The sequence below is a fragment of the Pseudarthrobacter sp. MDT3-1 genome (assembly GCF_054510755.1).
In genome coordinates this window covers 1-41,612 of record NZ_JBTNDX010000031.1, presented here as the reverse complement: position 1 = coordinate 41,612, position 41,612 = coordinate 1, and the positions used below count along the sequence as shown (strand labels likewise).

At 65.3% G+C, this 41,612-nt stretch carries 45 protein-coding genes and 2 pseudogenes; 24 read left to right on the top strand and 23 right to left on the bottom strand.

Going from position 1 to position 41,612, the window contains the following annotated elements:
• The first annotated feature begins 814 nt into the window (after nucleotides 1-814).
• The 3 genes from ACX80X_RS18530 to ACX80X_RS18520 all read left to right on the top strand — a co-directional run bounded on the left by ACX80X_RS18530 (nucleotide 815) and on the right by ACX80X_RS18520 (nucleotide 2,461).
• Nucleotides 815-994, top strand: a complete 180-nt coding sequence (locus tag ACX80X_RS18530) for a hypothetical protein (RefSeq protein ID WP_252600237.1) — start codon at nucleotides 815-817, stop codon at nucleotides 992-994.
• A gap of 63 nt (nucleotides 995-1,057) precedes the next feature.
• Complete coding sequence (locus ACX80X_RS18525; RefSeq protein ID WP_252600238.1) at nucleotides 1,058-1,705, top strand: GNAT family N-acetyltransferase; 648 nt, start codon at nucleotides 1,058-1,060, stop codon at nucleotides 1,703-1,705.
• A 72-nt stretch (nucleotides 1,706-1,777) separates the two neighbouring features.
• Nucleotides 1,778-2,461: a DNA alkylation repair protein gene (locus tag ACX80X_RS18520; protein ID WP_252600239.1), complete on the top strand. Its 684-nt coding sequence runs from the start codon at nucleotides 1,778-1,780 to the stop codon at nucleotides 2,459-2,461.
• Nucleotides 2,462-2,547: 86 nt separating this feature from the next.
• Here ACX80X_RS18520 and ACX80X_RS18515 read toward each other — a convergent pair whose 3' ends face one another.
• Entirely contained in the window at nucleotides 2,548-2,745 is a 198-nt protein-coding gene (locus tag ACX80X_RS18515) for a hypothetical protein (RefSeq protein WP_058931239.1), read from the bottom strand.
• Nucleotides 2,746-2,930: 185 nt separating this feature from the next.
• The gene (locus tag ACX80X_RS18510; RefSeq protein WP_252600240.1) at nucleotides 2,931-3,473 is read right to left on the bottom strand and encodes a TspO/MBR family protein; all 543 of its coding nucleotides are present in this window, start codon (nucleotides 3,471-3,473) and stop codon (nucleotides 2,931-2,933) included.
• Nucleotides 3,474-3,656: 183 nt separating this feature from the next.
• Between ACX80X_RS18510 and ACX80X_RS18505 the strand changes: the two genes are divergently transcribed.
• Both ACX80X_RS18505 and ACX80X_RS18500 read left to right on the top strand, forming a co-directional pair.
• Nucleotides 3,657-3,989 carry an ArsR/SmtB family transcription factor gene (locus tag ACX80X_RS18505; protein WP_252600241.1) on the top strand — a complete coding sequence of 111 codons (333 nt, stop codon included), beginning with the start codon at nucleotides 3,657-3,659 and terminating at the stop codon, nucleotides 3,987-3,989.
• Nucleotides 3,990-4,001: 12 nt separating this feature from the next.
• The gene (locus ACX80X_RS18500; protein ID WP_459312996.1) at nucleotides 4,002-4,490 is read left to right on the top strand and encodes an SRPBCC family protein; all 489 of its coding nucleotides are present in this window, start codon (nucleotides 4,002-4,004) and stop codon (nucleotides 4,488-4,490) included.
• Between the two features lie 90 nt (nucleotides 4,491-4,580).
• On the opposite strand, the gene ACX80X_RS18495 is transcribed toward ACX80X_RS18500, so the two are convergent.
• Complete coding sequence (locus ACX80X_RS18495; RefSeq protein WP_459310036.1) at nucleotides 4,581-5,291, bottom strand: molybdate ABC transporter substrate-binding protein; 711 nt, start codon at nucleotides 5,289-5,291, stop codon at nucleotides 4,581-4,583.
• A gap of 151 nt (nucleotides 5,292-5,442) precedes the next feature.
• Here ACX80X_RS18495 and ACX80X_RS18490 point away from each other — a divergent pair, with 151 nt between their 5' ends.
• Complete coding sequence (locus ACX80X_RS18490) at nucleotides 5,443-5,916, top strand: MarR family winged helix-turn-helix transcriptional regulator (RefSeq protein ID WP_252600244.1); 474 nt, start codon at nucleotides 5,443-5,445, stop codon at nucleotides 5,914-5,916.
• Nucleotides 5,917-5,998: 82 nt separating this feature from the next.
• Nucleotides 5,999-7,474 (top strand): MFS transporter, encoded by a 1,476-nt coding sequence (locus ACX80X_RS18485; protein WP_252600245.1) that lies wholly within the window; start codon nucleotides 5,999-6,001, stop codon nucleotides 7,472-7,474.
• A 129-nt stretch (nucleotides 7,475-7,603) separates the two neighbouring features.
• Here ACX80X_RS18485 and ACX80X_RS18480 read toward each other — a convergent pair whose 3' ends face one another.
• Both ACX80X_RS18480 and ACX80X_RS18475 read right to left on the bottom strand, forming a co-directional pair.
• Complete coding sequence (locus tag ACX80X_RS18480; RefSeq protein ID WP_252570491.1) at nucleotides 7,604-8,896, bottom strand: MFS transporter; 1,293 nt, start codon at nucleotides 8,894-8,896, stop codon at nucleotides 7,604-7,606.
• Between the two features lie 24 nt (nucleotides 8,897-8,920).
• Complete coding sequence (locus tag ACX80X_RS18475; protein WP_252600246.1) at nucleotides 8,921-10,141, bottom strand: M20 metallopeptidase family protein; 1,221 nt, start codon at nucleotides 10,139-10,141, stop codon at nucleotides 8,921-8,923.
• A gap of 144 nt (nucleotides 10,142-10,285) precedes the next feature.
• Between ACX80X_RS18475 and ACX80X_RS18470 the strand changes: the two genes are divergently transcribed.
• Both ACX80X_RS18470 and ACX80X_RS18465 read left to right on the top strand, forming a co-directional pair.
• Complete coding sequence (locus ACX80X_RS18470; RefSeq protein ID WP_252600247.1) at nucleotides 10,286-11,323, top strand: Lrp/AsnC family transcriptional regulator; 1,038 nt, start codon at nucleotides 10,286-10,288, stop codon at nucleotides 11,321-11,323.
• A gap of 97 nt (nucleotides 11,324-11,420) precedes the next feature.
• Entirely contained in the window at nucleotides 11,421-12,014 is a 594-nt protein-coding gene (locus tag ACX80X_RS18465) for a DnaJ family domain-containing protein (RefSeq protein ID WP_252600248.1), read from the top strand.
• A gap of 72 nt (nucleotides 12,015-12,086) precedes the next feature.
• Here ACX80X_RS18465 and ACX80X_RS18460 read toward each other — a convergent pair whose 3' ends face one another.
• Nucleotides 12,087-14,456, bottom strand: coding sequence for a transglycosylase domain-containing protein (locus ACX80X_RS18460; RefSeq protein WP_252609705.1), 2,370 nt, complete (start codon nucleotides 14,454-14,456; stop codon nucleotides 12,087-12,089).
• Between the two features lie 228 nt (nucleotides 14,457-14,684).
• Here ACX80X_RS18460 and ACX80X_RS18455 point away from each other — a divergent pair, with 228 nt between their 5' ends.
• Nucleotides 14,685-15,326 (top strand): PadR family transcriptional regulator, encoded by a 642-nt coding sequence (locus tag ACX80X_RS18455; RefSeq protein WP_252600250.1) that lies wholly within the window; start codon nucleotides 14,685-14,687, stop codon nucleotides 15,324-15,326.
• Between the two features lie 21 nt (nucleotides 15,327-15,347).
• Here the strand turns inward: ACX80X_RS18455 and ACX80X_RS18450 are convergent, their stop codons facing one another.
• Together ACX80X_RS18450 and ACX80X_RS18445 are read right to left on the bottom strand one after the other, a co-directional pair.
• Nucleotides 15,348-16,649, bottom strand: coding sequence for an ammonium transporter (locus ACX80X_RS18450; protein WP_252600251.1), 1,302 nt, complete (start codon nucleotides 16,647-16,649; stop codon nucleotides 15,348-15,350).
• 371 nt (nucleotides 16,650-17,020) lie between these two features.
• A complete protein-coding gene (locus ACX80X_RS18445) occupies nucleotides 17,021-17,815 on the bottom strand; it encodes a carbon-nitrogen hydrolase family protein (RefSeq protein ID WP_252600252.1) in 795 nt (264 codons plus the stop codon).
• Nucleotides 17,816-17,847: 32 nt separating this feature from the next.
• Here ACX80X_RS18445 and ACX80X_RS18440 point away from each other — a divergent pair, with 32 nt between their 5' ends.
• Nucleotides 17,848-18,504: a GntR family transcriptional regulator gene (locus ACX80X_RS18440; protein WP_459310035.1), complete on the top strand. Its 657-nt coding sequence runs from the start codon at nucleotides 17,848-17,850 to the stop codon at nucleotides 18,502-18,504.
• Nucleotides 18,505-18,529: 25 nt separating this feature from the next.
• On the opposite strand, the gene ACX80X_RS18435 is transcribed toward ACX80X_RS18440, so the two are convergent.
• Entirely contained in the window at nucleotides 18,530-19,921 is a 1,392-nt protein-coding gene (locus ACX80X_RS18435; RefSeq protein ID WP_252614704.1) for an MFS transporter, read from the bottom strand.
• Nucleotides 19,922-20,071: 150 nt separating this feature from the next.
• Here ACX80X_RS18435 and ACX80X_RS18430 point away from each other — a divergent pair, with 150 nt between their 5' ends.
• Nucleotides 20,072-20,758 (top strand): DUF2848 domain-containing protein, encoded by a 687-nt coding sequence (locus ACX80X_RS18430; protein ID WP_252600255.1) that lies wholly within the window; start codon nucleotides 20,072-20,074, stop codon nucleotides 20,756-20,758.
• A gap of 54 nt (nucleotides 20,759-20,812) precedes the next feature.
• Nucleotides 20,813-21,211 carry a DUF3592 domain-containing protein gene (locus tag ACX80X_RS18425; protein ID WP_252570467.1) on the top strand — a complete coding sequence of 133 codons (399 nt, stop codon included), beginning with the start codon at nucleotides 20,813-20,815 and terminating at the stop codon, nucleotides 21,209-21,211.
• 15 nt (nucleotides 21,212-21,226) lie between these two features.
• Here ACX80X_RS18425 and ACX80X_RS18420 read toward each other — a convergent pair whose 3' ends face one another.
• From ACX80X_RS18420 to ACX80X_RS18405, 4 genes are all read right to left on the bottom strand, one after another.
• The gene (locus ACX80X_RS18420) at nucleotides 21,227-21,568 is read right to left on the bottom strand and encodes a DUF202 domain-containing protein (protein ID WP_252609711.1); all 342 of its coding nucleotides are present in this window, start codon (nucleotides 21,566-21,568) and stop codon (nucleotides 21,227-21,229) included.
• Between the two features lie 4 nt (nucleotides 21,569-21,572).
• Entirely contained in the window at nucleotides 21,573-21,923 is a 351-nt protein-coding gene (locus ACX80X_RS18415; protein WP_256470998.1) for a YidH family protein, read from the bottom strand.
• Between the two features lie 76 nt (nucleotides 21,924-21,999).
• Nucleotides 22,000-22,893: a hypothetical protein gene (locus tag ACX80X_RS18410; RefSeq protein ID WP_459312993.1), complete on the bottom strand. Its 894-nt coding sequence runs from the start codon at nucleotides 22,891-22,893 to the stop codon at nucleotides 22,000-22,002.
• A gap of 103 nt (nucleotides 22,894-22,996) precedes the next feature.
• Nucleotides 22,997-23,335 carry a YnfA family protein gene (locus ACX80X_RS18405; RefSeq protein ID WP_252600348.1) on the bottom strand — a complete coding sequence of 113 codons (339 nt, stop codon included), beginning with the start codon at nucleotides 23,333-23,335 and terminating at the stop codon, nucleotides 22,997-22,999.
• 75 nt (nucleotides 23,336-23,410) lie between these two features.
• Here ACX80X_RS18405 and ACX80X_RS18400 point away from each other — a divergent pair, with 75 nt between their 5' ends.
• From ACX80X_RS18400 to ACX80X_RS18385, 4 genes are all read left to right on the top strand, one after another.
• Entirely contained in the window at nucleotides 23,411-24,445 is a 1,035-nt protein-coding gene (locus tag ACX80X_RS18400) for an LLM class flavin-dependent oxidoreductase (RefSeq protein WP_252600264.1), read from the top strand.
• Between the two features lie 102 nt (nucleotides 24,446-24,547).
• Entirely contained in the window at nucleotides 24,548-24,751 is a 204-nt protein-coding gene (locus ACX80X_RS18395) for a hypothetical protein (RefSeq protein ID WP_252609718.1), read from the top strand.
• A gap of 211 nt (nucleotides 24,752-24,962) precedes the next feature.
• The gene (locus ACX80X_RS18390; protein ID WP_252570462.1) at nucleotides 24,963-26,060 is read left to right on the top strand and encodes a ferredoxin reductase; all 1,098 of its coding nucleotides are present in this window, start codon (nucleotides 24,963-24,965) and stop codon (nucleotides 26,058-26,060) included.
• Nucleotides 26,061-26,073: 13 nt separating this feature from the next.
• The gene (locus ACX80X_RS18385; RefSeq protein ID WP_252570460.1) at nucleotides 26,074-27,261 is read left to right on the top strand and encodes a fatty acid desaturase family protein; all 1,188 of its coding nucleotides are present in this window, start codon (nucleotides 26,074-26,076) and stop codon (nucleotides 27,259-27,261) included.
• A 5-nt stretch (nucleotides 27,262-27,266) separates the two neighbouring features.
• On the opposite strand, the gene ACX80X_RS18380 is transcribed toward ACX80X_RS18385, so the two are convergent.
• The 5 genes from ACX80X_RS18380 to ACX80X_RS18360 all read right to left on the bottom strand — a co-directional run bounded on the left by ACX80X_RS18380 (nucleotide 27,267) and on the right by ACX80X_RS18360 (nucleotide 31,694).
• Nucleotides 27,267-28,169, bottom strand: a complete 903-nt coding sequence (locus ACX80X_RS18380) for an alpha/beta fold hydrolase (protein WP_459312990.1) — start codon at nucleotides 28,167-28,169, stop codon at nucleotides 27,267-27,269.
• Between the two features lie 108 nt (nucleotides 28,170-28,277).
• A complete protein-coding gene (locus ACX80X_RS18375; RefSeq protein ID WP_058931260.1) occupies nucleotides 28,278-28,475 on the bottom strand; it encodes a hypothetical protein in 198 nt (65 codons plus the stop codon).
• A gap of 217 nt (nucleotides 28,476-28,692) precedes the next feature.
• Nucleotides 28,693-30,150 (bottom strand): carbohydrate-binding domain-containing protein, encoded by a 1,458-nt coding sequence (locus tag ACX80X_RS18370; RefSeq protein WP_459312988.1) that lies wholly within the window; start codon nucleotides 30,148-30,150, stop codon nucleotides 28,693-28,695.
• A 33-nt stretch (nucleotides 30,151-30,183) separates the two neighbouring features.
• Nucleotides 30,184-30,972, bottom strand: a complete 789-nt coding sequence (locus tag ACX80X_RS18365; protein ID WP_459312986.1) for a polyphosphate polymerase domain-containing protein — start codon at nucleotides 30,970-30,972, stop codon at nucleotides 30,184-30,186.
• Nucleotides 30,969-31,694 (bottom strand): DUF4956 domain-containing protein, encoded by a 726-nt coding sequence (locus tag ACX80X_RS18360; RefSeq protein ID WP_252600267.1) that lies wholly within the window; start codon nucleotides 31,692-31,694, stop codon nucleotides 30,969-30,971. The genes ACX80X_RS18365 and ACX80X_RS18360 overlap by 4 nt, the downstream gene beginning before the upstream one ends.
• A gap of 349 nt (nucleotides 31,695-32,043) precedes the next feature.
• Between ACX80X_RS18360 and ACX80X_RS18355 the strand changes: the two genes are divergently transcribed.
• Nucleotides 32,044-32,625: a lytic transglycosylase domain-containing protein gene (locus tag ACX80X_RS18355; RefSeq protein WP_459312984.1), complete on the top strand. Its 582-nt coding sequence runs from the start codon at nucleotides 32,044-32,046 to the stop codon at nucleotides 32,623-32,625.
• A gap of 74 nt (nucleotides 32,626-32,699) precedes the next feature.
• Here the strand turns inward: ACX80X_RS18355 and ACX80X_RS18350 are convergent, their stop codons facing one another.
• The 5 genes and pseudogenes from ACX80X_RS18350 to ACX80X_RS18330 form a co-directional block, all read right to left on the bottom strand.
• On the bottom strand, nucleotides 32,700-32,954 hold the full coding sequence (locus ACX80X_RS18350; protein WP_459312982.1) for a GtrA domain-containing protein: 255 nt from the start codon (nucleotides 32,952-32,954) through the stop codon (nucleotides 32,700-32,702).
• Between the two features lie 493 nt (nucleotides 32,955-33,447).
• A pseudogene (locus ACX80X_RS18345) lies at nucleotides 33,448-33,765 on the bottom strand (glycosyltransferase); the annotation flags it as partial.
• Nucleotides 33,766-33,773: 8 nt separating this feature from the next.
• On the bottom strand, nucleotides 33,774-34,754 hold the full coding sequence (locus ACX80X_RS18340) for a phosphodiester glycosidase family protein (protein ID WP_459312980.1): 981 nt from the start codon (nucleotides 34,752-34,754) through the stop codon (nucleotides 33,774-33,776).
• Nucleotides 34,751-35,248, bottom strand: a complete 498-nt coding sequence (locus tag ACX80X_RS18335) for a response regulator transcription factor (protein WP_459312978.1) — start codon at nucleotides 35,246-35,248, stop codon at nucleotides 34,751-34,753. The genes ACX80X_RS18340 and ACX80X_RS18335 overlap by 4 nt, the downstream gene beginning before the upstream one ends.
• Before the next feature lie 133 nt (nucleotides 35,249-35,381).
• Nucleotides 35,382-36,125 carry an ANTAR domain-containing protein gene (locus tag ACX80X_RS18330; protein WP_252600349.1) on the bottom strand — a complete coding sequence of 248 codons (744 nt, stop codon included), beginning with the start codon at nucleotides 36,123-36,125 and terminating at the stop codon, nucleotides 35,382-35,384.
• A 540-nt stretch (nucleotides 36,126-36,665) separates the two neighbouring features.
• Here ACX80X_RS18330 and ACX80X_RS18325 point away from each other — a divergent pair.
• From ACX80X_RS18325 to ACX80X_RS18300, 6 genes and pseudogenes are all read left to right on the top strand, one after another.
• Nucleotides 36,666-37,124, top strand: a complete 459-nt coding sequence (locus ACX80X_RS18325; protein WP_459312976.1) for a hypothetical protein — start codon at nucleotides 36,666-36,668, stop codon at nucleotides 37,122-37,124.
• Nucleotides 37,125-37,217: 93 nt separating this feature from the next.
• A complete protein-coding gene (locus ACX80X_RS18320) occupies nucleotides 37,218-38,060 on the top strand; it encodes a hypothetical protein (RefSeq protein WP_252600273.1) in 843 nt (280 codons plus the stop codon).
• 1 nt (nucleotide 38,061) lies between these two features.
• Complete coding sequence (locus ACX80X_RS18315) at nucleotides 38,062-38,574, top strand: hypothetical protein (protein ID WP_252600274.1); 513 nt, start codon at nucleotides 38,062-38,064, stop codon at nucleotides 38,572-38,574.
• Nucleotides 38,571-39,878 (top strand): Ig-like domain-containing protein, encoded by a 1,308-nt coding sequence (locus ACX80X_RS18310; protein WP_252600275.1) that lies wholly within the window; start codon nucleotides 38,571-38,573, stop codon nucleotides 39,876-39,878. The genes ACX80X_RS18315 and ACX80X_RS18310 overlap by 4 nt, the downstream gene beginning before the upstream one ends.
• Before the next feature lie 144 nt (nucleotides 39,879-40,022).
• Nucleotides 40,023-40,613 carry an adenylate kinase gene (locus tag ACX80X_RS18305; protein ID WP_252600276.1) on the top strand — a complete coding sequence of 197 codons (591 nt, stop codon included), beginning with the start codon at nucleotides 40,023-40,025 and terminating at the stop codon, nucleotides 40,611-40,613.
• Nucleotides 40,610-41,333 (top strand): annotated as a pseudogene (locus ACX80X_RS18300) (NAD-dependent epimerase/dehydratase family protein). Before ACX80X_RS18305 ends, ACX80X_RS18300 begins: the two are co-directional and overlap by 4 nt.
• Nucleotides 41,334-41,612 lie beyond the last annotated feature (279 nt).

Below are 41,612 nucleotides of genomic sequence, written 5' to 3'. Positions count from 1 at the left end.
CTAAAAGTTTCTTTCCTTAGACAGTCAGAAACCTATAGACGGAAAGCGGCGTGCGTCCGTTAAGGCGCGCTCAAAACGCCCACGGAAGAGTCAGGAGAGCCAGTTATTGACGGTGATATCCAGGTGCAGGATGGCGAGCAGGGTTGGCTCCAGGCGGATATCTGCTCGGCATGTGGGTACAGAGGCGCAGAGTCCTTCGAATCATGGGGTTACTTTGACAATGACCAGGAAGAGACTGGGGCCGCTGTGGTCGAATAACGACTCCAACAGCTCCCCTGGTGCAAACCATTGCCCTGGGGATTCCGGTTTCTCCGAGACGGGGGATTTTTGAATCCGCTCCCGGAATACGACAAAGTCTTCTCGGGCGTCGGGCGTCGGGCGTCGGGCGTCGGGCGTGAGTCGGAAGTCTGTCGCCGCGTCGGCGAAAAAGTGGCGCTGCGGTTCCCAGACCTTCGTGATGGCAGGACGTGGCCGGCATAGTCATACCACACGAATTCGTCGTCTTCCCGCCGTTGGCCGATGGGATCGACTCGGTTAAGGATGGTCTTCGCGAGGTCTGGTCCCTTGTTGCCGACGAATTTGCCCGGGTCTGGGAGTTGCCCAAGCCGCCGTCGGCTCACGGATGACTCCAGAGGCAGGTCACCGAGAACTCCTCGAAATCCACGAAGCCCTTGGGAGCAGCCGTTATATGGCCCAGATCGGCCTCGGCGGCCTGCCGTTCGATGAAACGGCCTGCTCCATCGAACTGCTGGCCACCGAAATCATGCCGGCCGTGAAACACCATCTTTCGGGGTCCCCGTAACGAATCCCTGTCATGAACTATTACAGCCAAGCGGCGCAGGAGCGCGTTCGGGACGCCGCATACGACGCAGTCGAGAAAGTCCTCAACAGCATGTTCGAACCGTTGAACCGGCAGGCCCTCACGGCGCGCTGGAACCAGGCCTGCGAAGCCATGGCGAGACACCTGGAAGCGCGGGACACCGGCGAAGAGTAGTCGCCGTACTTTCGGTCTCAAATAGGATTGACAGACGATCGAAATCGAAAGTTTGAGCTGTCAATGAAGGTCACCACCACAACGCTCCAGATGCTCCGGCCGCCCGCCTGGACGGCGCGCCCGTTGCCCGATGAGGCACGGCTGGACCGGGCTGACGGGGTCACTCCGGAGTATGCCCGTTTCCTCTATGGCCTGGTCGGCGGCCCGTGGCACTGGACGGATCGGCTCGAGTGGACACGGCAGGAATGGGCCGAGGAGCTCGCGGTGCCGGGGACGGAAGTCTGGGTCCTCTATGGCAAGGGCGTGCCGTGGGGCTATGTCCACCTTCAGCCCGTCGTCGCCGAGGACGGCACGCACGTCGAAGTCAGGTACTTCGGCCTTTCAGAGCAGGCGATCGGACGGGGCCTCGGCGGCCGGCTGCTTGAACACGCCATCACGGCCGCATGGTCGCTGGCACAACGCTTCGACCTCCCGCCGGTCTCCCGCGTCTGGGCCCACACCTGCACCCTCGACGGTCCCGCGGCTCTGGCAAACTACCAGTCCCGCGGCTCTGGCAAACTACCAGTCCCGCGGCTCTGGCAAACTACCAGTCCCGCGGCTTTGAGCCCAGCGGGACCGAGGACACGGACACGGAAGTGGCGGAGGAGCCGCTCGGTTCCTGGGTGGCCACCGGCGGTCGATAATGGCCGCATAACTGACGCGGACCACTGACGGTCGCATCTGCTGCAAGCCCGCCGGCAGCCGTAGGCTGGAACCGACAAAAGGGTGACCGAAAGGGTGACAATGTCGGAGACGATAACGGCCGGGCTGCTGGGCGAAGTGATGGCCGAGCTGGCCGTGCTTGAGGACCCGAAGATGCGCGAGGCGAACGAGAAGCGCGGCGACGACCACGGCGTGAACCTGTCCAAGCTGCGCGCGGTCGCGAAGCGGCTGAAGACGCAGCAGGAACTCGCGCGCGAGCTCTGGTCCACGAACGACACTCCGGCCAGGTTGGTGGCGCTGCTGATCTGCCGGCCAAAGGCCTTCGAACGCGACGAGCTGGACACCATGCTCCGCGAGGCGCGCGCCCCCAAAGTCCACGACTGGCTCGTGAATTACGTCGTGAAGAAGAGCCCGCACGCGGAGGACCTGCGCGTGGCCTGGATGGCTGACCCGGATCCGGTGGTCGCCAGCGCCGGTTGGGCCCTGACCAGCGAACGGGTGGCGAAAAAGCCAGCAGGGCTCGACCTCCCTGGGCTGCTGGACACTATCGAGGCCCAGATGAAGGACGCCCCGGACCGGCTGCAGTGGGCGATGAACCACACCCTGGCCTTCATTGGGATCGAGCATCCAGAGCACCGGGCCCGGGCGCTCGATATCGGCGAGCGGCTCGAGGTCCTCAAGGACTACCCGACGACGCCGAACTGCACCTCGCCATTCGCGCCGATCTGGATCAACGAGATGGTGAGCCGCCAAGCCAGGGCGTAAGGCTGTCAGCCTGGAAGCAAAACAGAAGCGGACGACGCCGGAAACCTCCCGCCGTCGTCCGCTTCTGCTTTTTAGCCGTGAACCGATCAGACGGTGGCGAGCTGACGTTCCTGGCCACGGACGCTGACCGTGAAAGTGTTGGGGCCGCTGCACTGGACCGCAATGCGGCATTTGGTGGTGTTCGCCTTCACTGAGAGGTCGTGCACAATGCTCTCAAGGGTGTGCTCAATCGCAGACCGGTCCCAGATTTTCAGCGTGATGGAGTCAGTGTTTTCAAACGTCATTGTCAGTACTTTCGCTCATGCAGTTAACGGCTCCGCGTCGTCCTTGAGGGGGCCGCATCCTCGTCGGTGAGGATTGCTGATCTTGGTAGTGCGGGACCGAGGTCCCGATCTCATGGTTCATGCTTGCCGCCGAGATTTGCAACAGAAATGGCCAAAGTGTGAGCGATTACACGCTCGCGCCGGCCTTAGTTACTGACGGCGGCGTAAAGGTTCAGGGACGCCGAAAACACCAGCCACGATACGTTCGGCAGCATCAGCAGTCCGGCCGTTGGGCTGATGGGTCCAAAGCGCAGAACTGTCAGGGCCGCTGCGAAGGTGAGGGCGGCGAGGACAACCAGGGCCAGCCAGAGCGCCGCGGTCCCCAGCGCGGGATACAGCCCGAAGAACGTCATGGGCCAGAGCAGGTTCAAGGCCAGCTGGAGCCTATAGAGCCTGAGTGCGCGGCGGCGCGGGTGGCGCCGCTGCCGCCACACCAGCCAGGCCGCCACGGCCATTGCCGCGTACAGGACCAGCCAGACTGACGTGAACATCAGCCCGGGAGGCGTCCAGGGGGCTTTGTCCGCCAGGGCGTACCAGCCGCCGGCAGCCGTTCGGATCGGGAGGGACCCCAAGAACGACACGGTCCAGGAAAGCGCGAGGAAGCCGACCAGTGCGGCGATCTGCCGCCATCGGGATGGCCCGTCCGGGACTGCCGGACCTTGCGCTTCGTTGGGGACAGTGTCAGGCACTGACCCACTGTGGACAATGGCGGGTACCCGCGTCAAACCCGGAGGCATCGGAGGTCTCCGTCAGGGTCCCTTCCAGATGGCATTTCGCGGCAATAGTGACCGGCGGAACTGCCGTTAAATGCCACCTCGCGGAACGCATTCAAGCCTTGACACCCTGCCGCCCCGGGAGTATCGTACAACCAAATGGTTGTAGATCAGCTCAGAGACGCGGACGTGGACCGCCTGTTCCAGGCGCTCGCGGACGCCACGCGGCGGGACATTGTCCGGCGGGTGACGGCGGGGGAGTATTCCGTCTCCGGCCTCGCCGCCCTCTACGCCATGAGTTTCGCCGCCGTCCAGAAGCATGTGGCGGTGCTGGAGCGGGCTTCCCTGGTAACGAAGGAGAAGCGCGGAAGGGAGCAGATTGTGCGGGGTGACCACGAAGGACTGCGGAAGGCCCGCCGGCTGCTCGATGAGTATGAGGCGATCTGGCGGCAGCGCGCCGGGCGGATCGCAGACATTCTGGCTGAAGGATAGGAAGGTTTTGCAATGCCTGTTATCAGTTCCACCAAGAATCTCGAAGCGCTCAGCTTCACCCTCGTGGCCGAGTTCGACGCCGGCGTCGAGCAGGTCTGGCAGATCTGGGAAGACCCGCGCCAGCTGGAGCGGTGGTGGGGTCCGCCCACCTGGCCGGCCACGTTCGAGGCGTTCGACTTCCAGCCCGGCGGGAAGGCCGGCTATTACATGACCGGCCCCGAGGGGGAGAAAGTCGGCGGCTGGTGGCGCTTCACCGCCATCGAGGCGCCGCGCAAGCTCGAGTTCGACGACGGCTTCGCGGATGATGACGGCGCCCCGAACGAGGCCATGGGAATCACCCATGCCGCCGTTGACCTCGAAGACCTCGGCGGCCGCACCCGGATGACCGTTCGGTCCACCTTCGAGTCAGAAGAGCAGATGGTCCAGATGGGCATGGAAGAGGGCATTCGGGAGGCGGCGGGCCAGATCGATGCCCTGCTCGCGGAACACGCCCGGACCTGAGTAACGCTGACGTTTTTCACGCAAAGGGGAGAGTACGACGGCGGGACGACCCGCCGTCGGACTCTCCCCTTTGCGTTGGGTACTGATGCTCTAGGCGGGTTCCAGCCCGTTGGTCGAGTAGGCCGCGAGGGCCCCGGGGCTGTGCAGGAAGTCGCGGAGCGCCGTGGCGCCTGCCACGCGGGACGCTTCGCTGCCCAGCGCCGTGGAGAAATCCGTGTACTCCTGGACCGCCGCGGGCAGGGGGCCAACGATTGCCGCCTCCGGAACGAGGACCAGTTCGCTCAGTTGATGGATCGCAATGTCGGCCCGGCCGTCCAGCAGCGCCACGGCCGTGGGCCCAGCATCAATGACGGTGGCCCGGGCCTTGACCTGCTCCGCAATCCCCAGCCGTTCCAGCAAGCCGGCGAAATAGATGCCGCTGGGGCCGCTCCGGGAATAGGCCACGGAGCGGGCCGATGTCACGGCGGCGATGAAGGCCTCCACGGTGCTGATGTCTGGAATCTGCGCGTCCGGCGGAACTGCCACACCGATACCGGTCCGGGCGACAGGCCTGGGGTCCGTCAGGATGTTGGCTTTGACGAGGTCCGCGAGTGATCCGGTGATGCCTGCCATGACGTCGGGCCGGGCCCCGGATTCGATCCGCGTCAGCAAGCGGAAGGTGGGCTCGAAGACCGCCTCTACAGGCGTCCCGCCGGCCTGAATGTATGCCGGAAGGATGACGTCCTGGACTGCCTGCTTGAGCGCAAAGGCGCAGAAAAGGGTGAGGGGCCTGGCGTCCTCGCTGGCAGCGTGAGAGTCCATGGGAGTCCTTTAGGGTAGTGGGTAGTGCGCGCTCCCACCAGACTTACCTTGTGGGAGCGCGCATTGTTATTTGTTAAGCCCCGGACATGGCTGCTTCCTGCCCGCGGAGTAGCCCTGAAGGGCAGTCCCGCATCGCCCCTATGCTTGGAGGATGGCAAGCCTCAGCAGCACTGAACAGCAACCGGATGCCGACAAGACCCGGGATCTGGCGGTGGCCATCCTCGACATCTCGTTCGAAGTGCACCGGAAATCCCACGACGGCACCGGCGTCCTCCCTCTCTCCAGCGGACTGCTGGACATCATCCGGGTCATCGAACGCCACCCCGGCATTACGGTGGCCGAAGTGGCCGCCCGTCTCGGCAGGCAGCTCAGCAATGTGAGCGCGCAACTGCGGGAGCTCGTTGCCCTGGGCCTGGTGACGCGCACGCGGGACGTGGCCGACAAGAGGTATGTGGTGCTTCATCCCACGCCCGAGGCGCAGCGCATCAGGGCCGTCCTGGAGTCGGCGTGGGCAGAGGCGCTGGAATCCGCCGGGTCGCGGCTGCTGCCGGCGGAGCGGGAGCAGCTTGCCGCAAGCCTGCCGGCACTGGAGCGTCTTGCCGGCTTCCTCGCCGAGCCCGAGTAGCGGACATCACCTCAAGCGGGTCTTTTCTGCGCCCTGAAAGTACTTATACTTATATAAGTATTAGGACTTTGAAGGGTGAAAAATGGGCGCGGCAACACAGACGGCGGAACCAGACGCAAAACAGGAGGGCAGGCCAAGAGGCCAGTGGGGGGCTCTGGTCTTCCTGGCCCTGGCACAGTTCATGGTGGTGCTTGACGGCACCATCGTGAACCTGGCGCTGCCGCGCCTGCAGATCGAAATGGGCGTCAGCGACACCACACGGTCGTGGGTGGTCACGGCCTACGCCCTCGTGTTCGGCGCCTTCCTGCTGCACGGCGGACGTGTCGCGGACTTCTGGGGGCGCAAGCGGACCTTCATCGTCGCGGCCGCAGGCTTTGCCATTGCGTCGCTGGCCGGCGGCATCGCGCAGGAAGCCTGGGAGCTGATCGGCGCACGTGCGCTGCAGGGTCTCTTCGCTGCCCTGTTGGCTCCGGCGGCACTGGCGCTGCTGACTGTTTCCTTCCCCGGCGGCAAGGACCGCGGTACGGCCTTCGCCATCTTCGGATCCATCAGCGGCGTTGGTGCGGCGGTGGGCGTCCTGTTGGGCGGGTTCCTCACGGACTACATGTCATGGCGCTGGACGTTCTTTGTGAACGTGCCCATCGCCATCATTGCCCTGGTCGGCGTGATATACATGGTCCGCGAGAGCAAAGCGGCAGGCCCTGCCAAGTACGACTGGCCCGGTGTCGTCCTGGCAGCCCTTGGCCTGGGATCTCTGGTGTACGGCTTCACCAATGCCGAGCATGGCTGGGGCGCGCCGGAGGCACGGGGCTTCATCTTTGCCGGTGTGGTGCTGCTGGTGCTGTTTGTCGCCGTCGAAAAGAAGGTCAAGCACCCGCTCCTTCCCCTGCGTGTGGCGACGGAACGCAACCGGGCGGCGGCCTTCCTGGCGGCGTTCCTCTCCGGTGCGGTTCTCATCGGCGGCATCCTGTTCATCAACTTCTACATCCAGATCGTGCTGGGCTTCGCGCCGTTCATCGCCGGGATCGCATCCCTGCCCATGACGGTGGTCCTCATCGTCACCGCGGCCCTGGTGGCCAAAAACCTGCCTAAGCTGGGTGCGAAAATCCCCACCGCCGTCGGGCCTGCCTTTATGGCGGCGGCCATGCTCTGGCTGACCCAGGTCACTGCCGAGGGGACCTATGCGGTCAACATGCTGCCGGCGCTCATCCTGATGGGCATCGGCCTGGGCATGGTGTTTGTGCCCATGCAGAATCTGGCCCTGTTCAGTGTGGACAAGGATGACGCCGGCGTGGCCAGTGCGTTGGTCAACGCCTCGCAGCAGATCGGCGGCTCACTCGGCATCGCCCTCTTCAGCACCATCGCCGCCGCAGCAACCGCGGCCGCCGGCGCTGCCGGTGGCAGCCAGATGGTTGCGCTTTCCGCCGGCTACTCGTCGGTCTTCCTCTGGGCCGCCGGCGTGGCCATCCTGATCGCGCCGCTCGCACTCCTGCTGATCACCATCACCAGGGAAACGTTCAGCGGCAGCGACGAGGACCAGCCCATCCACCTGGGCTGAGTCTCCTCGCCGGGGCACGCGCCCCACACAAAAGACGCCGACGGCGGGACCTCCCGCCGTCGGCGTCTCTTGTGTCGTTGTGGCCGCCCTGACAGTGGCAACCATGGAGCTTTGCCGGGCTGGAACAGATCAGTGCGTCAGGTCCTTGCCCTTCGTTTCCGGGATGGTGAACACAACCGCGATGCTGACGGCCAGCAGAAGTACCGCATAGACGTTGAAGAGGTTGGCTTGCCCAATCGAGCCGAGCCAGGCCTGCAGGTACGGTGCCGTTCCACCGAAGGCTGCAACCGCGATGGAATAGGGGACGCCCACACCAACGGTGCGGATTTTGGTGGGGAACAGCTCGGCGTACACGGCCGGTACGATCGCGGCCGCTCCTGCGATGAAGAACAGCATGACGGACATGGTGACCGTGAGCTGCCACGGGGAGTCCTTCAGCAGCCAGGTCATGGGGAAATGGAACAGCGCGGCGCCGGCGGCGCTCATGATCATGACGGGCTTGCGTCCAATGCGGTCCGACAGCTTGCCCCAGAACGGAAGTGCGGCGATGAACAGTACATTGGCTATAACGCTGGCCCAAAGGGTCTCTCCGCGGTCCATCTTCAGCACAGACGCGGCGTAGCTGGGCGTCACGATACCCCAGATGTAGTAAGCCACGGTCAGGCCGACGGTCAGTCCGATAACCTGCAGGGCCTGCTTGCGGTGCCGGTAGATCTGCGGCCACATCGGCTCGTGCTTTTCCTTGGGCGATTCTGCCTCGAAGACCGCAGTTTCCTTCAGTCGCGCCCTCATGATCAGGGCGTACAGGCCCATGATGCCGCCGATGATGAACGGGATCCGCCAGCCCCAGGCGCCCATGTCAGCCTTGCTCAGGACGTTGGACAAGGTGGCGCCAAGGATGGTTCCGGCCAGGATACCGACGGTGCCGGAGGTGTAGATGAGCGTTGCCCAGAAGCCGCGCTTTTCCTTCGGCGCCATTTCGGAGAGGTATGTCTGCGACGACGGCAGCTCGCCGCCGTGGGCAAGGCCTTGGATCAGGCGGGCCACCAGCAGCATGACTGACGCAAAGGCCCCGACGGCTTCGAAGGTCGGTGCGATACCGATCAGCAGGCTGCCCAGAGCAGCGAGCCCGACGGCGAACGTCATGGACGTCTTGCGGCCGATCCGGTCACCGATCCAGCCGAACACGAAGCCGCCGAATGGGCGGGCGACAAAGCCGACGGCGAAGATCGCCAGCGTGGCGAGGAAGGCCGACGTCGGATCCTCCTTGCTGAACAGGGCGCTCGCGATAAAAGGCGCGAACGTTGCGTAGATGGCCCAGTCATACCACTCGACGGCGTTGCCGATGCCGGTGCCGACGAGGGTGCGCAGGTGGGACTTGTGAACCTGGACGTCTGCTGGGACGCCTGCAGTTGTGGTCATTGTGTACTCCAGGATTTGAGGGTTTTAGTGGGCCGAAGCCAAGGCTGCGATGCGGGAGACGGCCAACTCGGTGTAAAGAGCAGTTCCGTCGGACAGGACGCCGTCGTCAAAGGCGGCGTATGGGGAGTGGTTGAAAGCGGTGGTGGTGTGGTCGGCGCCGGGGGCGACGGCGCTGAGCCCGATAAACGTCCCGGGTACTTCCGCCAGCACCCTCGAAAAATCCTCGGATCCACTGAGCGGGGTGGCCCAGCGGGTGAGGCGCGAGTGTCCAAAGAGGTTTTCGATGGTCTTCTCCGCGGTGCGCGTTTCGTCGTCGTCGTTGACGGTGAGGGGGTACTCGTGACGGTAGTCGACGTCCACCTCAAGGCCGTGGGCAGCGGCGATGCCCTTCAGCAGCGTGGGAGCGGCGGTCATCATCCGCTCCCGGGAGGCATCCGAGAAGGTTCGGATGGTGGCTTCGATGCGCGCCGATTCCGGAATGATGTTGCGCTTCGTGCCTGCCTGGAGGACGCCCACCGTCAGGACCACGGGATCGAACATGTTGAACTGGCGGGTGATCATGACCTGCAGGGCTGTCACCATTTCTGCGGCCGCCGTGACGGGGTCCTTGGCCGCGTGCGGGGCCGAGCCGTGGCCGCCGGCGCCCAGAACCGTGACGGTGAGGGCGTCCGAGGCGCTCAGCATCACGCCCGGTTTGGTGCAGAACCGGCCATGCGGCTCCAAGGCGGAAAACACGTGCATCCCATAGGCGGCGTCAACCCGGCGCCCGGCCGCGTCCAGCACGCCTTCGCGGATCATGTGGCCCGCCCCGTCAAAGCCTTCCTCGCCCGGCTGGAACATCAGCACGACGTCGCCGGCCAGCTGGTCCCGGCGCTCGGCCAGAAGCGTGGCTGCTCCGGCGAGCATGGCGGTGTGGAGGTCGTGGCCGCACGCGTGCATGGCGCCGTCGATCTTGGACGCGAACTGGACGCCGGTGCGTTCCTGGACGGGGAGGCCGTCCATGTCGGCCCGCAGGAGGACCGCTGGTTTCGTTGCCGATGCGTGCGGCGCGGTGCCGCGCAAGACGGCCGTGACCGACGTCGTGCTCTTGCCCAGGGTGATTTCGAACGGCAGGCCGTCGAGCGCCTTGAGGACTTTTTCCTGGGTCCGGGGGAGGTCCAGGCCGATCTCCGGTTCCTGATGCAGCTCGTGACGCAGCCGGCCAAGGTCGGCCTGCAGATCCTTCGCATCGGTGGTGATTGACATCTACTCTCCTAATTTCTGAACGTTTGGTCAGCGACCTGATCCCATTGTGTGGTGATGTGGTTCACAGGCTGGGAAATAGCTGAAAAAAATCAAAAGTATGATGGATACGGCAGGATTCATTCACCAGAGATAGAAGCGTGCGAAGTGGTACTCAGCGAGGAAGACCTTGCCCTGATCAACGTGCTGCAGGTCGCGCCGCGGATCAGCTGGTCGGATGCAGCCAATGTGCTGGGAGTGCACGCCACAACGCTGGCTGCGCGCTGGGACAGGCTGAGATTGTCGGGGGCGGCCTGGACGACGGCCCACCTGATCGGCGATCCCAAAAAGATGTGCCTGGCACTGGTGAGCGTGGATTGCGAAATGCGGTTGCGCGCGGAGGTGACCGCGGCGCTCGCCGCCATCCCTGAGGTGGTCACAGTGGAAGAGGCGGCAAGCAACAGGGACCTCATGCTGACGGTCATAGCGCCCACCTTGGCCCGGTTCACGGATCATGTCCTTCCGCGGTTCAAGGAGATCCGCGGGTTGGTGAAGTACCGGACCTCGCTGGGTACCCGTCTGCACTCCGCTGGCCATGCGTGGCGGCTCAATACCTTGGACAAGGCGAAGCAGAATGCGCTTTCGGCCGTTGCCAGTCCTGAAGTCACCGGTTCGGCAGCCTCGAGACCCGGGGCGCCACTGCCGCCCAGCCACCTGGATCTGATCCCGTTCCTGGCGCGGGACGCGCGAGCGAGCGCAGCGGACATCGCGCGCAGCCTGGGCCGGAGCCCGGCGACGGTCCAGCGGCAGCTCAACAGGGTGGTATCCAGCGGGCTGCTGTCCTTCCGTTGTGAAATTGCCCAGAATCTCTCCGGCTACCCGGTGAGCTGCCAGTGGTTCGCCAACGTGCCGCCGGGCCAGCACGAGGCCGCGGCCGCTGAACTCCGCAGCCTCCGCACTGTCCGGTTCAGCGCGTCCACCACCGGAGGCACAAATTTTGTGATCCTCATGTGGCTGAATTCGCTGGCCGATGTGATGAACGCCGAATTGGCCCTCCAGCAACGCATCCCGCAGATCGAGCTCGTGGAGAGCGTCGTGATCCTGAGCAGCGCCAAGCGGATGGGCTGGATGCTGAACCCGGATTCGACGGCGAGCGGCGCCGTTGTGGTCTCAACCGCGGAGCTGCCGTCCGTAGGGTTCCCCTGAGCTTCCAAGCGGCTGCCATTGGCACCGTTGAAATCAGATGCGGACGCTTGAATACTGGAAAAAAGACCCGATTCAGGCACGGAGGCGGTGGCATTCTATGAGCGGCGGGGCGGGGTATTTCAAGCGCCGGCTGGAACGGGCCGCAGAAGTGCGCTCCTACCGCGGTGCGGGGATCAGCGCTGAAGAAGAGGCCGAACTCGAGGCTGCGGAGGCGAAGGGCCGGGGCAAGCGCAAGAAGGTGGACGATGCCCAGCGGGCGGAGTATCTGATCCGGGACGCCATGGCACAGGGCAAATTCGACAACCTCAAATACGCCGGCAAGCCCATCCCCGGGCTGGGGGAGGCCTACGATCCTGACTGGTGGGTGAAGGGCCTGATCCAGCGCGAGAACATCAGCGGGCTGGGCCCCAAAGCCATCCTGCTCCGCACCGAAGACGCCGAACTGGACGGCCGCCTTGATGCCCAGTTCACCGAAAAGCAGGTCCGGGACATCCTCGCTGACTTCAACGCCCGGGTGATCGACGCCCGACGCCAGCTCCAGGGCGGCCCGCCCGTCATCACCAAAACGCGGGACGTCGACGCCGAGGTGGCGCGCTGGCACGAACGCCGTGCCGCCCGCGCACAGGACGCCCTGCCTGAACCGGAGCCGCAGCGCTCCTGGTGGCAGCGGCTCTGGCGCGGCACCACATAGCTGAGCGGGCGAGAGTAGCTGAGCGGACGGGGGGCAACGGACGACGGCGGCGCCTCCCGCCGTCGTCGGATCTCAGCGCCTGCCTCCCGGGAAGCCGTTCGCAGGCGGAGGGTCCGGAAGCTGGGGCGGTGCTGGCGGTGCTGGCGGAGCAGGCGGGGCGGGTGCGGGTTCAGGGGCAGGAGGTGGCTCGGGTGCGGGAGCTGGCGGGGGAGCCGGCGCTGGAGCGGGTGCTGGGGCTGGCGCAGGGGCGGGAGCAGGCCTCGGCGCGGCCGGGGCAGGGGTCGGCTTCGGCGGAGCCACCATGGATGCCGGCGGCGCCGGGAACGGGTTCGCCGGGTAGAGAGGGGCGGCCTGGAGCATGTAGTTGACCCACTGCGGCCCGGCGATCATGTAGCCGTCAAGGCGCGGGTAGAACTGGCCGTTGACGGTGACGTTCTGGCCGGGGCGGTTTTGGCCTTCCAATGCATCGCCGAAGAAGGACGCTGTGGCCAGCCCCGAGGTGTAGCCCACCACCCAGGTGGAGCCGTTGTTGTTCGAGGTGCCGGTCTTGGCGGCAATGGGCATCAGCGTATGGATTTTGGGGTTAATCCACACACCGGAGCCGACCTTCAATACGTCCTGGAGGACTGCGTTGACGCCCCGGGCAACCTCCGGTTTGACGGCGTCGCGGCACTCGCTGGTCTGGCCCGGGAGTTTCCCGCCCGACACATCCGTCACCTCAAGCACGGCGATGGGGGAGCAGTACCGGCCGTCGTTGGCGAAGGTGGCGAAACCATTGGCCAGATGGACCGGCGCCACGCCGATTGCCCCGAGGAGATTGCCAAGCTGATGCATGTTGATCTGGGCGCCATCGAGTCCGCTGTGCAGCCCCACGGTGTCCACCATCTTTTGGATGCCGCAGAAATCGAGCTGGGTGGCCGAGGCGAAGGTGGCCGTGTTGATTGAGTTGTACAGCCCGTAGTTCACGGGCATGGCGCGGTAGTAGCCCTCGTCGGCGTTCTGCAGGTCATCGGCGGCGCCCAGCTCAGGGTTGTTCTGCGCCGTGCTGTAGGCGCCGAGTACCTTTCCGCAGCTGGAGCGCCACGGGAAGCCGAGCGGATACACCCGGCGGGAGGCGTCCACCATGCCCGTCAGCGGCTTGCCCTCGTTCAGCCACTCGGCGAATGTGAAGGGCTTCATGGTGGAGCCTGGCTGGAAACCGCCCGCCCCGTTGAGGTCATTGCCTTGCGGATCGCGGGAGTCCACGTTGAAGTTCAGTTGCGTATCGAACCTGCCCTCGGCCGGCAGGAACACCGTGTTCTGCGCCATGGCCAGGATTTTCCCGGTGCCCGGCTGGATCGACACCAGCGACGCGCCCCAGCGGTCGGGATTCGCCCCGGCGGTGGCGTCCACCTGCGCCTGGGCCGCCGCCTGGAGCCGGCTGTCCAGCGTAGTGACGATGGTGAGCCCGCCCCTGTACAGCTTCCGCTCGCGCTCGATCAGGGTAATGCCGTAGGCCGGGTTGTTCAGGATCAGGCGCGAAATGTAGTCGCAGAAGTAGGGTGCCATCTGGGCGTGGGCGCAGCCCTGCTTCCCCGGGCTGAGCTTGAGCTCGATGGGCGTGGCCGCGGCGGCGTCGTGGTCCGCCTGGGTGATCTTGCCTGTGGCCAGCATCTCGGCAAGAACCTGGTTCCGGCGGCTTGTGGCCTGCTCCGGATTGACCGCGGGGTTGTAGTAACTGGGGCTGTTGACCAGCCCGGCCAGCAGGGCGGCTTGCGGCAGTGTGAGATCCATGGCCGTGGTGCTGAAGAAATACCGTGCCGCCGCCTCGATTCCGTATGCCTCGCGGTTGAAGAACACGATGTTCAGGTAGCCCTCGAGGATCTGGTCCTTGCTGAACTTCTTCTCCAGCGCGATGGCCAGCTTCATCTCCCGGAGCTTGTCCCCAATGCTCTTCTGGCCGCTGAGGATCACCTCGTCGGTCTTGTCCTGGGACACGAAGGACTCGTTGATCACGTTGGTGACGTACTGCTGGGTAATAGTGGAGGCGCCCTGCCTGCCCGCATTCGTCAGGTTGAAGATCGCGGCACGGAGGATCCCTTGCGTGTCGATGCCGGGGTGCTCATAAAAGCGGCTGTCCTCGATGGCCACGATGGCATCCCGGACATAGGGGGATATCCGGTCCAGGGGGATCTTGATCCGGTTCTCGGCATAGAACGTGGCGATCGGCTGGCCGTCGGAGGTGAGGACTTTGGTGGATTGCGACGGCGGCGCGACGATCAGTTCCGTGGGGAGATTTTCAAAGTAGCTGATGGAGGTGCTGACTCCGTAACCGACAGTCGCAACAGCGGGGACCACCAGGCTTGCGGCCAGGACGCCGCACATGGCGCTCGCCGCAAAGAATCCGATGACCCTCCCCAGGGTGGAGGCCAACCGGTGCCTGCGTTTCTTTTGCTGCGCCATTGTTCAGCCCTCAAGCTCGCGACGTGTGAACAGGATACGCCGCTGCACCTGTTGCATCCACATCCTGGACCAACTGATGCCAAGCCGGTATTTTCCGTCCCTATAGTCGTGTTCTGGTCTTGTCACGCGATACATACCGATATATCGTTAAGTGTCGGTGAGTAGTTGACCGATAACCATCAACAAAGGCCAGAGCATTCAAGAAGACAGCGAAGGGACGATGCCACCATGAAAGGCATTCACGACGACAAGTTTTTGGAACCGCCGTTCGGGCGGGAACAGTTCGAGCGCGGACGGTTTGAGCGCGGCAGGGGCCGCCGCGGACCGCACGGGCACCGCGGGGGAGGGTTTGGCCCGGGCTTTGGCCCAAGGGGCGGATTTGGTCCCGGTTTTGGACCTGGCGGAGGGTTCGGTCCCGGCTTTGGGCCCGGTCCCCGGCGGGCAAGCAGGGGGGACGTCCGGTGGGCCATCCTGTCACTGCTGGCCGAGGCCCCGTCCAACGGTTATGGGCTGATCAAGACCATCGCGGAGAAAACATCCGGCGCATGGCGGCCCAGCCCCGGGTCGATCTACCCCACACTCCAGCAGTTGGTGGACGAGGACCTCATTGCGCCCCTCAGCGAGGGCCGGCGGACCGACTTCACCCTCACCGACGCCGGCAAGGCCTACGTGGCCGAGCATGCGGAGGAACTGGAGAACGCGTGGAACAGCGATGCGGAAGGATCCGGACCCGCCTTCCACCAGAGTGTGGGCAAGCTGATGGGGGTCATTCATCAGTTCCGCACGGCCGCTACGGAAGAACAGCGCAATGCTGCGGTGGAAAAGCTCGACGAAACCCGCCGCGCGCTCTACCGGATCCTGGCCGACTGAGCGCTTTTGAACCCTGTGGCCTCAGGCGAAGGTGTCTTCCTTGGCGGGAGCGGCAGCAGGTGCCGTGACGCCGCGGCCCAGCGGGTTGAAGTGGCTACCCAGCCCGCCGAAGGCGTAGGCGGTCTCGGCATGCTCGGAGAGATCCACCCCTGCCATCTCGGACTCGTGGCTCACCCGGAACCCGATGGTCCTGTTGATGGCCCGGCCGATCACCAGGGTCACACCGCCGGAGAGCACTACGGTGACCACCACCGCCACGGTCTGTGCCGTCAGTTGCTGGAGACCGCCGCCGTAGAAGAGGCCGCCGCCCTGGCCGTCCACGGGGAGTGCGACGAAGCCCAGGGCGAGTGTGCCGATGAGCCCGGCGCCGAGGTGGACTCCAACCACGTCCAGGGAGTCGTCCAGCCCGAACCGGTACTTCAGGTCAACAAACACGCAGCAGGCCGCACCGGCCACCAGGCCCAGGCCGATGGCGGCCACTGGGCTGATGTTGGCGCAGGACGGTGTGATGGCCACCAGGCCGGCAACAACACCGGAGGCTGCGCCCAGGGACGTGGGATGGCCGTGGCGGATCTTCTCCGCCAGCAGCCAGCTGAGCATGGCCGCGGCCGGGGTGACCAGGGTGTTGATCCAGATCAGGCCGGCCTGCTCCGCGGTGGTGGCGGCACCGCCATTGAACCCGAACCAGCCGAACCACAGGATGGCCGCACCCAGCATGATGAAGGGGACATTGTGCGGGCGGTGGCTGGGATCCTTGGCGAAGCCGTGGCGCTGGCCAACCACCAACGCCAGGACCAGGGCGGCCGTCCCGGAGCTGATTTCCACCACTGCACCGCCGGCGAAGTCGATGACCTGGCCGAACGCCTCGGTGATGGCTCCGCCGGTGCTCATAAGCCCGCCGCCCCAGATCATGTAGGCCAAGGGGCAATAAACCAGCGTGACCCACAGCGGCACGAACACTGCCCAGGCGCTGAACTTGGCGCGGTCGGCGATGGCCCCGCTGATGAGGGCCACCGTGATGATGGCGAAGGTAGCGCTGAAGCCTGCTTTGATGAGGTCAGGGGAGCCCATGAGGTTCTGCAGCCCGAAGTTGGCGAAGGGGTTGCCAAAGATGCCCAGGATTCCCTCGCCGGTGGTCATCGAGTATCCCCATAGGACCCACACAACTCCCACGATGCCGGCGGAGATGAAGCTCATCATGATCATGTTCAGCGCTGCCTTGGCGCGCGTCATGCCGCCATAGAAGAGACCGAGCCCAGGTGTCATAAGCAGCACCATTGCCGCCGCGATCATCATCCAGACGTGTTGCGCAGTGATCTCCACCGGTGGGTCCCTTCCATTGATCCTGAGTACGGGGACTTTCCTACCTGGCCCGCGCAATCCCCCCGATCAATATTTGTCGCCGCGTGTTTCCGTTTGCGCTTCGCTAAGTTGCGGATATGTTACGGCCCGGCGGCTTACGTGAAGATCGCATGACGGTGATGTTTCCGGCGTGTAAACGGGACCTGTTGAACGGCGCCGGGACGGGAAGCTCTGAGACTCCGATGCCAGCGACGGCGGGCGCCGGTCCGCGGACGTGGTGAGAAGCCGCCGTCGGACGCTGAAAGGGCAACGTTTCCTGAAAGTGAACGGCGGCTCACCGCCGTGGCGGCCAGCCCCCGCGGGGAGAATCCGCGGGGCTGGCCCCCCCCGGGTCAGAAGGTCCGGGCGTTGACCAGGACGGGCAGTTGGCCGCGGACCTCGGCAATGACGGCCGGGTCAATGTCGACGACGGCGAGTTCCGGTTCGCCGCCGAGGGCCACCAGGGCAGCACCCAGGGGAGAGATGACGGCGCTGTGGCCGACGCCGGTGGGAGCCTTGCCGGCGGAGGCGATGCCGACGCTTGCCGGGTCGCCCTGTCCACAGGCCACCACGAAGGTGGTGCTGTCCAGCGCGCGGGCGCGGACCAGGAGGTCCCACTGTTCAGCCTTGCCCTCGCCGGCACCCCACGAGGCGCAGACGATGTTGACCTGGGCGCCGGCTTTGGCATTGGCCGTAAACAGTGCCGGGAACCGCACGTCGTAGCAGGTGGCCAGGCCGAACGTGGTGCCGTCCACTTCGAAGGTCACGGGGGTTGTTCCGGCGTCCACGGTATCGGACTCGGCGAATCCGAATGCATCAAAGAGGTGGATTTTGTCGTAGGAGGTCTCGACGCCGGGGCCGGTGACCAGCAGGGTGTTCCGCACGCGGCCGCCGTCGCCCGGCGTGAACATACCAGCCACCACCGTGATGTCCAGCTCTTGGGCAATGCTGCGGACGGCGGTGGCCCACGGCCCGTCCAGCGGCTCGGCAATGTCCTTCAGGCTGTTGCCGAAGGCGCGCATGGCGGCTTCCGGGAACACCACGAGCTCCGCTCCGGCGGCTTTGGCCCGCGTGGCGTAGTCTCGGATGAGCTCCAGGTTGGCGGCCAGATCGGCTCCGGTGATGATTTGGGCCACTGCTAAACGCATGAAATTACTCCAATCTGTTGTATACATAATGTATGCGAAAAAGTTCGGGGTCGGCGGCGTCCGGCCGCGAGAAGGCGTACGCGTACCTGCGCGAAAACATCCTGGTTGACCCGGAGGTGCAGGGGAAGTTCCTGAACGAGCAGGAGCTGGCCGCCGAGATCGGCGTCTCGCGAACTCCGGTCCGGGAGGCGCTCCTGCTGCTCGTCTCCGACGGCCTGGTGGAACTGATTCCGCAGCGCGGAGCCTATGTTCCGCCGGTGACTGGCCGCGAAATGTCGGAACTGATGGAACTCCGGGGTGTGCTGGAAAGCCATGCCGCCCGCCTGGTAATCGAACAGAACCGCGTTCCTGCGAAAACGATGCAGGACACCCTGGACCTGCAGGCCCAGCTTCCCGAGCAGCTGAATGCGGAGGCTGCGCAGGAGTTCATCCGGCTGGACACCCTCTTCCATCAGCTTCTGATCGACGCCGCCGGCAATGAGCTCATCTCCCGAACGTACAGCAAGCTCCATGTCCGGCAAATCCTGGTGGGCGTTTCGGCCTTGTTCCGCACCGGAGACCGGCGCGGACAGGTGTGCGCCGAACACCAGGACATCCTCGATGCCCTGGTGTCCGGCGACGCCGTGAAGGCGCAGGAGGCCATTGACCATCACCTTGCTGTCACCCGGGATATCCTGCTCCGCACCTAAGCGCCGCCCTTGTTGGCTGGGATTGTCAGTTGCCTTGGCCGGTGGTGGAATGCTGCCGCGCTGCCGCGGAACCTTCCAGCAGCAGGCGGTAGTCCTCGTCCTCCACGGTGTTGGAATCGCGGCCGAGTGCCAGTCCCACGGCGGTGACGCCTGCAGCGACTGCCACGTAGATGGCCACCGGAATCCAGGTGCCGAACTGCGCCAGCAGCAATGTGAACATCAGCGGGGCGATGGCGCCGCCGATCACACCGGCGAAGGTGTAGGCCAGGGAGCTGCCCGTGGACCGGAGCCTCGGTGAGAACTGCTCCACGATGAAGGCAGCCTGCGGGCCGTACATAAACGAGTGCGCCATGAGGCCCAGCACAATGCCGGCAATGAGCATCGGCTCGTTGTCGGCGCCCAGGACGCCGAAGAAGACGAACGTCCACACGGCGCCCACCACAGCCGCGGTGCCGTAGACCATGCGTCGGTTGAAGCGGTCGGACACAGCGCCGGCCAGCGGGATCATAAAGAGCTGGAACGCGGAGCCGATCAGGACTGCCGTGAGCACCTGGCTGCGTTCGTAGCCGAGTGTCTGGATGCCGTAGGTGAGGGTGAAAACGGTGAACAGGGCGTAGAGCACGTCCGGGCCCACCCGGCACAGCGTGGCGGCAATGAGGGGCCGGAGTTCCGTGCTGAAGACCTCGCGGACAGGGGCGTTGGGCTGTTCGCCGTGGGCCTCGATGGCCTTGAAGATGGGGGTGTCTTCCAGTTTCAGGCGGATCCAGAGGCCGAAGCCGACCAGCACGGCCGAGACCAGGAACGCGATGCGCCAGCCGAAACCGATGAACTGTTCCTCGGTCAGGGCGAGGGTCAGGACAGCCAGGGCGCCGTTGGCCATAAGGTTGCCGGCGGGCGGGCCCACCTGGGCTGCAGACGCCCAGAAGCCGCGCCGGTGGGGGTCGCCGTATTCGCTGGAGAGCAGCACGGCGCCGCCCCATTCGCCGCCGACTCCCACGCCCTGGGCGAACCGCAGCAGCACCAGGATGATCGGCGCGCTGAGGCCGATGCTGTCGTAACCGGGAAGCACACCGATCAGCACCGTGGCCACGCCGATGATCATCAGGGTGGTCACCAGCACCTTCTTGCGTCCGATCCGGTCACCCAGGCGGCCGAAGATGATGCCACCAACAGGCCGGGACACGTAGCCCACGGCATAGGTGGAGAAGGCCAGGATGGTGCCCGTCAGGGGATCGGATGAAGGGAAGAACACGAGGGGAAATACGACGGCGGCCGCCGCCGAGTAGACGGCGAAGTCATACCACTCGAGGGCGGTGCCGGTGAGGCTGGCAGCGAAGGCCTTGTACAGGCCCTTGGGGTGAATCGGCTTGTCCGGACGCGGCGCTGCGCCGGAAGCCGGAACTGGGACGTTAGCCATGGGTGTTGTCCTCCACGAGATGTTTACGGGTGACGCCTGTCACGCTGGCGTTAAATGTATACATTACGCATACTGGATGTACATTGGCCACCGTTTCCGGTTTCCAGTTTGTAAATTTCTCCAGCAGGACACGCAAAGGATGGACAGAACATGACGACTCTGAGCTTCGAACTTCCCGACGGCAGCACCCGGACAGTCCAGGTCAAGCACCTCCTGAACGCCGGTTATGCAGGGCGGGAGCTGGAGGAAGTGCAGGCCCACATTGCCGAACTGGCCGAGCTTGGCGTTCCGGGCCCCGCCACCACGCCGGCGCTCTACCCGATCTCGCCGTACCTGGCGCAGCAGGTTTCCGAAGTCCGCGTGCAGCATGCCCGGACCTCCGGGGAAGCCGAATGGGCGCTGGTCATCACGGACGACGGCGTGCTGCTGACGGTCGCGTGCGACCACACGGACCGCGAGCTTGAGGTCCATGGGGTGGCCTGGAGCAAGAATGCCAGCCCGGACGTCCTGGGCCGCAAGGCGTGGCGGCTGGAGGACGTGCGCGACCACCTGGACCAGATCACGCTGAAGGGCTGGGTGGGGCAGGGTGATACCGCGGACACGCTGATCCAAGACAGCTCGCTGGAAGCCCTGCTGCCCCCGGACTACTGGCTGGAGGTGTTGACCGCGCGCGGCCTGAATGAGCCGGGGACGGTCCTCATTTCCGGCACGGTGGCCATGACCAGCGGGGTGAACCAGTTTGCCCGCAGCTGGAAAGTGGAGATGACAGACCCCACGACAGGATCCACCGTGGATGCCCAGTACGTGGTGGAGCAGATGGCCGAGCCCATCGGCTGATTCCGCCGGGCAGGGGCACGCTGGGGGGCGCAAACTCCCGGTAGCATCATTGCTATGCCCACTGCGCTTGAAATGGCAGGTCCCATCCTGGAAATGATGACCTGGCTGTGCCTTCCGCCGGGGCTTGCCCTGCTTTTCTACTCGGGCATCCTTCGGCGGTTTGTGCACCCCTGGACCGTTGCGGAAGCGGTGGTCTACGCGGACGCTACCGGAACGGGCTTCCGCTGGTTTGACCGCAAGTACCAGGTCCACCACGCCCCGATGTCACCCCACGACATCAAGGACCTGGCCGTGGGCGACACGCTGCCGATCTACTACCACCCGAAGCGCCCCACGCAGTGGCAGACCGCAGCGCCCGAAGCGGTGGGGCGGACCGCCGTCGTACTTGGCCGCGTGCTCACCGGGATCGGTGCCGTGGCGCTCATCGCAGGCTTCCTGCTGCCGATGTTCTGACGTAGCGCGGCTGAATCAGCCGGCCAGCACCACGCCGATGCCGAGCGCGCCCAGCGCAACACCCGCAAAGGCGGTCCAGAGCACCGCGGACGTATCGGCGTCGACCCTTTCGCGCGAAATTCCCCGCGCGCTGGCGCCGTACCGCCGGCGCTGAGTCAGGTAGATGGCCGCCGCTGCGGCCGCGGATACGGCGAAAAGCAGCAGGATGGGGAAGCCGTGGTGGGGCAGCCAGCGCAGGAAGATGGCGCTGACCGTCACCAGCGCCATCATGGTCCGGCCCCACGCCAGCGTGGTCCGCTCGGGCTGGAGCCCGGGATCCCCGTGCGGCCCGGGGTCCGGAAGCCTGGTGCGGACCACCTGGCTAACGCCAGAGGATAAAGACGAGGACGACGGCGGCAGCCAGCGCTCCTGCGCCGGCCAGCAGCGGCACAATGAGCGGCAGCGGGAGTGGAGTTTTGTTGCGCATGCTCCGTTCGACGCGGATCCAGCGCCCTGCGGCGCCGGCGCTCAGCAGCATGCCCAGGAGCAGGAGCAGTACCGCCAGGCTCTTTCGGACCGGTTCCAGGAACAGGTCCGAGGTGAAGGCCTCGATGGCGATGCCGCCGGCCAGAAGCGCCAGCGCCGTGCGGATCCAAGCGAGGAAGGTTCGTTCATTGGCCAGCGTAAAGCGCGGGTCCGGCTCGGTGCCGCCGGGCAGCAGCCGTTCGGCCATCTTTCCGCGCGACGGCGGCACGGGGTCGTTGGGCGGCGTCTGGTTGCTGGGCACGGGGCCAGTTTAGCCGTTGGCGTCAGCCGGTCCTGGACGAGATGGAAACCACGGCGCTGATGAAAACAGGAAGCGCGGCGGCACTGATCAGCACTATCGCCCCGGCGCCCACCCAAGCCGGCACTGTCCGGCGGGGCCGCGCGGATCTCAGCCAGGAAACCGGAATGACGCTCAGCCAGAGGAACAAGAGGAGGGTCCCAATGACGACGAGGACTGCGAACGGTGGAAACAAGATGGCACCAGCGAGCAACGGAACATAGAATTTAGCCGCTTCGGGGCCCCACAGCGGAAGGCGCTCACTCCACCAACCCGCCGCCGCAGCGACGACGGCGCCGTGAAGGAGGGCAAGTCCGGCATACAGTGCCACCGACAGCCAGCCGGGTCCAACGATGTTGAAATCGATGTTGTCCGCGCGCAGGGGATCCATCAAGGACCCTACCCACACGAGGAGGAGCAAACCGAACAGCGGTCCGGCGAGACGTCCGCGTGGAAGCCAGCGGCGCACGAGGGGGAACAGGATCGCGGCAAGGAAGCCGGCCGGCAGGCCACCGAAGAACAGCAGGGCCATGGTCCCCCCAACGCTGGGAATTCCCACGAATGCCTGGGCCTCCGTTAGCCGGCCCTGTGCGGAAGCGGGGGATGTGTCCGCCAAAATGCGCATGACCAGCCGCCCGCCGGGCCAGGCGGCAAGCAACGCCGAGACCAGTGCGGAAAAGGACACTACGTTGGCCCACCAGAAGAACCGGCGCAGCGCGCTCAGTTTCACGTCAGTCCGGAACTCTTGCCCGCCGGTGCCCGTGGAGGGGTGGCGTCGTGAGGCGGATGGCTCACGGATGCTGCGGCCTCCCCACAGCACCACCACCAGCAGGCCAAGGAGCAGAAAAAGGGCGGACCCCACCACAATTATTGTGGCCATCGCTGATCACCATCCACATCCAAAGGATGGATCAATTGTGCTCCCAACCGCGGGTACGGGCTACCTCCGCTGGGCGTTTCCGAACGCTGTCACGTCCCCAGGGTCAGCCCGCGTTTCGCGGGGCAAACATGATGACAGCCACGCCGACCAGGCAGATGACGGAGCCTGCGATGTCCCACCGGTCCGGCCGGAAACCGTCGAAGATCATTCCCCACGCCAGCGACCCGGCCACAAACACTCCGCCGTAAGCGGCAAGGATCCGGCCGAAATGGGCATCCGGCTGCAGGGTGGCCACAAAACCGTAGAGGCCCAGGGCAATCACACCCAGCCCTGCCCACCACCAGTCCTTGCCCTCGCGGACTGACTGCCACACGAGCCACGCGCCGCCGATCTCGGCAACGGCGGCCAGGACGAACAGCACAGTGGTTTTGGCGATCGCCACGGTTTCAGCAGGAATACTCACAGGCTCATCATGCCAGCCGGGAATGCGGCCGGCCGCGGGGAGGTTGGGCCATACATGCAACGCCTCGGATTCCTCTCTTTCGGCCACTGGGGCCCCGGCCAGGGCTCCCGCACCAGAACCGCCGGCGAGGCCCTGCGCCAGGGCATTGAGCTGGCCGTGGCGGCCGAGGAACTCGGAATCGACGGCGCCTTCTTCCGCGTGCACCACTTCGCCCGTCAGCAGGCCTCCCCCTTCCCTCTGCTGGCAGCCATCGCCGCCCGGACCAGCCGGATAGAGATCGGCACCGGCGTGATCGACATGCGGTACGAAAATCCGCTGTACCTGGCCGAGGAAGCCGCGGCCACGGATCTGATCAGCGGCGGCAGGCTGCAACTGGGCATCAGCCGTGGTTCACCCGAGCCCGCCCGGAACGGGGCCGCCGCCTTCGGCCACCAACCGGCCGAAGGGGAGACCGCCGCAGACATGGCCCGCCGGCACACAGCCCAGTTCCGGCACGCCATCAGCGGCGCCGGCGTGGCCGAGGCGGACCCGCGCTACGCCGGCGGAGCCATTGGCCTGTTGCCGGTCCAGCCGCAGTCGCCGGGCCTCACAGAGCGGATCTGGTGGGGCGCCGGAAGCCGCAACACCGCCGTGTGGGCCGCCGGCCTGGGCATGAACCTGATGAGCTCCACCCTGCTCACCGAGGACACCGGCGTCCCCTTCGACCAGCTGCAGGCGGAGCAAATCCAACTCTTCCGGGAGGCCTGGGCCGCGGCAGGACACAGCCACCAGCCACGGGTCTCTGTCAGCCGGAGCATCCTGCCAATCGTGGACGACGAGGACAGCAGATATTTTGCGGGCAGCGCGCTGCGGGACAGCCGGGATCAGGTGGGCGTCATCGACGGCTTTATGGCACGCTTTGGCAAGACCTATGCGGGCGCCCCGGATGTCCTTGCCGAACAGTTGGCGGCCGACGCCGCGGTCCAGGCCGCGGACACGCTGCTGGTGACAGTGCCCAACCAGCTGGGCGTTGACTTCAATGCCAAAATGCTGGGGAACATCGCCCAGCACATAGCGCCCGCCGTCGGCTGGACCCCGGCCCGTTCCTGATCCGGAGCCGATTCCGCTGGGTGATTCGCCCGGAAGGGAATATCCTGAGAAGGTGCGGGCCATTGAGGCCCGGTTATTCCTCACGGCCTAGAGAGGCTCACCATGTCCGAAAAACTACACCTGACACCGGAAGACGAGTTCCCGGATGATCTTTCCAGCATCCCGGACCGGGAGCTGCAGGTTCTGGACAGCCAGGTGCAGCGGCAACTGGACTATGAGTACGTGGCCGAGGGCGAACCGAACCCGGAGACGGAGTTCAGGCACCTGGACCTGGACGAGGAATTCGAAGACCGGGACAGCCGCTGACAACCGTCCCCCGCCATCGGTCCGGCCCATTCCCGTGACCTGCAGTGGAAATTAGTCAGCATCCTTACTAATATTGCTCAAGGAACCATCCATTAGCCACAGCCGTTAGGCTTGTAGCGGGCTTTGGGGGCTAAGCGCCCCATTATGACTGCGTGACTGCGGAACGGTCAGGAGAGAGAAATATGGCTCGCGCCGCTTTAGGTTTTACTGCATGATCCGGCTACGTCAGCTGGCACAGGCGGCTTCCGTACTGACCACACCATTGGCGCCGGAAGACATTCTGGCGCTCTTCAACCCTGTCTTCTCCGCGCGCCAGCTGCGAGGAGTGGTGACCCGTGTGGTCCAGGAAACGGCGCAGTCGGCCACCATCTTCTTCCGTCCCGGCCGCGGCTGGCATTCGCACCTGGCCGGCCAGTGGGCGCGCATCGGCGTTGAGCTGGACGGCGTCCGCCACTGGCGCTCCTACTCCCTGAGCGCCCCCGCAGGCAAGGACCCCGCCATCACCGTCACCGACGTCGGCGCTGTTTCAGGAACCCTGGTCCGGACCACCAAACCCGGTGACGTCCTGTTCCTGGCACCGCCGCAAGGCGACTTCGTCCTGCCCGAGCACCCCAGGCCGCTCCTGATGGTCACCGCGGGCAGCGGCATCACTCCGGTGATGTCCATGATCCGCACCCTTGTTCCCCGCCGCCCGGATGCCGACGTCGTCCTGGTGCACTCCGCCCGCACGCCCGGCGACAGCCTCTTCCGCGAGGAACTCGCCGAACTGGCTGACCAGTTCCCCAACTTCCGGCTGGCCCACTGGTACACCGGCGAACAGGGCCGGATGGACCTGACCAACACGGCCGAGCTCGATGAGATCTGCCCGGACTGGAAGGAACGGGCCGCTTACGCGTGCGGCCCGGACAGTTTCCTGGACGACGCCGAGGCCCTGTGGAAGCAGGCGTCCCTCACCGCCGGCGCGCCCGGGTCCGATGTTGCGCTCCCCGGCGATCCCGGCAACCTGATGATTGAACGGTTCAACACCACCTTCGCCGGGGGTGTAGGGCACGACGGCGGCCTGGTCACCTTTGAGGCGTCGGACCGGGAAGTTGACGCCGACGGCGATACTCCGCTGCTCGACGTCGGCGAAGACGCCGGGGTGCTGATGCCCAGCGGCTGCCGGATGGGAATCTGCCACAGTTGCCTGACTCCGCTCCTGGCCGGACAGGTGCGTGACCTTCGCACCAACGAGGTCCACGGCGAACCCGGCCAACTAATCCAAACGTGTGTCTCGGCAGCCGCCGGACCCGTCAACCTCGAACTCTGAGGAGCAATACCGCATGTCAGTAGTTTCAGAAAGCAAGAAAGTTTCCGAAGGCAAGACCGCCCCCACCGGAGCGGCAAAGACGCGACCCGGAGCGCTGGCCGAGTCCGGCAGCCCCTTGGTCCGCCCTCCTGCCGCAGCGCACCTTAGCGACGAACAGGTAGCTGAGCTGGGCCGCGAACTCGACGCGATCCGCGACGAAATCCTGGCCAAGCGCGGCGCCTCCGACGCCGCCTACATCCGACGCATGATCAAGATCCAGCGCGGGCTGGAGATCTCCGGCCGCGCGGCACTGCTGGTCAGCAAGAACAAGGCCGCCTGGGTCACCGGCACCACACTGCTGAGCCTGGCCAAAATCCTGGAAAACATGGAGCTCGGCCACAACATCCTGCACGGGCAGTGGGACTGGATGCGGGACCCCGACATCCACTCCACCACCTGGGAATGGGACTTCGTTACCCCGGCGCGCTCCTGGCAGCACAGCCACAATGACCTTCACCACCGCTGGACCAACGTGGTGGGCAAGGACAACGACGTCGGATACAACCTCCTGCGGATGGACGAGAGCCAGCCGTGGAAGCCTCATAACCTGGGCAACCCGCTGTACAACGCCATCCTGGCTCCTGTCTTCGAATGGGGTATCGCCATCTACGACCTCGAGCTTGCTGAGTACCAGGCAGGCAAGAAGTCCAAGGAAGCGCTGCACAAGGACCTCAAAGCACTGGGCCGCAAGGTGGTCACCCAGTTCACCAAGGACTACGCCGCTACTCCCGCAGTCGCCATGCTCACCGGTTCCGGCAAGCAGGCCCTCTACGGCACCCTGACCGCCAACGCCGTCCGCAACGTGTGGGCACACGCCGTGATCTTCTGCGGCCACTTCCCGGAAGGCGCGGACACCTTCACCGAGGAAATGGTGGAAGGCGAAACCCGCGGCGACTGGTACGTCCGCCAGATGATCGGCTCCGCCAACATCTCCGGTTCCAGGTTCATGCACCTGATGACCGGCAACCTGTCGCACCAGATCGAGCACCACCTCTTCCCGGACCTGCCTTCCAACCGGTACGCCGAGGTTGCTCCGCGGGTCCGCGAGATCTGCCAGCGCTACGGCCTGAAGTACACCACAGGTCCGCTGCTGAAGCAGGTGGGATCGTCCTGGGCGAAGGTCTTCAAGCTGGCGCTGCCGGGCAAGGCCGCCAGGGCTTGAGCTGACTAAGCCTTAAGAGTGGAAGGGCCAGGCGAAACGCCTGGCCCTTCCACTCTTTTTTGATACCCGGTCTGCTTCTTCAAGAAGGCGAGCAGGGCTTCGTTGACTTCCGCGGCGTGCGTCCACAGCAGCCCGTGCGGGGCGCCGTCGATCTCCACATACTCCGCCGACGGCAGGGCCTTCGCGAACCGGCGGCCGGTGACGTCGATGGGGAGGATGTTGTCCTCGGTGCCATGGACAATCAGCACGGGGACATCGATCCGGGGGATGTCGCCGCGGAAGTCGGTCAGCCAGGTGGGCTGCGCGGCGACTGATGCGGTGGCGCCGGCTCCTGCGGCGATTTTCCAGCTGGCGTCCAGGACTTCCTGGCTGAGCCGCGGCGTGCCCAGGAACGTGTCCGAGTTGTAGAAGTTCTTGAAGAATTCCGTGAAGAACGCGTACCGGTCCGCGGTGACGGCTTCGGTGAGCCCGTCAAAAACGTCCTGCGGTACGCCTTCCGGGTTGTCTTCCGTCTTCAGCAGGAACGGCTCCAAGGATCCGAGGAAGGCTGCGCGGGCCACCCGGACCGAGCCATACGTGCTCAAGTAACGGGCAACCTCGCCGGTACCCATGGAGAAGCCCACCAGCACGGCCTTGTTGACGTCCAGCGATTCCAGGAGGGCTTTGAGGTCGGCGGCGAACGTGTCGTAGTCGTAGCCGCTGGTGGTCTTGCTGGACTTGCCGAAGCCGCGGCGGTCGTAGGTGATCACGCGGTAGCCGGCCTCCAGGAGGGCGGTGGTCTGCTTTTCCCAGGAGGATCCGTCCAGCGGGTAGCCGTGGATCAGGACAACGGGCTGGCCGCTCCCGTGGTCTTCGTAGTAGAGCTCGATATCGGTGCTGTTCTCGGTTCCAACGGTGACGAATGCCATCTCGGAGGTCCTTTCGAAGCTTCGGGATCAGTTTCGGGCGCAAGCAAAAGCCAGCGCCCGGCATTCCCTACTCTAGGGACCGCCCGCCGGGGCACCAAGAATGTGGCGCTACTGGGTGGGTTGGGGCAGCTCGCAGTTGATCTGCGGGTTGACCCCCAGGTAGTTCAAGGGCCCGGCGACGATGGTCACGGCCACCGTTCCCGCCGCGGCGCAGGACCCTGGAGCCCCGCCGAAATAGCCGCGCTGCCAGGCGGCGATTCCTCCGATGATCAGCCAGATGACAATCAGTGCTCCGAGAAACTTCATGGTGTCCTCCCACGGCGTGGCCTGTGCGTTCAAGTATGCGCCGATAACCGGAAAGCTCACAGGACCCAAAAAACGCGGCCCCCTCCCCACCCCCGGACGCTCTCTCACCTAACGCCACTTAATTCGCAACGCTCGCTCACTTTCTTGAAAAAAGTGAGAGAGCGTTGGTCAAAAACCTGCGTTAAGTGAGAGAGCGTCTGAATGGGGTGGGGGGCGGTTAGTGGCGGGCGCCGAAGCCGCCTCCGCCGCCCAGGCCCTCGGATGCGGTGTACCCGCCGGCCGTCACGGTGCCCACCTGATCGGCGCCGTCCAGGGAACCTTCGCCCACCCCGGCGCTGACCGTGGCCGTGCCGCCTGTGTAGACGGTGTACGTCTCGCCCTCAGTGATCGCGGCGGAGGAGAACACCAAGGACGCAGTGGTTTTGGTGGTCACGAACGCACTGACCACGTTGCCCGCGGAATCGGCGATCTGCACTACGGTGCCCGCCGGAACGGCCGAGCCGAGCGTGACCTGCACGCCGGACTGCGTCGAGGAAGTGCCCGGGGTGACCACCATGCCCACGCTGCCGGCCGCCGCCACGGTGCCGCCGGTGACGGTCAGCTCGCCGTTGACGTCCAGCGCCCCGTTGCCGGAGTTGGTGGGGCCGTTGACCACCACGGTGCCGCCGGAGATGCTGGCGTTGCCGTTGGAGTCCAGGCCGTCGCCCTGCGCGTTGATGGTCAGCGAGCCGCCGGTGATGTCCACCGTGTAGTCGCCTACGGCCATCTCGCCGCCGCCCCCGCCCATCCCGCCTCCGGAGGCGGCAGAGGTGGAGGCCCCGCCCGAGGCGTTCACGCCGTCGTCTACCGCGCTGACGTTCAGGGTGCCGCCGTTGATGAGGACCCAGCCGCGGCCTTCGTCCTCCTCGTTGTCCGACTTGAAGCCGTGGTCGCCGGCGGTGACCTGGTAGGCGCCGTCGAGCAGGACTGCGTAGTCCTTGCCCGCGATTCCGTCGTCGGTGGCGTTCACGGTGACGTTGCCGGAGGCCAGCACCAGGCCGTCCTTGGAGGAGATGCCGTCGTTGAAGTTGCCGTCAACGCCCAGCGAGCCGGTGCCGGCGATGGTCAGATCCGCCTGCGAGTAGAGCGCAGCGTTCGGGGCGTCCTCGGCGGTGTCCGCATACGTGGAGGTGTCGCTCAGCGAGTTGGACGTGCCGCCCTCCAGGAAGACGATGGCCTCGTTGGCGCTCTGCACCACAAACGGCGAGCCGGTGGAGCTGGAGATCTCGGCGCCGTCCAGGATGATGCGCACCACGTCTTCCTCGCCGGCGGCCACCACCACCTGGCCGTCGGACAGCGATCCGCTCAGGCGGTAGGTGCCGGCCGCGCTGATGGTTACGGTGTCGCCGTCGACCATTACAGCGTCCGACGACGTTCCGGAGGCGACGCTGCTGGCGCCGTCCGCCAGGGTCACGGCTACTTCGGCGGCCGCATCCCAGGTGAGGTCGTCGGCGTCGTAGTGGGTGTCGGCGGCGAGGGTGTCCAGGGAAACCGCGGCCTGTGCGGTGCCGGACGTCGTGGACGATTTGGAGGTGCTGGTGCCGGTGCCGGCAGCGGTGCCGGCGGCGGAGCAGCCGGCCAGCCCAATGGCGAGGGCGAGGGCGGTGACGGACAATGCGGTGCGGAAGCGGTTCATGGTGTGTTCCTTCGAAAAAATGGGGGAGGCGGGTCAGGCGGCGGGGCGGAGGCTCATGGTGCGGCGGAGCGTTCGGTTCCAGCGGTTGGCCGGGAGGTCCGGGCAGAGCGCCGCCATCCCGGTGGCGAACTTGGAGATCCTGGAGGGCCGGACCCCGTGGGCCCAGAGATGCCGGTCCAGCGGGCTGGGCGCCGAGCCGGACTTGGTCTCCAGGATCACGGCGCCGTCCAGCACCCAGGCCTGCTCGCCAGGCCGGTGCCAGGTGACGTTGGTATCGATGGTGGCCCGGCTGCCGGATTCCGGCAGGTAGAGCGTGGTGCGGTGGTAGCGGGTTTCGAGGACCGGTCCGAGGGGTCCGGCGGGCGCTCCGCCCACCGCGGCGGCGAGGGTTTCGTGGACGTAGTCCAGGCCTTCCGCCGTCAGCCGGGCGCGGTCCGTGAGCTCGTAGGGGATGCGTTCCTTGACGGTGGCTTCGCGGGCGCCTTCGGTTTTGACCTCCAGGAAGCTGATGGCGCTGTCCACATACGTCCTGGTGCGGACCTTGTACCGGCGCCGCCGGCCGTGGGCGGCAAGGAGGTAGCTGTCCAGCTGCGCGGTATCGAAGTACACGGAGTCATAGGCGAAGCAGCGGGAGCCGTCCATCTCCAGGACCCGGACCTCGGCGTCGAACGTGGCCAGGAGCTGCTGCGCCAGCGCCTCGGGGACCACGTACTTGCGGTCCACCCGGGTCTGCAGCGCGGCTTCGGCGTTCAGTTCGTCCAGCCCCACGGCCGGCAGTCCGCTGAGGCTGCTGACGACGCCGGCGCCTGCGGGGGCGCTCATGCCGCACCTGCCGAGGCGTGGACGGGGTCGGCAGCATGGACGGGAGCGTGGACGGGAGTGGACGACGTCGGCGCTGTTTCCTCTGTCGGGAGCATCACCGGAGGTGCCGGTACTGCGTGCCGGGGTGCCGCCGTCGTGATGGCTGAGATGGTGGCGTGAATTGCCGGCTGGACGATGCGGGGGTTGTAGGCGTAGCGGACGTCCACGATGGTCTTGTCGTTGACCAGGTCAAGTTCCTGGACAGTGGCGGAGTGGACCTTGCCCTGCAGGACTTCCTCGAGCCGTGCGTACAGTTCGCCGTCCTCCGCCAGTGCCCGGTCCAGGATGACTGTCTGGTGCCGGTGGGCGGGCAGGACTCGGGGGTGGTCGCCGACGAACATCACCAGCAGGATCAGGCCCATCAGCGAGGCGGTGAGCCAGATGGGCTCGATGCCGAGGCCCGCGATCAGGCCGAGCGCCAGGGCCGAGAAGTAGTAGGCCACTTCGTGCTGGGCCAGCTCGGTGGAGCGGAGCCGGATGATGGACAGGACGCCGAAGAGGCCAAGTCCCAGGCCAAGCCCGGCCGCGGAGCCGGACAGTGCAGTGGCCACGGCCAGGACGCCCACGTTCATGCCCAGGTACGAGACCACCAGGTCGCGGCGGCGGTGGCGGCGGAGGTAGAGGACGAACGTGAGGATGCTGATAGCCGCGAGATCTGCGGCGATGAAAATGAGGGAAGTCATCGGGATTCTCCGGAATCTGTTGGTGGGCTGTTCTCTACGATCCCGGGCGATACTGTGCGGGTGCTGTGACGGAACCTAGGTCCGAATATGAGTGCCGGCTGGGCGCTCCACTGCTGTTTTCCGGGCGTCATGCAGCCGCCGTTCCTCCTGGCGGATTTCGATCGATAGGATCAAACCCGTGCTCCAACTCAAACGCCTTGCGGTTTTCTGTGTGTTCGCGATTTGCGTAATCACCGCAGTGTCGTTCTGGGCGCTCGGGCAGTCCGGCGCGCCCGCCCGCGGGGCTCTTCCTCCTCCGCCACGGTCGGAGGCGAAATTCGACACGTCCTCCACCGGCCTTACAACTGCCGTGAATATCACTCGGAACGCGGACGCTGAGTGGCTCATCCTGGCTGCCGCACAAACCGGCATACCCGCCCGCGCGCTTCGGGCCTACGTGGGTGCGGCCAGCGCGGCCAATCATTCCGCTCCGACGTGTGGGATCGGCTGGAATACGGTGGCGGCGATCGGCTTCATCGAATCCGCCCACGGAGCTTACGGCGGCGGAAGACTGACTCCCGCGGGGCAGGCGAGTGGACCAATTGTCGGCCCGAGCCTGGACGGCAACGGATTTGCAGCCATCGCTGATACAGACGACGGCGTCCTAGATGGCGACGCTCGCTGGGACCGCGCCGTTGGACCCATGCAGTTCATCCCCTCCACCTGGGAGCTTGCGGGACTTGACGGGAACGGCGATGGAAATGCGGATCCCTTCAACATCGACGACGCCGCCCCCAGCGCGGCCGGTTACTTATGCGCCCATGGCCGCGACCTCACCGCCGCGAACGGCTGGACTGAGGCCATCTACTCCTACAACCAGTCCGATTCCTACGTGGACCAGGTGCGCCACCAGGCCACTTCCTATGCCGAGAAGACGGGCACCACCGGCTAAGGCAACGCGGCTGCTGCCCTCTCGCGCGCAGTACCTCGACTACCGGCGCAACGTCCCAGGGTGGTGGCCGCGGCTCAGGTCCAGAGCCTGATCCTCAGCCTCCCGTGCGGTGCCCCTGGCCGTGCGCCGGGAAAGAGAAAGCGCTGCTGCACCACGTAACTGACGGCCAGGAGTGCGATTTCAGCCAGGATCTTCGCCGGAAGTGCCGCCACGGAGAGCGAGTCCTGGGCAGAGATGAGGCCGTAGTTGGCGGCCAGGAGAACAAGAACCAGGCTGAAATAGCGCAGGCCGGCAGCGGCCGCGGGCCTGTCCCGGCCGTGCTGGAACACCACCCCGCGGTTGACCAGGAAGTTCACCGTCGAGCTCACGGCCCGGGCCCCCCACCACGGCCAGCAGTAGGGAGTCGGTCACCAGAGTCAGGAGCAGGAACATCACGGTGTCCACGAGAAACGCGGTGAAGGAGGACGCCAGGAACTTCAGCAGCGGCGCATAGATGCGGACCGAGTCCGCCACCGGCCGGAAATGGGACCCCGAATTGTGGTCCAGATAGACCGTGGCGATGTCCACGGTGGTGATCACATAGCCGGACTGTTTGGCTTCCAGCAGGAGGTTCAGTTCGTATTCATAGCGCTCACCACGGACGGACCGCAGCCACGGGAGCATAGCAGCCGGGTAGCCGCAGAGGCCTGTCTGGGTGTCGGGAATGCACTCGCCGGTGGCCAGCCTGAACAGCAGCCGGGTGGCGCTGTTGCCGAATTTGCTGCGGGCCGGGACGTTGCCGGTGAAGTTCCGGGTCCCCAGCACCATGGCGGGAGAGCCGGGCTGCACCGCTGCCGCAACCCGAAGAATGTCCACGATGGTGTGCTGGCCGTCGCTGTCAGCACACACCACGTTCCGGTCCGGGAGGTGGTCGGCGATGAACCCGAACCCGGTCTTCAGCGCGAAGCCCTTTCCCCGGTTGCGGGAATACCCGATGACGTGGCACCCGAGTGCCTTGACGCCGTCGAACACGGCCTTGTACTCCGGCCCGCTGCCGTCATCAACCACCACCACGGTGGCCCACGGCTCGGCGTCGCGGATGGAACGGATCAGGGCCGGTAGCTGCTGGTCCGGCTCGTAGGCCGGGATCAGGATGATCATGGCGGGCCCTACCGCGCGATGTAGAGGATGTCGGAGGTGCCGCGTTCCTTGTTTTCGCCCAGCGGGTTGTTGACCAGTTCGCCGTTGAAGTACATGGTGGACGAGCCGCCGCCGTCGAGGTTGTACGCGGTGGTGGCGCCAAGGCCCTGCATGATTTCCGCCAGCCCGGTCATGGTGACGCCGGAGCTGTAACCGGGGCTGCGGCCGTCCACCACCACAAACACCAGGTGGTTCTCGTCGGTGATGCCGACGGCGGTGCGTGGCTGTTCGCCCTGGATGGAGTGGTTGCCGAAGTTGGTGTCCACCTCCACGTCCTCGACGCCCCCGGCCACTTCGCCGTTGTCCAGCAGGCACGGTCCGAAGGAGAGGGTGTTCCAGACGCCGTCGGCCAGCAGCTGCTCGGCGGTGGTGGCCGTTTCGTCGTAGACCCTGACGGTGCCGTCGCGGTAGAAGGCCAGGCCCCGGCGGGCGCCGTCGTCGCGGAACACCACGCCGTTGCGGATCACGATGCCGGTGTCGCGGAAGCCGTAGTAGTCGCCGTTGATGGCGAAGACCGCGTTGTTGGCCTCGGCGATGGCGGACGTGGTTTCGGTGATGTTCTCGCCGAAGCTGTTGTTGGCGAAGGCTGACTGGAGGGTGGTGGCATCGTCAAGCACGACGTTGGCAACGTAGTAGGTGACGGTGCTGTCGCCGCTGCCGGTGGTCACCGTGGAGATGCTGATGTTCGAGCTGTCCGACACGTAGGACGTGTCCGTGGTGACGGCGGTGGCGCTGGAATCAGTGGTGGTGGCCGCCGTCGTGCTTTGGCTGGTTCCCGCTTGGCTGGCCTGGTACGCGGAGACGTCCGAGATTTCCACGTGCTGGACCACAAAACGGTCCAGCGCCCAGGCCGTGGCACCGCCTGCCGAAAGCGTCAGGGCCACGGCCCCGGCGACGACGGCGCGCCGGACGCGGCTGCCCTTGCGTGGTTTGTTCTTGAGAGGAGTCATGCCTCATTTGTAGGCAGCCAAGCTAACGCTTCGATTTGCCGGTGCTGGGCTGGGAGTAGCGGAGGCGGGCGGCTTACGGCTGCCGTTGTGGCGTCGGCTTCTGGCGTCGGCTTCTGGCGGGCGGGGGCATCCGCCGGGCAGAGCTGCAGTGCGAGCTCCTGCAGTTCCTTGGGGTGGAACGGCTTGGTCAGGTAGGCCGCAGCGCCGGAGGCCATTCCGGCCAGGATGTCGTCCTCCTCGGACCTGGCCGTGAGGAACAGCAGGGGAGCGGTGCTCAAGGCGCGGATTGCCCGGGCAACGATGTGTCCGTCCATGTCCGGCAGGCCGAGGTCCAGGGTGATCAGCGCAACCGATGGTTCAGCGGCCGCCGCAATTCCTTCGGCGCCGTTGGCCACCGAACGCACGGAAAAGCCTGCGCGGGTCAGGACCACCGTGATGAGACCGCGGATGTCGTCGTTGTCCTCGATGACAAGACAGATGCGTTTTGTTTCCATGAAAGCCCCTCAGCCAGCTTTGCCACCAGTGTACGGGGCCGGTGGGGTGGAAACGTCACAATGACATATTCTGCAAACCGCCCGCCGGTCGTCTTAGCCGTCACATCGCTGGCCGCCGGCGGTGGGGCCGGGTTCAGCCGTCGTAGTGGGTCCGGGCCGGCCCCTGGCCCAGCGCACTCACCACGGCCGCGGCGACGATATGCAGCTTGGAATTACGGGTGCTGGACGCCGCTTTGAGGAGCTCGAACGCGTCCTGCTGGCTGCACCGGTTCTGGGCCATGATAATGCCCACCGCCATGTCGATCACCGTGCGTGATTCGAGGGTGGCACGCAGATGCGCCGCAGTCTCGCTGTAATGCGCGAAACGCACCGCAAGCCGCAGGGCCAGGGAGGTCTGGCGGACGAAATCCTCCGCAGCTTTCAGGACGCGGCGTTCGAAGCGGGAGGTCCGGTGGGAGTAGAGGAGCAGGGTGGCTTTGGTTTCCCCCTCCAGCCGAAACGGGATGGCCAGGACTGACCGGATGCCTTGGTCCAGGACGGCTTCGCAGTATTCGGGCCAGCGCGCTTCGTCTTTCACGTCAGGAACATGGACCGTCACCTGTTCCAGCGAGGCAGCCATGCCCGGGCTTTGCTCGGACTGACATTCAATCTGGCTGACAGCGCGGGCAGCGGCGCCGCTGCTGGCAATGGTGGCCGCCTTGCGCTGACGCAGGAGAGTGATGCCGCACAGCACTTCGTCGCCGGGTTCGGAAAGGGTGCGGGCCGACACCCGGGCAAGCTCATCCAGGAACTCCTCCACGTCGGAGCTGTTGAGGAGTTCTTCGTGGAGGTGGTCGGTGATTGATGTAGCTGTTTTTGCTGTTGACTCGCTGGCCACGGTTCTTAGTGCCATTCGCTCAGGTCAAACGAACCGGTAACCCTCCGCATAACCCTGCCGTAGTGGCAAAAGGGTGGCGACGGTCGCTGGATCGACGAACTGTCCAACGGCCTGCTGCTAAACCGATATCCAGAAGTATATACAGGCCAGAGCTTGGGAAGCTCCACAAGGCGGCCAGGCCGGGGAGGACTCAAGTACTACTTGCTTACCGTGCTGGTGGCACCGCCGGAGGATCCGGCAGTGAGGCCTCTGGGCTTGAAACTACATGGAATGCGGCGGGTTCCCGAGCGCCCGCACGAAGAGTCCTTGCGCATCGGACACCTCACGCCTCGTCGACCAAAACTGAGTACCCTGCCCCTCATCCAAGAGATCGTGGCCGAGGAGGTCTGCAAAAGTCCAGTACTGCTACGCGTTGTTGGGACCAATGAGGCCGGGAAGTATGGGCGTCATCGATCAGCCGGAAGCAAGGTCCCTTAGTGGTTCCCGATGGCTGTGCGTCTCAGCATCTGTCTTTACCCCCAGCCCAAAGGAGTCTCTCTCATGCGCAAAATGACCAAGAAGAACAAGATCCTGGCAGCAGCCGGTGCCCTGGCACTGGTAGCCGGCGGCGGCGGGGCCGCCTACGCCTACTGGACCACCACCGGCGACGGCTCAGGATACGCTGCCAACTCGGCAGGCGGCGGCACGGTGACCCTGCACGCTGCGTTCGACCGCGGACTGACGCCCGGAGACTTCCGCACGGTGACGTACACGGCGGACAACGCCGACCCGAAAACCAGCACCAGGGTGGGGGAGTTGACCGCTACCGTGACCACGGACAAAGAAGGCTGCCTTGCCGTCTGGTTCCCCGTCACCGCCGTAACTGACGACGCGCTCGTGGCAGCCCACTCGTCGGGGACCACAGTGGGCACCGGACGGCTGGACTTCACTGATCTTCCCGATACCGACCAGGAGGCCTGCAAGGGCGCCATCGTCACCATCACCGTTGGCAGCCTCTAACAATAGTCTTCGCCGGCGGGGAGGAGCAGAACCTCTCCGCCGGCGAATTCCACCTCCTCCCACTCAATTAAGAACAGGCCAGAAGGGCTGAACGTGCAGAATGATTCTGGGTACTTCCGCACAGTCATGCGAAGAACCACCACCGTAGCGAAGGTGCTGCTGGTGGGTCTTGTAGTGATGCTCGTTTCTGCGGGCACTATCTTCGCGGCCAGCCAGGGCGGGAGCCAGGGCAACAACACAAAGGGCGTCACCATCCAGGTGAATCCCTCCAGCCGGACGGTTGACCGGGGCGACCCGGTCAACTATTCGGTGTCCCTGACCTCCACCAACGGATTCAGCGGCAGCGTCACCCCCACTGTTTCGGGCCTGCCGGCCAGTACGACGGCGGCCTTCGCACCGGCGTCGGTGACGCTCGCGTCGGGCAAAACGGCTACCGTGACGCTGACGGTGGCGACGTCGGCCACCACTCCGGACGGCAAAGCGGACCTGACCATCGCCACCGCGGCCGGCGCCAGCCAAGCCGCCGGCGTCGTGGTCCAGCTGTACGTCCAGTCGTCCAAAAAAACCTTCAGTATTTCCGGAAACCTCGGTGAGCCGCTCACGCCGGGCGCCAAGATTGCGCTGAATCTTTCCTTCTCCAACCCCAACAACAAGAGCCTGGCACTGTCCAGCCTGTCGGTGACCATTGCCGGGATCACCCGGACCCGGGCTGCCGTTGCGGCGGGGCTCCCCTGTACAACGGCGGACTACGCGGTGACCAACTACAGCGGGGCCTATCCGCTCACGGTTCCTGTGGGGTCCAAATCGCTCCAGGAGCTCAACCAGGATTCGGCACAGTGGCCCCAAATCGCCATGCTGGACACGGCGCTGAACCAGGACGGCTGCAAGGGCGCAACCCTCCAGCTCTCCTACTCCGGAGCAGGAGAGGGGAACTGACATGACACGCACAACGAAAACCACCTCCCGACGGCTGGCTGCCAAGACTGCAGCAGCAACCGTCACCCTCTGCCTCGCCACGGGCGTGGGCGGAGCGTACGCCTACTGGGCCACGGTGGGTGCCGGATCCGGCGCCGCCACCAACGGCACCATGGCAACCGTCACCGTAGAGGCCCTCGTGGCGGGCGACAGCCCGCAGAACACCCTTGCCCCGGGCGGCACCGCCGATGTTGCCGTCCGGGCGCACAACCCCAACGGTTATGCCGTGCGGGTCTACGCCATCCGCGGCGATGGGGCCGCGACGGCGGTCGGCGACCCCACCGGCTGCCCCGCCACTGGCACCGGAGTGACGTTCGTTGATCCTGCGGCCCCGCTGGCCCCCACAGTGAGTATTCCGGCGAACTCGTCCGTGCTCATCACCCTGCAGGGCGCCGCCGCCATGTCCACGGCGTCGTTGTCAGGCTGCCAGGGCGCCACGTTCAGTCTGCCCGTCACTTTGGAGGCACGGAAATGAGCCGACTCATCCCTCCCAGGCGGCCGGTGGTTGAGCCTGTCGAAACCAGGCCACGACTGCTCCGCCCGAATCGCCAGGCCCGCATTGCCGGCGTTACGGCTGTAGCCCTCGTCATTTCCTGGGGCGCCCCGGCGGCCAACGCCTATTGGCAGACGCTGAGCAGCACCTCTGTCGGAGCTAAGGCTGACTCTCTCCAGGAATTGGCTGCGCCCACAGCATCCGCCTCGGCGGGTGCCGCGTCCGTTGGTTGGTTGACTCGCTCGACGACGGCGGGCCGGGCTGTCTCCGGTTACACCGTTGCGCGCTACTCGGCGGCGACCGGCGCCAAGGTTGCCGCCGGCGGAACCTGCGCGGGAACAGTTACCACGCCCATCACCACGCTGAGCTGCAGCGAAGCTGCCTTGCCTGCCGGAACCTGGTATTACACGGTTACACCTGTGCTCGGCTCATGGGCGGGGCCGGAGTCTGCCCGCAGTGTGGGAGTCTTCGTTGCTGATACGACGAAGCCGGACGCACCCTTGATCAGCGCTCCGGCAATAGTAAATAATGCCAACGTGACTGAGGTTCCGGTCAGCGTTACGGCTGAGCCGGGTTCATCGGTAACGGTCACTATTACTGATGCTCTGCCTGTTGCTACACGGCAGACGGTCTCGTACGTGCTGACGGCGGATGGCTCCAGTCAGACGACGAGCGTCAATCTCTCGACGCTGACGGACGGAATCGTTACTTACACGGCAGTTGCCACTGATGCCGCAGGCAACGTCAGTGACCCAAGAACGGCAACGTCTACCAAGGACTTGATTCCGACAGCGAAGGTCAGTCTGAGCAACGGCCCGGATGCGAACAAGAACAAGGTTGGCATCGCCGATCCAGGAGACAAACTAGTCCTCACCTACTCTGAGACGATGAACGCGTCGTCGATCTGTAGTGCATGGCAAAACAATTCGGCGAGCTACACGATCAACGGCAACGATGTAGTCAGCATTCAAATCAGCGCTGCGAAGGTTCTTACAGTGACTGCGGCCGGATGTTCACCTCTGCGCATTGGGAGCGTGTCCTTGGACGGCGTGTACACCGCCACTGCACCTCTTGTTTTCGGCGGTAGCGGCAGCAATGTTTCATCGATTGCATGGAACGGAGCAGAGAAAACGCTGACTCTGACGTTGGGGAAGCTGACAAGCGGAAGTCAGGCGACGCTCGCGGCCGCAGAGGGCCAGCCAATGGTGGCACCACCAACCGGCGTTACCGACCTGACCGGAAACCAAGCTGTAGGCGCTGTGCCGCTGGCCAAATCCCGCTTCTAGACCCCCCAATCCAGCGCCAGCCTCCGGCTCCCTTCCCGGAGGCTGGTGTTGTGCTGCGACTTGTGGGCAGAATGAAGCACAAGTTGGCGCTGCCGACAGTGGACCCGAGACCAGCCGGCAAGGATGCCGTGGAGGGACAGGAACATGACCAGACTGCTCATCATCGGGCCGCCGGGCTCAGGGAAAGGAACCCAAGCGGTGCATATCGCCAAGCACTTCAGCATTCCGAACGTATCCACGGGCGAAATCTTCCGGATCAACGTCAGCCACGAGACGCCGCTGGGCGTAGAGGCCGCCAAGTATCTCGACGACGGCGCTTTTGTCCCGGACCATCTCACCAACGCCCTGGTCAAGGACCGGCTCCTCGACGCCGATCTGCAGCCCGGTTTCCTGCTGGACGGATACCCCAGGACAGCTCCCCAGATCATGGAACTGGACAACATACTGGCGTCCCAGGGCCACCGCCTCGACGCCGTGGTGGAACTCCGCGCACCGGATTCCGAACTGGAGCAACGGATGCTGCGGCGGGCCAAGGAACAAGGCCGGAAGGACGACACCATCGAAGTGTTCCGGCACCGGCTTGACCTCTACCACCGCGAAACCCACGAGGTCGTGGCGGTCTACGCCGGCCGGGGCATGGTTGTTTCGGTGGATGGCAGCGGGGACCCAAGTGCCATCACTACAAGTGCCATTGCCGCCGTCGAAAAGTTCCTGGCCGCCCGGGTGTCCCCATGAGAATTGCAGTGACCGGCGGCAGCGGAAAACTGGGACGGCATGTGGTCCGCAGGCTGACCGACGACGGCCACCAGGTGCTGAACCTGGACCGGGCGGGGGAGCGGCACCGCGGGTTGGCAATCGTGGACCTGCGCAACTATGGCCAGGTCCTTGACGTGTTCCTGGGTCTCGACGACCGGCATGACGGCTTCGACGCAATCGTCCATCTGGGAGCCATTCCGGCGCCTGGCATCATCNGATGAGGAATACCCGGCCCGGCCGGAGAGCACGTACTCACTCGTGAAGCACCTCGAGGAGCAGATGGCGATCCAGCTGACGCGCTGGGATCCGGAGCTGAGCATTGCGGGCCTGCGGTTCTCCAACGTCATGGATCCTGAGGACTACGAACGGTTCCCGTCGTTCGATTCGGACGCCTGTGCGCGGAAGTGGAACCTCTGGGGCTACATCGACGGGCGCGACGGCGCGCAGGCTGTGGCGCGTGCGCTGGAAAACGGCCAGCCCGGGTTCCAGGCATTCATCATCGCGAACGCGGACACTGTCATGACGCGTTCCAGCGCCAGCCTCGCCGCGGAGGTGTTCCCCAACGTCACCGTCACCAAGGAACTGGGCGAACACGAGACCATGCTGTCGATCGACAAGGCCCGGCGCCTGTTGGGCTACGAGCCTGAACACACGTGGCGGACCTACCACTCCAACAGGACCACGCCCACGGAAGACTGAATCGCGGAAGACTGAACCCGAAAACAGGCCGCTTTGGAGGGTGGTCCCTCAAGAATTCCGCAGGCACCGAAGGGTTGGCGCAGGATCGGCTCAATTCGCCGCATCGGTGCGTGGCGGGCTCCTAATCTGGTGATAGGCGGGGATTTGTTGCCGCCAGCATCAGTCCAGACCGCCACGCTAGTGTAGCGTGTCGTTGATTACTTTGGGTCTGATTGTTTGTCAGACTTGATTCATGGTTTATCTGGCAAGGGCATTGGAATTGCGCGACGGGGACCGAGG

Bases quoted from the DNA above. Each gene is read 5' to 3' on its own strand.
- ACX80X_RS18455 (WP_252600250.1), top strand. From the start codon at position 14,685: ATGAAAGGCATTCACGACGACAAGTTTTTGGAACCGCCGTTCGGGCGG.
- ACX80X_RS18475 (WP_252600246.1), bottom strand. From the start codon at position 10,141: ATGTCAATCACCACCGATGCGAAGGATCTGCAGGCCGACCTTGGCCGG.
- ACX80X_RS18340 (WP_459312980.1), bottom strand. From the start codon at position 34,754: ATGACTCCTCTCAAGAACAAACCACGCAAGGGCAGCCGCGTCCGGCGC.
- ACX80X_RS18360 (WP_252600267.1), bottom strand. From the start codon at position 31,694: ATGACTTCCCTCATTTTCATCGCCGCAGATCTCGCGGCTATCAGCATC.
- ACX80X_RS18325 (WP_459312976.1), top strand. From the start codon at position 36,666: ATGCGCAAAATGACCAAGAAGAACAAGATCCTGGCAGCAGCCGGTGCC.
- ACX80X_RS18480 (WP_252570491.1), bottom strand. From the start codon at position 8,896: ATGACCACAACTGCAGGCGTCCCAGCAGACGTCCAGGTTCACAAGTCC.
- ACX80X_RS18395 (WP_252609718.1), top strand. From the start codon at position 24,548: ATGTCCGAAAAACTACACCTGACACCGGAAGACGAGTTCCCGGATGAT.
- ACX80X_RS18315 (WP_252600274.1), top strand. From the start codon at position 38,062: ATGACACGCACAACGAAAACCACCTCCCGACGGCTGGCTGCCAAGACT.
- ACX80X_RS18335 (WP_459312978.1), bottom strand. From the start codon at position 35,248: ATGGAAACAAAACGCATCTGTCTTGTCATCGAGGACAACGACGACATC.
- ACX80X_RS18390 (WP_252570462.1), top strand. From the start codon at position 24,963: ATGATCCGGCTACGTCAGCTGGCACAGGCGGCTTCCGTACTGACCACA.
- ACX80X_RS18490 (WP_252600244.1), top strand. From the start codon at position 5,443: ATGGCAAGCCTCAGCAGCACTGAACAGCAACCGGATGCCGACAAGACC.
- ACX80X_RS18375 (WP_058931260.1), bottom strand. From the start codon at position 28,475: ATGAAGTTTCTCGGAGCACTGATTGTCATCTGGCTGATCATCGGAGGA.
- ACX80X_RS18445 (WP_252600252.1), bottom strand. From the start codon at position 17,815: ATGCGTTTAGCAGTGGCCCAAATCATCACCGGAGCCGATCTGGCCGCC.
- ACX80X_RS18495 (WP_459310036.1), bottom strand. From the start codon at position 5,291: ATGGACTCTCACGCTGCCAGCGAGGACGCCAGGCCCCTCACCCTTTTC.
- ACX80X_RS18465 (WP_252600248.1), top strand. From the start codon at position 11,421: ATGAGCGGCGGGGCGGGGTATTTCAAGCGCCGGCTGGAACGGGCCGCA.
- ACX80X_RS18460 (WP_252609705.1), bottom strand. From the start codon at position 14,456: ATGGCGCAGCAAAAGAAACGCAGGCACCGGTTGGCCTCCACCCTGGGG.
- ACX80X_RS18385 (WP_252570460.1), top strand. From the start codon at position 26,074: ATGTCAGTAGTTTCAGAAAGCAAGAAAGTTTCCGAAGGCAAGACCGCC.
- ACX80X_RS18440 (WP_459310035.1), top strand. From the start codon at position 17,848: ATGCGAAAAAGTTCGGGGTCGGCGGCGTCCGGCCGCGAGAAGGCGTAC.
- ACX80X_RS18505 (WP_252600241.1), top strand. From the start codon at position 3,657: ATGGTTGTAGATCAGCTCAGAGACGCGGACGTGGACCGCCTGTTCCAG.
- ACX80X_RS18310 (WP_252600275.1), top strand. From the start codon at position 38,571: ATGAGCCGACTCATCCCTCCCAGGCGGCCGGTGGTTGAGCCTGTCGAA.
- ACX80X_RS18380 (WP_459312990.1), bottom strand. From the start codon at position 28,169: ATGGCATTCGTCACCGTTGGAACCGAGAACAGCACCGATATCGAGCTC.
- ACX80X_RS18410 (WP_459312993.1), bottom strand. From the start codon at position 22,893: ATGGCCACAATAATTGTGGTGGGGTCCGCCCTTTTTCTGCTCCTTGGC.
- ACX80X_RS18530 (WP_252600237.1), top strand. From the start codon at position 815: ATGAACTATTACAGCCAAGCGGCGCAGGAGCGCGTTCGGGACGCCGCA.
- ACX80X_RS18500 (WP_459312996.1), top strand. From the start codon at position 4,002: ATGCCTGTTATCAGTTCCACCAAGAATCTCGAAGCGCTCAGCTTCACC.
- ACX80X_RS18365 (WP_459312986.1), bottom strand. From the start codon at position 30,972: ATGAGCGCCCCCGCAGGCGCCGGCGTCGTCAGCAGCCTCAGCGGACTG.
- ACX80X_RS18425 (WP_252570467.1), top strand. From the start codon at position 20,813: ATGCCCACTGCGCTTGAAATGGCAGGTCCCATCCTGGAAATGATGACC.
- ACX80X_RS18415 (WP_256470998.1), bottom strand. From the start codon at position 21,923: ATGGCCGAACGGCTGCTGCCCGGCGGCACCGAGCCGGACCCGCGCTTT.
- ACX80X_RS18430 (WP_252600255.1), top strand. From the start codon at position 20,072: ATGACGACTCTGAGCTTCGAACTTCCCGACGGCAGCACCCGGACAGTC.
- ACX80X_RS18435 (WP_252614704.1), bottom strand. From the start codon at position 19,921: ATGGCTAACGTCCCAGTTCCGGCTTCCGGCGCAGCGCCGCGTCCGGAC.
- ACX80X_RS18485 (WP_252600245.1), top strand. From the start codon at position 5,999: ATGGGCGCGGCAACACAGACGGCGGAACCAGACGCAAAACAGGAGGGC.
- ACX80X_RS18370 (WP_459312988.1), bottom strand. From the start codon at position 30,150: ATGAACCGCTTCCGCACCGCATTGTCCGTCACCGCCCTCGCCCTCGCC.
- ACX80X_RS18515 (WP_058931239.1), bottom strand. From the start codon at position 2,745: ATGACGTTTGAAAACACTGACTCCATCACGCTGAAAATCTGGGACCGG.
- ACX80X_RS18400 (WP_252600264.1), top strand. From the start codon at position 23,411: ATGCAACGCCTCGGATTCCTCTCTTTCGGCCACTGGGGCCCCGGCCAG.
- ACX80X_RS18525 (WP_252600238.1), top strand. From the start codon at position 1,058: ATGAAGGTCACCACCACAACGCTCCAGATGCTCCGGCCGCCCGCCTGG.
- ACX80X_RS18305 (WP_252600276.1), top strand. From the start codon at position 40,023: ATGACCAGACTGCTCATCATCGGGCCGCCGGGCTCAGGGAAAGGAACC.
- ACX80X_RS18520 (WP_252600239.1), top strand. From the start codon at position 1,778: ATGTCGGAGACGATAACGGCCGGGCTGCTGGGCGAAGTGATGGCCGAG.